Source organism: Paracoccus sanguinis, from assembly GCF_012689545.1.
GTDB lineage: Bacteria > Pseudomonadota > Alphaproteobacteria > Rhodobacterales > Rhodobacteraceae > Paracoccus > Paracoccus panacisoli.
This window is the reverse complement of record NZ_CP051542.1, coordinates 1,490,840-1,545,752: the sequence shown is the minus strand read 5'-3', so window position 1 is coordinate 1,545,752 and position 54,913 is coordinate 1,490,840. Positions and strand designations below refer to the sequence as shown.

General features: G+C 72.2%; 54 protein-coding genes and 1 pseudogene (2 of these 55 cut by a window edge). 22 read left to right on the top strand and 33 right to left on the bottom strand.

The features are described 5' to 3' along the window. The 8 genes in view from HGN31_RS07355 to pobA are tightly spaced (at most 24 nt apart) and all read right to left on the bottom strand, a layout consistent with a single transcriptional unit that may run on beyond the window. Positions 1-561 carry the 5' portion of a TRAP transporter substrate-binding protein gene (locus tag HGN31_RS07355; protein ID WP_168782804.1) on the bottom strand. Its footprint begins 465 nt before the window's first position, so the window shows 561 of its 1,026 coding nt (coding positions 1-561); its start codon is at positions 559-561; its stop codon lies off the left edge, out of view. A gap of 24 nt (positions 562-585) precedes the next feature. Beyond that, positions 586-1,857, bottom strand: a complete 1,272-nt coding sequence (locus tag HGN31_RS07350; RefSeq protein ID WP_168782803.1) for a lyase family protein — start codon at positions 1,855-1,857, stop codon at positions 586-588. Then, a complete protein-coding gene (locus HGN31_RS07345; RefSeq protein WP_168782802.1) occupies positions 1,854-2,720 on the bottom strand; it encodes a 3-oxoadipate:acetyl-CoA acetyltransferase in 867 nt (288 codons plus the stop codon). Before HGN31_RS07345 ends, HGN31_RS07350 begins: the two co-directional genes overlap by 4 nt. After that, positions 2,713-3,417 carry a protocatechuate 3,4-dioxygenase subunit alpha gene (locus HGN31_RS07340; RefSeq protein ID WP_168782801.1) on the bottom strand — a complete coding sequence of 235 codons (705 nt, stop codon included), beginning with the start codon at positions 3,415-3,417 and terminating at the stop codon, positions 2,713-2,715. Before HGN31_RS07340 ends, HGN31_RS07345 begins: the two co-directional genes overlap by 8 nt. Continuing rightward, the gene (gene pcaH / locus HGN31_RS07335) at positions 3,417-4,139 is read right to left on the bottom strand and encodes a protocatechuate 3,4-dioxygenase subunit beta (protein WP_036708391.1); all 723 of its coding nucleotides are present in this window, start codon (positions 4,137-4,139) and stop codon (positions 3,417-3,419) included. The genes HGN31_RS07340 and pcaH overlap by 1 nt, the downstream gene beginning before the upstream one ends. Then, on the bottom strand, positions 4,139-4,534 hold the full coding sequence (gene pcaC / locus HGN31_RS07330) for a 4-carboxymuconolactone decarboxylase (RefSeq protein WP_168782800.1): 396 nt from the start codon (positions 4,532-4,534) through the stop codon (positions 4,139-4,141). The genes pcaH and pcaC overlap by 1 nt, the downstream gene beginning before the upstream one ends. Next, positions 4,527-5,315 (bottom strand): 3-oxoadipate enol-lactonase, encoded by a 789-nt coding sequence (gene pcaD / locus HGN31_RS07325; protein WP_168782799.1) that lies wholly within the window; start codon positions 5,313-5,315, stop codon positions 4,527-4,529. Before pcaD ends, pcaC begins: the two co-directional genes overlap by 8 nt. After that, complete coding sequence (gene pobA / locus HGN31_RS07320; protein WP_168782798.1) at positions 5,315-6,484, bottom strand: 4-hydroxybenzoate 3-monooxygenase; 1,170 nt, start codon at positions 6,482-6,484, stop codon at positions 5,315-5,317. The genes pcaD and pobA overlap by 1 nt, the downstream gene beginning before the upstream one ends. 91 nt (positions 6,485-6,575) lie before the next feature. On the opposite strand from pobA, the gene pcaQ reads away from it, so the two are divergent. Beyond that, positions 6,576-7,478 (top strand): pca operon transcription factor PcaQ, encoded by a 903-nt coding sequence (pcaQ, locus tag HGN31_RS07315; RefSeq protein ID WP_168782797.1) that lies wholly within the window; start codon positions 6,576-6,578, stop codon positions 7,476-7,478. A gap of 3 nt (positions 7,479-7,481) precedes the next feature. Here pcaQ and HGN31_RS07310 read toward each other — a convergent pair whose 3' ends face one another. Beyond that, the gene (locus tag HGN31_RS07310; RefSeq protein WP_244961172.1) at positions 7,482-7,934 is read right to left on the bottom strand and encodes a MarR family winged helix-turn-helix transcriptional regulator; all 453 of its coding nucleotides are present in this window, start codon (positions 7,932-7,934) and stop codon (positions 7,482-7,484) included. Positions 7,935-8,055: 121 nt separating this feature from the next. Here HGN31_RS07310 and HGN31_RS07305 point away from each other — a divergent pair, with 121 nt between their 5' ends. After that, positions 8,056-9,921, top strand: a complete 1,866-nt coding sequence (locus HGN31_RS07305) for an FAD-dependent monooxygenase (RefSeq protein WP_168782796.1) — start codon at positions 8,056-8,058, stop codon at positions 9,919-9,921. A 41-nt stretch (positions 9,922-9,962) separates the two neighbouring features. Here HGN31_RS07305 and HGN31_RS07300 read toward each other — a convergent pair whose 3' ends face one another. Both HGN31_RS07300 and HGN31_RS07295 read right to left on the bottom strand, forming a co-directional pair. Continuing rightward, entirely contained in the window at positions 9,963-11,069 is a 1,107-nt protein-coding gene (locus tag HGN31_RS07300) for an ABC transporter substrate-binding protein (RefSeq protein WP_036708340.1), read from the bottom strand. Between the two features lie 127 nt (positions 11,070-11,196). Continuing rightward, a complete protein-coding gene (locus tag HGN31_RS07295; protein ID WP_168782795.1) occupies positions 11,197-12,486 on the bottom strand; it encodes an aminopeptidase P family protein in 1,290 nt (429 codons plus the stop codon). Between the two features lie 132 nt (positions 12,487-12,618). On the opposite strand from HGN31_RS07295, the gene HGN31_RS07290 reads away from it, so the two are divergent. After that, a complete protein-coding gene (locus HGN31_RS07290; RefSeq protein ID WP_168782794.1) occupies positions 12,619-13,536 on the top strand; it encodes a LysR substrate-binding domain-containing protein in 918 nt (305 codons plus the stop codon). 49 nt (positions 13,537-13,585) lie between these two features. On the opposite strand, the gene HGN31_RS07285 is transcribed toward HGN31_RS07290, so the two are convergent. The 4 genes from HGN31_RS07285 to HGN31_RS07270 are packed head-to-tail and all read right to left on the bottom strand — an operon-like array spanning position 13,586 to position 16,402. Then, on the bottom strand, positions 13,586-14,263 hold the full coding sequence (locus HGN31_RS07285) for a type 1 glutamine amidotransferase domain-containing protein (RefSeq protein WP_168782793.1): 678 nt from the start codon (positions 14,261-14,263) through the stop codon (positions 13,586-13,588). An 11-nt stretch (positions 14,264-14,274) separates the two neighbouring features. Further along, the gene (locus HGN31_RS07280) at positions 14,275-15,309 is read right to left on the bottom strand and encodes an NADP-dependent oxidoreductase (RefSeq protein WP_168782792.1); all 1,035 of its coding nucleotides are present in this window, start codon (positions 15,307-15,309) and stop codon (positions 14,275-14,277) included. A gap of 14 nt (positions 15,310-15,323) precedes the next feature. Beyond that, on the bottom strand, positions 15,324-15,752 hold the full coding sequence (locus HGN31_RS07275) for an organic hydroperoxide resistance protein (protein ID WP_168782791.1): 429 nt from the start codon (positions 15,750-15,752) through the stop codon (positions 15,324-15,326). 53 nt (positions 15,753-15,805) lie between these two features. Further along, a complete protein-coding gene (locus HGN31_RS07270) occupies positions 15,806-16,402 on the bottom strand; it encodes a TetR/AcrR family transcriptional regulator (RefSeq protein WP_168782790.1) in 597 nt (198 codons plus the stop codon). A 148-nt stretch (positions 16,403-16,550) separates the two neighbouring features. Between HGN31_RS07270 and HGN31_RS07265 the strand changes: the two genes are divergently transcribed. After that, positions 16,551-17,672 carry a metallophosphoesterase family protein gene (locus HGN31_RS07265; protein ID WP_168782789.1) on the top strand — a complete coding sequence of 374 codons (1,122 nt, stop codon included), beginning with the start codon at positions 16,551-16,553 and terminating at the stop codon, positions 17,670-17,672. Next, positions 17,669-20,299, top strand: a complete 2,631-nt coding sequence (locus HGN31_RS07260; RefSeq protein WP_168782788.1) for an AAA family ATPase — start codon at positions 17,669-17,671, stop codon at positions 20,297-20,299. Before HGN31_RS07265 ends, HGN31_RS07260 begins: the two co-directional genes overlap by 4 nt. 9 nt (positions 20,300-20,308) lie before the next feature. Here HGN31_RS07260 and HGN31_RS07255 read toward each other — a convergent pair whose 3' ends face one another. Then, a complete protein-coding gene (locus HGN31_RS07255) occupies positions 20,309-20,956 on the bottom strand; it encodes a winged helix-turn-helix transcriptional regulator (protein WP_244961171.1) in 648 nt (215 codons plus the stop codon). Positions 20,957-21,089: 133 nt separating this feature from the next. Here HGN31_RS07255 and HGN31_RS07250 point away from each other — a divergent pair, with 133 nt between their 5' ends. The 7 genes from HGN31_RS07250 (at position 21,090) to HGN31_RS07220 (ending at position 28,150) form a co-directional block, all read left to right on the top strand. After that, positions 21,090-21,818 (top strand): DUF1428 domain-containing protein, encoded by a 729-nt coding sequence (locus tag HGN31_RS07250; protein ID WP_036699920.1) that lies wholly within the window; start codon positions 21,090-21,092, stop codon positions 21,816-21,818. After that, entirely contained in the window at positions 21,818-22,249 is a 432-nt protein-coding gene (locus tag HGN31_RS07245; protein WP_036699922.1) for a VOC family protein, read from the top strand. The genes HGN31_RS07250 and HGN31_RS07245 overlap by 1 nt, the downstream gene beginning before the upstream one ends. Before the next feature lie 26 nt (positions 22,250-22,275). Beyond that, a complete protein-coding gene (locus tag HGN31_RS07240) occupies positions 22,276-23,070 on the top strand; it encodes a VOC family protein (RefSeq protein ID WP_036699924.1) in 795 nt (264 codons plus the stop codon). 85 nt (positions 23,071-23,155) lie between these two features. Next, entirely contained in the window at positions 23,156-23,830 is a 675-nt protein-coding gene (locus tag HGN31_RS07235) for a glutathione S-transferase family protein (RefSeq protein WP_168782787.1), read from the top strand. After that, positions 23,827-24,669, top strand: a complete 843-nt coding sequence (locus HGN31_RS07230) for an alpha/beta fold hydrolase (RefSeq protein ID WP_168782786.1) — start codon at positions 23,827-23,829, stop codon at positions 24,667-24,669. Before HGN31_RS07235 ends, HGN31_RS07230 begins: the two co-directional genes overlap by 4 nt. Before the next feature lie 98 nt (positions 24,670-24,767). Then, a complete protein-coding gene (locus HGN31_RS07225; RefSeq protein WP_168782785.1) occupies positions 24,768-27,830 on the top strand; it encodes a valine--tRNA ligase in 3,063 nt (1,020 codons plus the stop codon). Beyond that, the gene (locus tag HGN31_RS07220; protein ID WP_036699930.1) at positions 27,830-28,150 is read left to right on the top strand and encodes a DnaJ family domain-containing protein; all 321 of its coding nucleotides are present in this window, start codon (positions 27,830-27,832) and stop codon (positions 28,148-28,150) included. Before HGN31_RS07225 ends, HGN31_RS07220 begins: the two co-directional genes overlap by 1 nt. An 8-nt stretch (positions 28,151-28,158) precedes the next feature. On the opposite strand, the gene HGN31_RS07215 is transcribed toward HGN31_RS07220, so the two are convergent. Next, positions 28,159-29,208 carry an NAD(P)/FAD-dependent oxidoreductase gene (locus tag HGN31_RS07215; RefSeq protein ID WP_244961169.1) on the bottom strand — a complete coding sequence of 350 codons (1,050 nt, stop codon included), beginning with the start codon at positions 29,206-29,208 and terminating at the stop codon, positions 28,159-28,161. Between the two features lie 48 nt (positions 29,209-29,256). Here HGN31_RS07215 and mnmC2 point away from each other — a divergent pair, with 48 nt between their 5' ends. Then, positions 29,257-29,955: a tRNA (5-methylaminomethyl-2-thiouridine)(34)-methyltransferase MnmC2 gene (gene mnmC2, locus HGN31_RS07210; protein ID WP_211096353.1), complete on the top strand. Its 699-nt coding sequence runs from the start codon at positions 29,257-29,259 to the stop codon at positions 29,953-29,955. Here the strand turns inward: mnmC2 and HGN31_RS07205 are convergent. Further along, positions 29,952-30,677 (bottom strand): rhomboid family intramembrane serine protease, encoded by a 726-nt coding sequence (locus tag HGN31_RS07205; RefSeq protein ID WP_168782783.1) that lies wholly within the window; start codon positions 30,675-30,677, stop codon positions 29,952-29,954. The genes mnmC2 and HGN31_RS07205 overlap by 4 nt on opposite strands. Positions 30,678-30,813: 136 nt before the next feature. Continuing rightward, a complete protein-coding gene (locus HGN31_RS07200; protein ID WP_168782782.1) occupies positions 30,814-31,221 on the bottom strand; it encodes an META domain-containing protein in 408 nt (135 codons plus the stop codon). Between the two features lie 221 nt (positions 31,222-31,442). On the opposite strand from HGN31_RS07200, the gene HGN31_RS07195 reads away from it, so the two are divergent. Further along, positions 31,443-32,768 (top strand): 4-aminobutyrate--2-oxoglutarate transaminase, encoded by a 1,326-nt coding sequence (locus HGN31_RS07195; RefSeq protein ID WP_168782781.1) that lies wholly within the window; start codon positions 31,443-31,445, stop codon positions 32,766-32,768. Positions 32,769-32,959: 191 nt separating this feature from the next. Here the strand turns inward: HGN31_RS07195 and HGN31_RS07190 are convergent, their stop codons facing one another. The 5 genes from HGN31_RS07190 to HGN31_RS07170 all read right to left on the bottom strand — a co-directional run bounded on the left by HGN31_RS07190 (position 32,960) and on the right by HGN31_RS07170 (position 36,317). Then, positions 32,960-33,757: an alpha/beta hydrolase gene (locus HGN31_RS07190; protein WP_168782780.1), complete on the bottom strand. Its 798-nt coding sequence runs from the start codon at positions 33,755-33,757 to the stop codon at positions 32,960-32,962. Beyond that, a complete protein-coding gene (locus HGN31_RS07185; RefSeq protein WP_036707738.1) occupies positions 33,754-34,551 on the bottom strand; it encodes a crotonase/enoyl-CoA hydratase family protein in 798 nt (265 codons plus the stop codon). The genes HGN31_RS07190 and HGN31_RS07185 overlap by 4 nt, the downstream gene beginning before the upstream one ends. A gap of 3 nt (positions 34,552-34,554) precedes the next feature. Then, positions 34,555-35,481: an AEC family transporter gene (locus HGN31_RS07180; RefSeq protein WP_036733338.1), complete on the bottom strand. Its 927-nt coding sequence runs from the start codon at positions 35,479-35,481 to the stop codon at positions 34,555-34,557. Between the two features lie 72 nt (positions 35,482-35,553). After that, positions 35,554-35,814, bottom strand: a complete 261-nt coding sequence (locus tag HGN31_RS07175; RefSeq protein WP_052171629.1) for a sulfurtransferase TusA family protein — start codon at positions 35,812-35,814, stop codon at positions 35,554-35,556. After that, positions 35,811-36,317, bottom strand: a complete 507-nt coding sequence (locus tag HGN31_RS07170; protein WP_168782779.1) for a DUF2478 domain-containing protein — start codon at positions 36,315-36,317, stop codon at positions 35,811-35,813. The genes HGN31_RS07175 and HGN31_RS07170 overlap by 4 nt, the downstream gene beginning before the upstream one ends. A gap of 179 nt (positions 36,318-36,496) precedes the next feature. Between HGN31_RS07170 and mobA the strand changes: the two genes are divergently transcribed. Both mobA and HGN31_RS07160 read left to right on the top strand, forming a co-directional pair. Next, positions 36,497-37,135, top strand: a complete 639-nt coding sequence (gene mobA, locus HGN31_RS07165) for a molybdenum cofactor guanylyltransferase MobA (RefSeq protein WP_211096352.1) — start codon at positions 36,497-36,499, stop codon at positions 37,133-37,135. Beyond that, entirely contained in the window at positions 37,126-38,037 is a 912-nt protein-coding gene (locus HGN31_RS07160; protein ID WP_036733335.1) for a DMT family transporter, read from the top strand. The genes mobA and HGN31_RS07160 overlap by 10 nt, the downstream gene beginning before the upstream one ends. Here the strand turns inward: HGN31_RS07160 and HGN31_RS07155 are convergent. Continuing rightward, complete coding sequence (locus tag HGN31_RS07155; protein ID WP_168782777.1) at positions 37,998-38,585, bottom strand: glutathione S-transferase family protein; 588 nt, start codon at positions 38,583-38,585, stop codon at positions 37,998-38,000. The two genes, HGN31_RS07160 and HGN31_RS07155, sit on opposite strands and share 40 nt — an antisense overlap. Before the next feature lie 116 nt (positions 38,586-38,701). On the opposite strand from HGN31_RS07155, the gene HGN31_RS07150 reads away from it, so the two are divergent. Next, the gene (locus HGN31_RS07150; protein WP_168782776.1) at positions 38,702-39,415 is read left to right on the top strand and encodes a helix-turn-helix transcriptional regulator; all 714 of its coding nucleotides are present in this window, start codon (positions 38,702-38,704) and stop codon (positions 39,413-39,415) included. Here HGN31_RS07150 and HGN31_RS07145 read toward each other — a convergent pair. Both HGN31_RS07145 and HGN31_RS07140 read right to left on the bottom strand, forming a co-directional pair. Then, complete coding sequence (locus tag HGN31_RS07145; protein WP_168782775.1) at positions 39,412-39,771, bottom strand: hypothetical protein; 360 nt, start codon at positions 39,769-39,771, stop codon at positions 39,412-39,414. The two genes, HGN31_RS07150 and HGN31_RS07145, sit on opposite strands and share 4 nt — an antisense overlap. Before the next feature lie 102 nt (positions 39,772-39,873). Continuing rightward, positions 39,874-41,271 (bottom strand): aminotransferase class V-fold PLP-dependent enzyme, encoded by a 1,398-nt coding sequence (locus HGN31_RS07140; protein ID WP_168782774.1) that lies wholly within the window; start codon positions 41,269-41,271, stop codon positions 39,874-39,876. Between the two features lie 74 nt (positions 41,272-41,345). Here HGN31_RS07140 and HGN31_RS07135 point away from each other — a divergent pair, with 74 nt between their 5' ends. From HGN31_RS07135 to pdeM, 5 genes and pseudogenes are all read left to right on the top strand, one after another. Continuing rightward, a complete protein-coding gene (locus HGN31_RS07135; protein ID WP_168782773.1) occupies positions 41,346-41,834 on the top strand; it encodes an Lrp/AsnC family transcriptional regulator in 489 nt (162 codons plus the stop codon). A 36-nt stretch (positions 41,835-41,870) separates the two neighbouring features. Next, positions 41,871-42,866, top strand: coding sequence for a ligase-associated DNA damage response exonuclease (locus tag HGN31_RS07130; protein ID WP_168783850.1), 996 nt, complete (start codon positions 41,871-41,873; stop codon positions 42,864-42,866). Further along, a pseudogene (locus HGN31_RS07125) lies at positions 42,863-44,407 on the top strand (cisplatin damage response ATP-dependent DNA ligase); the annotation flags it as partial. The gene HGN31_RS07130 and the pseudogene HGN31_RS07125, both read left to right, overlap by 4 nt. Positions 44,408-44,643: 236 nt before the next feature. Continuing rightward, on the top strand, positions 44,644-47,166 hold the full coding sequence (locus tag HGN31_RS07120) for a ligase-associated DNA damage response DEXH box helicase (protein ID WP_168782771.1): 2,523 nt from the start codon (positions 44,644-44,646) through the stop codon (positions 47,164-47,166). Positions 47,167-47,175: 9 nt separating this feature from the next. Next, the gene (pdeM, locus tag HGN31_RS07115) at positions 47,176-47,838 is read left to right on the top strand and encodes a ligase-associated DNA damage response endonuclease PdeM (protein WP_168782770.1); all 663 of its coding nucleotides are present in this window, start codon (positions 47,176-47,178) and stop codon (positions 47,836-47,838) included. 60 nt (positions 47,839-47,898) lie between these two features. On the opposite strand, the gene HGN31_RS07110 is transcribed toward pdeM, so the two are convergent. The 6 genes from HGN31_RS07110 to HGN31_RS07085 form a co-directional block, all read right to left on the bottom strand. Beyond that, on the bottom strand, positions 47,899-48,588 hold the full coding sequence (locus HGN31_RS07110) for an outer membrane protein (protein ID WP_168782769.1): 690 nt from the start codon (positions 48,586-48,588) through the stop codon (positions 47,899-47,901). A 257-nt stretch (positions 48,589-48,845) separates the two neighbouring features. Next, positions 48,846-51,284, bottom strand: coding sequence for a DNA topoisomerase (ATP-hydrolyzing) subunit B (gyrB, locus tag HGN31_RS07105; RefSeq protein ID WP_036733922.1), 2,439 nt, complete (start codon positions 51,282-51,284; stop codon positions 48,846-48,848). Between the two features lie 174 nt (positions 51,285-51,458). Beyond that, entirely contained in the window at positions 51,459-52,256 is a 798-nt protein-coding gene (locus HGN31_RS07100) for a purine-nucleoside phosphorylase (RefSeq protein WP_168782768.1), read from the bottom strand. Then, complete coding sequence (locus tag HGN31_RS07095; RefSeq protein ID WP_036699966.1) at positions 52,240-53,205, bottom strand: ABC transporter permease; 966 nt, start codon at positions 53,203-53,205, stop codon at positions 52,240-52,242. The genes HGN31_RS07100 and HGN31_RS07095 overlap by 17 nt, the downstream gene beginning before the upstream one ends. Continuing rightward, positions 53,205-54,299, bottom strand: a complete 1,095-nt coding sequence (locus tag HGN31_RS07090; RefSeq protein ID WP_168782767.1) for an ABC transporter permease — start codon at positions 54,297-54,299, stop codon at positions 53,205-53,207. Before HGN31_RS07090 ends, HGN31_RS07095 begins: the two co-directional genes overlap by 1 nt. Beyond that, positions 54,296-54,913, bottom strand: partial view of an ABC transporter ATP-binding protein gene (locus HGN31_RS07085; protein ID WP_168783849.1) — the final stretch only. It continues 1,020 nt past the right edge of the window; only the last 618 of its 1,638 coding nucleotides appear in the window; the start codon falls outside the window, past its right edge; the stop codon is at positions 54,296-54,298. The genes HGN31_RS07090 and HGN31_RS07085 overlap by 4 nt, the downstream gene beginning before the upstream one ends.

Below are 54,913 nucleotides of genomic sequence, written 5' to 3'. Positions count from 1 at the left end.
CGGCATCCCCACGGCCGTCGCGCCGAGCGCGTTCAGCGCCTCGGTCATCTGCCGCGAGGGGGCGCGGATCTTCATGCCCGCGAGGTCGGGCAGGCCCGCGACCGGCTTGGTCTTCATGTGGATCTTGTAGGCCGCGGGCGCGTGGATCAGCAGCGGATGCACCTGCGACAGCTCGTCGCCCAGGTGCTTGGCCTGAAACTCCTGCAGCGCCATCGTGGTCTGGGTCGCGGTGCCGCCCATGAACGGCAGCTCGAACACCTCGGCAACCGGGAAGCGGCCGGGGGTGTAGCTCAGCAGCGTCCACGAGATGTCCACGATCCCGTCGCGCGCCTGGTCGAAGAGCTGCGGCGGCTTGCCGCCCAGCTGCATCGAGGGGAACAGCTGCACGTCGATGCGGCCGCCCGACTGGCCCTCGACCGCCTTCTCCCACGGCTCGAGGATGCCTTTGTGAAGGGGCGACTCGCCCGACAGGAAGTGATGGACGCGCAGCGTGACGTCGGCGGCCTGCGCCGCGCTGGCAAGGGCAAGCGCCGCGACGGCGCCCAGCAGGATGGCTTTCATGGTTGGTCTCCTCCGGTGTTGGTGTCAGTCCGAGCCGGCAAGCCGGGCCGGGTCGAGTTCGCGGGTCCAGTCCGTCCCCGGCGCCAGCGCGTCGAGCGCCGCCGCGAGGGTCAGGGTCGGGTCGGCGCCGACGCGGGCCAGCGCTTCGGCCACGAGCCGCTGCGCCTCGGCGCGGGGCAGGGTGCGCGACAGCAGGTGGCCGGCGGCCTCGGCGCACATCCGGCCGCGGTCGGCAGCGAAGGTCGCGGCGATGCGGGCCGGGTCGGGGGTGAGCGTCTCGGCCAGACCCTGCGCCAGCCGCAGGCTGGCGGCCGTGCGGGTCAGCATCTGCGGCAGCAGGGTCCATTCCAGCCCCAGCGCGCTGCCGTCGCGTTCCTGCGCGTGGATCAGCGCGTGGTGCATTCCGGCCAGGTCGCCGGCGTTCAGCCGCGCGAGCGTCACCAGCGCCTCGGCGGCGACCGGGTTCGATTTCTGCGGCATCGCCGACGAACCGCCGCCGGCGCCCGCGGTGACCTCGCCCAGTTCCGACTGGCCGAGCTGGATCAGGTCGAGGCCCATCTTGCCCAAGCCCCCCGTGACCAGCGACAGCCAGCCGGCGAGTTCCGCCATCCCGTCGCGCGCCGCGTGCCACGCACCGTCGGGCACGCCGAGGCCGAGCGCCTCGGCCACCGCCGTGCGCAAGGCGGGGCCGTGGCCGCCGAACGACGCGCTGGTCCCCGCCGCGCCGTGCAGCGCGAGCTGCAGCACCCGGTCGCGCAGCTCGGCGAGCCGGGCGCGGTTGCGCGTCACCATCCCGCGCCAGACTTCGATCTTGGCCCCGAGCGTCGTTGGCGCCGCGATCTGGTGGCGGGTGCGGGCCGGGATCGGCTGGCCGGCATGAGCCGCCGCCTTGGCCGCCAGCGCCGCGTCGAGGGCCGCAAGCCGCCCCTCGAGCAGCGCCAGCGCCTCGGTCAGTTGCAGCGCCAGCGCGCTGTCGGTGATGTCCTGCGAGGTCGCGCCGAGGTGGACCGCGCCGCCCGCCTCTCCCGCCGCCCGCTTCAGCGCCGCGATCAGCGGTTGCGCGGCGATCCCGGCGCGGGCCACTTCGGCCCGCAGCGTGTCCGTCTCGGGGCGCAGCATGGCGGCGGCCTCGGCGATGGCCTGCGCGTCGGCCTGAGGGATCATCCCCAGCCCGGCCTGCGCCGTGGCCAGCGCGGTCTCGACCCGCAGCATGGCGGCGAGCGTGGCGGCGTCCGACAGGATCGCCGCCATCCCGGCATCGCCATAGAGCGCGTCGTAGAGACCGCCCTCGCTCATGCGGCCCGCAGCCCCAGGATCGCGCGGGCCTGCTGCCAGCTTGCCACCGGGCGTTCGTAGCGCTCGCACAGCTCGGCCGCCCGCCGCACCAGCGCGGCGTTCGACGGCGCGAGGCGCTCGCGGTCCAGCCGCACGTTGTCCTCGAGCCCCGTGCGCGCGTGCCCGCCCGAGGAAATCGCCCACTCGTTCAGCACGATCTGCGCCGGCCCGATCCCCGCCGCGCACCACGGCGCATCGGCCCCGAAGAGCCGCTGCACCGTGCGGATGTAATAGTCGAACACGTCCCGGTCGGCGGGCATCGCGTTCTTCACTCCCATCACGAACTGGACGTAAGGCGTGCCCTCAAGCCGCCCGTCATCCGCCATCTTCTTGGCCTGAAGGATGTGCGACAGGTCGAACGCCTCGATCTCGGGCTTGACGCCGTAGGTCCGCATCTCGGCGGCGAGCCAGTCCACGAGGTCGGGCGGATTCTCATAGACCCGCGTCGGAAAGTTGTTCGACCCGACCGAGAGGCTCGCCATGTCCGGCGAAAGCGGCAGCATCCCGCCCCGCGCCTGTCCCGCGCCCGACCGGCCGCCGGTGGAGAGCTGGACTATCATCCCGGGGCAATGCGTCTCGATCCCCTCCTTGAGGCGGGCGAAGCGCTCGGGGTCGCTCGTCGGTTTTCCCTCGTCGTCGCGGACGTGGCAATGGGCGATGGTGGCGCCGGCCTCGAAGGCCTCCTGTGTCGACTCCACCTGCTCGGCGATGGTGATCGGCACCGCCGGGTTGTTCTCCTTCGTCGGTAGCGAGCCGGTGATCGCCACGCACAGGATGCAGGGCTTGCCCGCGTGTTGGTTGGCGTGGGTGTTCGTGTCAGACATCGAAGAACACCGTCTCGTTCTCGCCCTGCAGGCGAATGTCGAAGCGATAGACGGGCGTGCCGTCCCGGTCGGAGCGCGTGGCGATCAGCGTCGCGCGGCGGTTTTCCCACTCGATCAGGTTCAGCACCGGGTCGGCGGCATTCGCCTCGGCCTCGTCGTCGAAATACATCCGGGTGTTCAGCCCGATGTTGATGCCGCGGGCAACGATCCACAGGTTCAGGTGCGGGGCCATCGGCGCCATGTCCTCGTCCATCCGGCCCTGCCAGTCGGGGTGGCTGGCGCGCACCTTGTCGCTGACGCCCGAGGCCATCTTGCGCCGCGCCCGGACCCGGCCGGGCTTGATCGTGTCGAAGCCCCATTCGCCGGTCTCGAAGTCGGTGATGACCCGGCCCCAGCCGCGGAAGCCGTCGGCGGGGCGGCTGTCCTCGCGCCGGACGTACTGGCCGTCGGCGTCGGCCTGCCAGACCTCGATCAGCACGTCCTTGACCGGGCTGCCGGTGCCGTCGATCACCACGCCCTCGACGCGGATGCGCTCACCCTTGGCGCCCGCGCCGGCGATGTCCCAGCCGAGTTCGCGGTCGAAGATCTGGAACCCTGCCGCCCCGGGGGCGAGGCCGATGTGGACATAGGGCCCCGCGGTCTGCGAGGCGGTCTCGCGCAGGTACTGCGGCGCGTTGTTCCGGGCGTCGATGACCATCAGTTCCCCTCCAGCCGGTTCTCGAACAGGGTCGAGCGGCGCCCGCGCAGCACGATGTCGAAGCGATAGGCGATGGCGTCGAGCGGCACGGTCGCGTTCATGTCGAGCTTCGCGGTCAGCCGGTCGATGGCGTCCGCATCGGGAATCGTCTGCACGATGGGGCAGAGTGGGATCAGCGGGTCGCCCTCGAAGTAGAGCTGGGTGATGAGGCGCTGGCAGAAGGCATGGCCGAAGACCGAGACGTGGATATGCGCCGGGCGCCAGTTGTTGACCCAGTTCCGCCACGGATAGGCGCCGGGCTTGACGGTGCGGAAGGCGTAGTAGCCCGTCTCGTCCGTCAGCGTCCGCCCGCAGCCGCCGAAGTTCGGGTCAATGGGGGCGAGGTAGCTGTCCTTCTTGTGGCGATAGCGCCCGCCGGCGTTGGCCTGCCAGATTTCGACCAGCGTGCCGGGGACGGGGCGGGCGTTCTCGTCCAGCACCCTTCCGTGGACGATGATCCGCTCGCCCACCGGGTCGCCGGTCTTGGCGTAGTTCTTGATCAGGTCGTTGTCGATCGGGGCGATGTCGTCATGCCCGAACACCGGCCCCGTCGTCTCGGACACCGAGCCCTGCAGTGAGATCAGCGCGAACCGCGGGCTGCGCGCCACGCTGGTCTTGTAGTCGGGCGTCAGCGCCGGCGGATGGGCGCGGCGGTCGCGCTGGTAGAACTCGGCCGGCTGCATCATCGCGCGCCCTCCATCTCGGCATAGGTGTCCTTGGCGAGCTTGAGCGCGTGGTTGGCGCGCGGCACGCCGCAGTAGATGGCGACGTGCTGGAACACCTCCTGCACGTCGCGGGGGGTGGCGCCGGTGCGGACGGTGGCGCGGATGTGCATCGGGATCTCGTCGAAGTTCCCCATCGCCGCCAGCAACCCCAGCGTGATCATCGAGCGTTCCCGCCGGCTGAGCCCTTCCGAGGCCCAGACCGTGCCCCAGGCGCTTTCGGTGATGAGGTCCTGGAACGGCCTGTCGAAGTCGCTTTTCCCGGCCTCGGCGCGGTCCACGTGGCTGTCGCCCAGCACCTCGCGGCGGACCTGCATCCCGCGGTCGTGGCGAGGGGAAGCACACTCGTCAGACATGGCCGATCTCCGTCAGGAAGCGGGTGAGGATGCGGGCGTAGTCGGCGGGCGCCTCGACGCAGGGCAGGTGGCCGGCGCCGTCGATCACCTCGAAGCGGGCGTCCGCGATCAGCCCGGCGGTGGCCTGCACCAGCTCGGGCGGGGTCGAGCCGTCGGCGCTGCCTGCGATCAGCTGCACCGGCAGGGTCAGCCCCGCGGTGCTGTCCCGCAGGTCGGCCCCTGCGATGGCCGCGCAGCAGGCGACGTAGCCCTCGACCGGCTGGCGTTCCAGCATCGCCTGCCAGGCGGCGAGTTCCGGCGTGGCGCGGAAGGCGGGCGAGAACCAGCGCTCCATCGTCGGGGCGGCGATGGCGGCGATGCCGCCCTTGCGGATCGCGGCGATCCGGTCCTGCCACATCGCCGCCTCGCCGATCTTCGCCGCCGAGTTCGAGATGACCAGCCCGCGCAGCAGCTCGGGCCGCCGGGCCGCGAGGCTCTGGCCGATCAGCCCGCCGATGGACAGGCCCACGAACACCACGTCGCGCAGCCCCAGCGCCTCGATCATCCCGGCCGCGTCGTCGGCCAGCTGTTCGATGCTGTAGGGGCCGGGGGTTTCCTCGGACAGCCCGTGGCCGCGCTTGTCATAGCGCACCAGCCGCAGCCCGTCCGGCAGGTGCGGGATCAGCGCGTCCCACAGCCGCAGATCGGTGCCGAGCGAGTTGGCGAACACCAGCGCCGGCCCGTCCGCCGGACCCCTGTCTGCGACGTGCAGCGCCGCGCCGTTGGCTTCGATGATCCGCATCAGTAAGGCAGCCCCACATAGTTTTCCGCAAATGCCCGTTGCTGGGCCTCGTTATCGCGCAGGAAGGCGATGTCGGCCTGCTGCATCTTGAGGTCGAACGGCGCCATGTGCGGATAGCGGTGCAAAAGCCCGCTGAACCACCAGCTGAAGCGCTCGGCCTTCCACACCCGCAAGAGTGCGCGTTCCGAATAGCGCTCGAGCCCCTCGTCGTCGCCGTCGTGGTAGTGCCGCACCAGCCCGTCGATGAGGTAATGCACGTCGCTCGCCGCCGTGTTCAGCCCCTTGGCGCCGGTCGGCGGCACGATGTGCGCGGCGTCGCCGCACAGGAACAGCCGCCCCCAGCGCATCGGTTCGGTCACGAAGGACCGCAGGGGGGCGATGGATTTCTCGATCGACGGCCCGGTGACCAGCCGCTCGGCCACGTCCGGGGGCAGGCGGCGCTTCAGCTCGGCCCAGAAGGCGTCGTCGGTCCAGTCGCCCGGGTGATCCGACAGCGCGCACTGGATGTAGTAGCGCGAGAGGTTCGCGTTGCGCATCGAGCACAGCGCGAAACCGCGCGCCGAGTTGGCGTAGATCAGCTCGTCATGGACCGGCGGCGTCTCGGACAGGACGCCCAGCCAGCCGAAGGGATAGGTCTTTTCATACTCGCGCCGCACCGACAGCGGGATGGTCTGGCGGCTGATGCCGGGGAACCCGTCGCAGCCGGCCACGAAGTCGCAGTCGATCCGCAGGCTCTGGCCGGCGCGCGTCAGGGTCACGAACGGGTGGTCGGTGTCGGCATCGTGGATGACCACGTCCTCCACCTCGAAGATCGTCTGCGCGCCCGCCGCCTCGCGCGCGTCATACAGGTCGCGCGTCACCTCGGTCTGGCCGTAGACGATGACCGGGGTGCCGGTCAGGGCCTTGAAGTCGACGTGGAAGCTGCCGCCCTCCCAGGCGATTTCGGTGCCGTCGTGGACGAAGCCCTCGGCGTGCAGCCGGTCGGCGACGCCCGCGCGCTCCATCAGCCGCACGAGCCCGGTCTCGAGCACGCCGGCGCGGATGCGGCCCAGCACATAGGCGCGGGTCTTGCGCTCGAGCACCACCGCCTCGATGCCCGCGCGGTGCAGAAGCTGCCCGAGCAGCAGCCCGGACGGCCCGCCCCCGACGATCACCACTTGAGTGCGCATCAACGATCCTCCCCCTGCAGGCAGGTTGATCTGCCGCGACCCTCAAGTAAAATGATTAATCAGGCCGTTTGGTTATCAAATCCGGTAAGTCATGGATCGCCGCATCCGCCTGCGCCACATTCAGGCCTTCGTCGAGATCGTCCGCCAGGGCAGCCTCAAGCGGGCGGCCGAAGAACTGTTCCTGACCCAGCCCGCCATCTCGCGCACCCTGGCGGAGTTCGAGGAGATCGTCGGCAGCCCGCTGCTCATCCGCGGCCGGGGCGGGGTGCGGCTGACGCCCGAAGGGCAGTTCCTGCACGGCCATGCGCTGAGCGGGCTGGCGGCGCTGTCGACGGGGCTCGCCGGGCTTGCGGGCGGGGCCGGGGACCGGCTCAGGGTCGGGGTCCTGCCCTCGGTCGCGGCGCGGCTGATGCCGGCGGTCGCGGCCGAGCTGCTGGCCGTCGCGCCGGGGGTGATGCTCGAGGTGTCGGATGGCTCGCACGAGCATCTGACCAAGGCGCTGCGGGCGGGCGACCTCGAGGCGGTGATCGGCCGGCTGGGCGCGCCGCAGACCATGCAGGGGCTGAGCTTTACCCAGCTTTACCTCGAGGAGGTGGCGGTCGTCGTCCGGCCCGGCCACCCTATCCTCGCCGATCCCGACCTGCGCCGGGTGGGCGAGCATCTGGTGCTGTATCCGACCGAGGTGGCGGCGATCCGGCCGCTGGTGGACCGGCTGCTGTTGAGCCTCGGGCAGTCGCTGCCGCCGCGCCGGATCGAGACGGTCTCGGGCGCCTTCGGCCGCGCCTTCACCCGCGACAGCGACGCGGTGTGGTTCATCTCGGCCGGGGTGGTGGCGCGCGACGTGGCCGAGGGGCGGCTGGTGCGCCTGCCGGTGGCGACCCGGCTGACCGAGGGGCCGGTGGGCGTGATGACCCGCGCCAACGCCCCGCGGACGCTGGCCGGGACGCTGTTTCTGGACATCGTGACCCGCCACGAGGCGGGCGGCGGGGCCTGACCCTTAGCCCTCGCCCGCCGCGGCGAGCGCCCGCGCGGCAAGGGCCACGAACGCCGCGCACTCGGCCTCGTCGAGCCCCGGCAGGATCGCGGCCTGCAGCGCCGCCACAACCGGCGCCAGCCGCGCGTGCAGCGCCTGCCCCGAATCGGTCAGCGACAGCAGGATGGCGCGGCGGTCCGTCTCGCTGCCCCGCCGGGCGATCAGGCCCTTCTTCTCGAGCCGCTCGGCCACGGCGCCGACCGTCGCGCGGTCCTTGCCGATGGCGCGGGCGAGCGAGGCCTGGTCGCGGTCCGGCTCGGCCGCGAGCGCGTCGATCATGGCGAACTGCACCGGCGTCAGGTCCTCGCCCGCCTCGGCCATCGCCGCGGCGAAGACCTGGGTGGAGTGCTGGTGCAGCCGCCGGATCAGATGCCCCGGCATCAGCGACAGCGACAGCGTCGGCGGCGTGGCGTCCATGAGCGTCCCCTCGTGCAAGCGGCAGATCGTATCTGCACATACTTCCTGTTGACGGGGCCGCCAAGGATGCCATATGTCACACACAGCATCGTAAGACGACTTACGACCTTGGGAGGGGTTCATGCAGTATCATCGTGACGGTTTCCGGCCCGGCGACCCGCGGGTGCAGCCCGCCGCCCCCGGCGTGCCCGAGGGCGGGGCGCTGTTGCCCGACCGCATGGACGTGCTGATCGTCGGCAGCGGCCCGGCGGGGCTGACGCTCGCCGCCCAGCTTTCGGCCTTTCCCGAGATCACCACCCGCGTCGTGGAACGCCGCGACGGCCCGCTTGAGAAAGGGCAGGCGGACGGCATCTCGTGCCGCTCGATGGAGATGTTCCAGGCCTTCGGCTTCGCCCACACGGTCAAGGAACAGGGCTACTGGGTGAACGAGGCGACCTTCTGGAAGGCCGACCCGGCCGATCCCGCGCGGCTGGTCCGCGCCGGCCGGGTGCAGGATGTCGAGGACGGGCTTTCCGAGATGCCGCACGTCATCCTGAACCAGGCGCGCGTGCATGACTTCTACCTCGAGATCATGCGCCACAGCCCCAACCGGCTCAGCCCCGACTATGGCCTGACGCTGGTCGGGCTGACGGTCGAGGAGGGGGACGAGCATCCCGTGGTGGCCGAACTCGAGGCCGCGGACGGCACCCGCCGCACGGTCCGGGCGCGCTATGCGGTGGGCTGCGACGGGGCGCGCAGCGCGGTGCGGCGGGCCATCGGGCGCGAGCTCCGGGGCGATTCGGCCAACCAGGCGTGGGGCGTGATGGACGTGCTCTGCGACACCGATTTCCCCGACATCCGCATGAAGTCGATCCTCAAGTCCGACCGCGGCAGCGTCCTGATCATCCCGCGCGAGGGCGGGTTCCTGACCCGCATCTACATCGAACTCGACAAGCTCGCCGCGGGTGAGCGTGTTGCCGACCGCGCCATCACCCTCGACCGGCTGGTGGCGGCGGCGCAGGCGGGGTTCGCGCCCTTCACTCTGACCGTCCGCGACGTGGCTTGGTGGTCGGTCTACGAGATCGGCCAGCGCCTGACCGACCGCTTCGACGACGTGCCCGAGGGCGAGGCCCGCCTGCCGCGGGTGTTCATCGCCGGCGACGCCTGCCACACCCACAGCCCCAAGGCGGGGCAGGGGATGAACGTCTCGATGGGCGACGGCTTCAACCTCGGCTGGAAGCTGGCGGCGGTGCTGCGCGGTCGCGCCGATCCGGCGATCCTGCACAGCTACTCGGCCGAGCGGCAGGGGGTGGCGCAGGACCTGATCGACTTCGACCGGCGCTGGGCGCGGATCATGAGCGAGCGCCCCGAAGACGGCGCCGACACCCCGCAGTTCCAGCGCAGCTTCATCGAGAATGGCCGCTACACCGCGGGGATGCAGGTGACCTATGCGCCCTCGGCGCTGATCGGCCCGGCGACGCACCAGCATCTGGCGCCCGGGTTTCCGGTCGGGGCGCGGCTGCACTCGGCCCCAGTGGTGCGGCTCGCCGACGCCCGGCCGATGCACCTCGGCCATGCCTTCACGGCGGACGGGCGCTGGCGGCTGATCGCCTTTGCCCCGGACGAGGATCACGCGGCCGAAGGCTCGGCGCTGAACCAGCTCTGCGGCTTTCTGGCCGACGATCCGGCCTCGCCCCTGCGCCACAACCGCCCGGGCGAGGATGCCGACGCCCAGATCGACCTGCGCGCGGTCCTGCCGCAGGGGTTCCGCGACGTGGCGCTCGAGACGCTGCCCGCGCTGCTGCGCCCGCGGGTGGGGGCGCTGGGGCTGGTCGATGCGGAAAAGATCTTCTGCGCCGACCCAGCCCACGACATCTACGCGCTGCGCGGCATCGACCGGGCGCAGGGCGCGCTGGTGGTGGTGCGCCCCGACCAGCACGTGGCCCATGTCCTGCCGCTCGATGCGACGGACGAGCTCGCCGCGTTCTTCGACGGGTTCCTGATCTGACGAGGGGCGGGGCGCGGCCGACGCGCGCCCCGCCCGCGCGGTCAGCTCGCGCTCAGCCAGGCGTTGAAGCGCTCGGTCAGCTCGGCCTCGTGATCGACCCAGAAATCATAGGACGACCCGAGCGCCTTCTTCATGTTGTCGGGGTTGGTCGGCATGTTCGGCGCCATCTCGGTCTTGCCGTCGTTGTAGAGCCCGACCAGCGGCGCCGAGGACTTGCGCGCCGGGCCATAGCTGATCCACTTGGCCTGGTCGGCCAGCGGCTGGGTCGAGGTGGCGAACTTGATGAACTCGAGCGCGTCCTTGGCGTTCGGCGCGCCCTTCGGGATGGCGAACAGGTTGTATTCATACACCTGTCCGTCCCACACCATCTTGAACGGCTTGCCCTCGCTGACCGTCGCGTTGAAGATCCGGCCGTTGTAGGCGGTGGTCATCACCACCTCGCCATCGGCCAGCAACTGCGGCGCCTGCGCGCCCGATTCCCACCAGACGACGTCCTTCTTGATGGTGTCGAGCTTCTTGAACGCCCGGTCCACCCCCTCGGGCGTGCCGAGCACCTTGTAGACCTCGTCCGCGGGCACCCCGTCGCCCATCAGCGCCATCTCGAGCAGCGCCTTGGGCGCGCGCTTCAGGCCGCGCTTGCCGGGATATTTCGCGGTGTCGAAGAAATCCGCGATGGTCGTGGGCGGGTCGGCGGTGATCTTGGTGGTGTCATAGGCATAGACCGTCGAGAACACGATCGAGCCGACCGCACACTCCGCCAGCGCGTTGGGCAGGAAATCCTCGGTCGCGGGCGTGCCGTCGGGCGCCGCGGGCAGGCCGGCCGGGTCGATCGGCTCGAGCAGCCCCTCGTCGCACAGGCGGATCGCGTCGGGGTATTCGATGTCCACCACGTCGGTGGTGACGTTGCCCGCCTCGACCTGCGCCTTGACCGGGATCGCCGGGTTGTCGCTGTCCACCGACACGACGTTGATCCCGGTCTTGGCGGTGAAGGGGGTGTAGTAGGCCTCGACCTGGCTCTTGGTGTAGGTGCCGCCCCAGGACATGACGGTGATCTGCGCGGCCTGCGCCGCCCCCGCGCTCAGCGCCAGCGCCGAGACGAGGCCGAGCGTCCGCAGGACGGGGGTGATCGGGCCGGATGTGGATTTCATGGCTTCGTTCCCTGTTGTGGTTGTCGTGGTCCCGGTCTTTGCCGGGCGTGAAGGCCCCTTCTGCCGGGGGCGCTTGAGGTCCGGTCCGGGCGCGGGGGGGCATGGGCGCCCCCGCGCGCCCGCCGGGTCAGCCGACGAGGGCCGGCGTGTCCGCCTGCCGGGCGGCCTGCGGCGCCGCCGCGATGCCGCTCGCGCTGCCCGCCCCCCTGCCGACGATCAGGTGCTCGGGGCCATAGGGGAACCCGGTGATGTTGCGGTTGCCCTCGGGCGTGATCACGAGGATGTCGTGCTCGCGATAGCCGCCGGCACCCGGCAGGTGGTCGGGAATGGTGATCATCGGCTCCATGCTGACCACCATGCCGGGTTCCAGCACCGTGTCGCAGTCCTCGCGCAGCTCAAGCCCCGCCTCGCGGCCGTAATAGTGGCACAGCACCCCGAAGCTGTGGCCATAGCCGAAGCTGCGGTACTGCAGCAGGTTCTCGGCCGCGTACATCTCGTTCAGCTCGCGGGCGATGTCCGAGCAGCGGTTGCCGGGGACCAGCAGCTCCTTGCCGCGGTCGTGGACGCGGCAGTTGAAGTCCCACAGCCGCAGGTGTTCGTCGCTCGCGGTTTCGGCGAACAGAGTCCGTTCCAGCGCGACGTAATAGCCCGCGACCATCGGGAAGCAGTTGAGCGACAGGATGTCGCCGCGCTCGATCCGGCGCGAGGTGACGGGGTTGTGGGCGCCGTCGGTGTTGATCCCCGACTGGAACCAGGTCCAGGTGTCCAAGAGCTCGGCGTGCGGCCAGACGCGGGCGATCTCGCGCACCATCGTCGCGGTGGAATGCAGCGCGACCTCGTGCTCGGGGACGCCGACCGCCACCGCCTCGACCACCGCGGCGCCGCCGATGTCGGCGATGCGGGTCATCTTCTCGATATGGGCGATCTCTTCGGCCGACTTGATCATCCTGAGCTGCATCGCGGGCTGGGCGATGTCGACGAACTCCATCCCCGGGAACTCGGCCTTGAGCAGGTTCAGCAGGTCGATGTTGACGTGGTCGAACTCGATCCCCAGCCGCCGCACGCCGCCGGTAAGCTGGCGGATGGCGTGGAAATAATTGTCCTTCTGCCAGTCGGTATAGGTCAGGTTGCGCCCGCCGAAGGTGCGGCGCCACGGCTGGCCACCGTCGATCCCGGCGCTGATCGAGGTGCTCGCGTCAGGGGTGACGACCAGCCCGTAGCGGCGCCCGAACTGGCAGTAAAGGAAATCCGCATAGTAGTTGATGTTGTGATAGCTGGTGAACAGCGCCGCACCGATACCGCGCTCGGCCATCGCCGCGCGGATCGAGTCGAGGCGCCGCTGCATCTCGCCCGCCGAAAAGGTCGGCTGCACCGGGGTGCCGTTGCCGACGTAGTTCTGAAGCCGTTCGCGTTCCATCCGTCCCCTGATTCCCTTGACCGCCGCGCCCCGCGGGCGCTTGAACCTGCCCTCACGATCCGCCCCGTCCGCGGCCCTTGTCAAAAGAGTGTTTCTCACCCCAGGATGAGGAAACCTCATGGGGGTCCCGCGATGTCCGGTCCTGCGCCGCTGAACGCGCTGCGCGCCTTCGAGGCGGTGGTCCGCTCCGGCTCGTTCGCGGCTGCGGCCGGTGAGCTGCACGTCACGCAAAGCGCGATCAGCCATCAGATCAAGGGGTTGGAGCAGTGGTTCGGCGCGCCCCTCTTCGACCGCGAGGGGCCGCGGCCGCGCCCGCTGCCGCACGCGCAGCAGTTGGCGCGCAGTTTGTCACTGGGGTTCGACTCCATCAACGCGGCCTGCCGCGCGGCGCGGGGGTACAGCCAGACTCGCCCCTTGGTGGTCGCGGCGATCCCCTCGGTCGCGGTCTGCTGGCTCATCCCCCGGCTCGGTTCCTTCCGGGCTGCCCACCCGGGCGTCGAGATGCGCATCGTCTACGCACTCCACGGACAGGAGATCGACTTTGCCGAGGTCGATTTCGCCTTCGTCTTCGCTTCCCGCCCGCCCGCGGCGTGCGGGGCCGATTCGCTGCGGCTGCTGCCGGGGGCCGCCGTGCCCGTGTGCAGCCCGCAACTTGCCGCGACCCGGGCGGCCCGTGAGGGGGACCGGGGGATCGCGGGGATGGCGCTCTTGCACGACACCGACCACGACGGCTGGGCGACGTGGTTCGCCCGCGCCGGGCTGCCCGGCCGCGACCCGGCGGCGGGGCCGGTGTTCGAGGATTTCAACCTGCTGCGCGCCGCGGCGCTGGCCGGGCAGGGGGTGGCGCTCTGCCCCGAGGCGATGATCCGCGACGACCTGGCCGCCGGTCGCCTCGTGCGGCTGTCGCAGACGGCGGTGGCAGAGGGCTCGGCCTATTACCTGCTGCAAGGCCCGGCGGCGGCGGTCGCGCCCGGCCACGCCCGCGCCTTCCGCGACTGGGTGCTGGCCGAGCGGGCGGGCGACGACATGGGTGAGGGCCCCATGAGTTAAGGCCCGCCGGGGGGAACCGGCGGGCCTTCGGGATCGGCTCAAGGCCGGATCAGGCGAGCAGCTTCAGCAGCGCTTTCGCGGCATCCTCGGACGAGGCCGGGTTCTGCCCCGTGACCAGCTTGCCGTCGGTCAGCACGAAGCTCGCCCAGTCGGCGCCCTTCTCATAGGTGCCGCCGTTGGCCTTGAGCATGTCCTCGACGAGGAACGGCACCACGTCGGTCAGGCCGACGCCGTCCTCCTCGGTGTTGGTGAAGCCGGTCACCCGGCGACCCGAGACCAGCGGCTTGCCGTCCGGCCCCTGCGTGTGGCGGAACACCGCCGGGGCGTGGCAGACCGCGCCCACCGGGCGGTCGGCGGCGGCAAAGCCCTCGATCAGGCGGCGGGCGTCGGCGTCCTCGGCCAGGTCCCACAGCGGCCCGTGCCCGCCGGGGAAGAACACCGCGTCGAACCCGTCAAACGTCACCTCGGCCAGCCGCTTGGTGCTGGCCAGTTGCGCCTGCGCGTCCGAGTCGTCCTTGAAGCGGCGGGTGGCGTCGGTCTGGGCGTCGGCCGCGTCGCTCTTGGGGTCGAGCGGCGGCTGCCCGCCCTTGGGCGAGGCCAGCGTGACCGAGGCGCCCGCGTCCTTGAAGACATAGTAGGGCGCGGCGAACTCTTCGAGCCAGAAGCCGGTCTTCTTGCCGGTGTCGCCAAGCTGGTCGTGCGAGGTCAGGACCATCAGGATGTTCATGTCGTTTCCCTTCAGTTGCGGCCGACGCGGATCACGCGCTTGCCGAGGTTTTCACCGCGCAGCAGCCCGACAAAGGCGGCCGGCGCGTTCTCGAGGCCGTCGATGACCTCTTCGCGGTAGGCGATGCGGCCCTCGCCGATCCAGCCGGTCATCGCCTTGGCGAAGTCCGGGTAGAGGTGGCCGAAGTCGTCGAAGATGATGAAGCCCTGCACCTTCAGCTTCTTGCGCAGGATCAGCCCCATCAGCCAGTTGAGCCGGTCCGGCCCCTCGGGCAGGCTGGTGGCGTTGTACTGCGAGACGAGCCCGCAGACCGGCACCCGCGCGTTGGCGTTGAGCAGCGGCATCACGCCGTCCAGCACCTTGCCGCCGACGTTCTCGAAGTAGACGTCGATGCCATCGGGGCAGGCGGCGGCGAGCTGTTGGGCGAAGTCGTCGGCCTTGTGGTCGATGCAGGCGTCAAAGCCCAACTCGTCCACCGCCAGCGCGCATTTCTCGGGGCCACCCGCGACGCCGACCACGCGGCAGCCGAGGATCTTGCCGATCTGCCCCACCGTCGCGCCGACCGGCCCGGTGGCCGAGGCGACCACGATCGTCTCGCCCGGTTTCGGCGCGCCGATCTGCGTCAGCCCGGCCCAGGCGGTGAACCCCGGCATCCCGAGGATGCCCAGGGCCCAGGACGGACGGTCGGGCGAGGCCCCGAGGTTCGTCACGCCCTTGCCGTCCGACAGCGCGTAATCCTGCCAGCCGTTGAAGCTGAGCACCCAGTCGCCCGCGGCGAAGCCCTCGACGTTCGAGGTCACGACCCGCGCGACGGTCCCGCCGACCATGACCGCGCCCAGCTCGACCGGGTCGGCATAGGATTCCGCGGCGCTCATCCGGCCGCGCATGTAGGGGTCGAGCGAGAGATATTCGGTCCTGAGCAGCATCTGCCCGGGGCCGGGGGTGGGGATGGGGGTTTCGGTCAGCTTCAGCGTCGCGTCCGTCGGCTCGCCCTTCGGGCGCTCGGCGAGCAGGAACTGGCGGTTCGTGGTGTCGGTCTGTGTCATCTCGGGTCTTTCTGTCAGGCCGCGGCGGTGTCGATGTGCAGGCGCACGTCGATGTTGCCGCGGGTGGCGTTGGAGTAGGGGCAGAGCTGGTGCGTCGCCTCGACGAGCTTTTGCGCGTCGGCTTCGGCCATGCCCGGCAGGTGCGCGGTGATGTCGAGGTCGAGCGCATAGCCCCCGGCGGCCTGCTGGCCGATGCCGACCGCGACGCTGGTGCGGGCGCCCTCAGGCGACAGCTTGAGCTGCCTGGCCGCGATCTCCATCGCGCTGTCGAAGCAGGCGGCATAGCCGAGGGCGAAGAGCTGCTCGGGGTTCACGCCGGTCTTGTCGCCGGTCGCGGCGGCGTCGGGGCGCACCATGTCCACGGCGAAGCTGCCGTCGTCGAGCGCCGAGCGGCCCGAGCGCCCGCCGGTGGCGGTGGCCGAGGTCTTGTAGAAGATTTTCATGGCATCTGTCCTTTCTGATTAGACCAGTCGTCTCATGGGGTGGTCGGGCCGCGTCAGGCGGTCGGCCCGGGCGGAACCAGCCGCTTGGTCGTCCGCATCGCGGCCGCCAGGGCGGCGTCGTCGTGGGCCAGCGAGGCGACGAGGCTCGCCCCCAGCCACAGGTGATAGATCGCCTCGGCCGTGGCCTCGGGGTCGTCGATCGCGGCGATCGAGCCGTCGGCCAGCCCCTCGCGCAGCGTGGCCGCCAGGCGGCCGGTGATCGACTCGACCCCGTCGCGCAGGATGCGGCTCATGTCCGGCGACAGATCGGCGATTTCCGCGGAAAGCTTGACGATCAGGCAGCGTTCGGCCGGGTCGGGGCTGACCTGCTTGCGCTGCCAGTCGGCGAAATAGGCCAGCAACCGGGCCCGCGCGTCCCACGCCGGATGGGTCAGCGACCCGTCGAGGCGGGTGCCGTACTCGGTCACGAAATCCTCGAGCAGCGCGCAGCCATAGGCCTCTTTCGAGGGGAAGTAGTGGTAGAACGACCCCTTCGGCACCCCGGCCTGTTTGAGCAGCTCGCTCAGCCCGACGCCGGTATAGCCCTGCTGGGCGGTCAGGCGGCGGCCGGTCGAGAGGATCTGGGTGCGGGTGTCGTGTGGCTGGTCCATGGCTCCGATATGGGGTGATTAGACCAGTCGTCTAGTGGGCGGCGCGAAAAAAAATCCTCGCCCTGCGTCGGGCCGGGCGCGGCCGCCCGGCTTGCCGCCCCCGCCGCGGCCCCCCTAGAGTGCGGCCCATCCCTCGCCCGGCGGAGCCATGACCTATCGTTTCCTGCAAAGCTCGGACCTGCATCTTGGCCGCGCCTTCGGCACCTACCCCGAGGACATCCGCCACCGCCTGCGCGAGGCTCGCCACGCCGCCATCGCCCGCCTCGCCGCCGCGGCGCGCGAGGCGGGCGCCCGCGACGTGCTGCTGGCCGGCGACAGCTTCGACGCCGAGACCCCGGCGCCCGCCACGCTGCGGCAGGCGCTGGGCGCGATGGCGCATGAGGCCGACCTGCGCTGGGTCCTGCTGCCCGGCAACCACGACAGCCTCGCCGCGTCGGAACTGTGGCAGCGGGTGGCGGCGGCCTGCCCCGCGAACGTCACCGTGCTCGACACCCCCGCGCCGGTGGCGCTGGCCGAGGGCGTGTGGCTGCTGCCCGCGCCCGTCACCCAGCGCCGCCCGGGCCGCGACCTGACCGAGGCGATGTCCGCCCCCACCGCCGAAGGCGCGATCCGCATCGGCCTGGGCCACGGGGCGATCGTGGATTTCACCGGCGAGGAAGGCAGCCCCGGCATCATCCCGCCGGACCGGGCGGCGCGCTCGGGCCTCGACTACCTCGCCATCGGGGACTGGCACGGGCAGATGCAGGTGGGCCCCGCGACCTGGTACGCCGGCACGCCCGAGGCCGACGGCTTCAAGCACGCCACCGCGCCCGGTGCGCTGGTGGTGACGCTGGCGGCGGGCGCGCCGCCGCAGGTGACGCCGGTGCCCATCGGGCAGTTCGCGTGGGTGCGCCCCGACCTCGACCTGCTGCCGGGCGAGGATGGCGCCGCGCGGCTGACGGCGCTGCTGCCCGCCGGGGCGCAGCGCCGCAACGCGCTGGTCCGGGTCGCCCCGCGCGGGCGGCTCGCGCTGGCCGAACGGGCGGCACTCGAGGCCGCGCTGACGGCGCTCGCGCCGGATTTCGGCTGGTTCCAGTCCGACCTCTCGGGCCTCGCCGCCGATGTCGCGCCCGACGACCTCGACCAGATCGAGCGCGGCGGCGCGCTGCGCCGCGCGGCCGAGGCGCTGCTGGCCGAAAGCGCCGACCCGGCGCTGGCGCAGGACGACCGCGACGTGGCGGCGGCGGCGCTCGCCCGGCTCTACGCGCTCGCGCAAGAGGTGCAGCCATGAAGCTGCGCGCCATCGAACTCACCAACCTGCGCCGCTTCGCCGGCCAGCGGGCCCGCATCGACGGGATCGGCGACGGCATCTCGGTGCTGTCCGAGTGCAACGAATACGGCAAGTCCACCTTCTTCGACGGGCTGCGGGCGGTGTTCTTTGAGCCCCACCGCGGGACGCGGGCGGCGATCCGCGCCCTGCAACCCCACGGCGGCGGCGCCCCCGAGGCCGCGGTCGAGATCGACCTGCCCCAGGGCCGCTTCCGCATCGAGAAACGCTGGCTCTCGCGCCCGACGGCGCAGGTCACGGACGCCTCGGGCCGGATGGTGGCGCGGGACGACGAGGCCGAGGCGTGGATCGACGGGCTGACGCAGGGCGGGCTCGCCGGGCCGAGCGGGCTGTTGTGGGTGCGGCAGGGGCTGCTGGGGATCGAGCCGGACGGGAAGGGCGATGCGAGCGACCCGAAGAGCGGCCTCTCGGTCCGCCGCGACCTGCTGTCCTCGGTCGCGGGCGAGATCGAGCTGATGACCGGCGGGCGGCGGATGGATGCGGTGCTGGTCCGGGTCCGCGAGGCGCTGGACCGGCTGGCGACCCGCACCTTGCGCCCGAAGTCGGGCGGCCCGTGGGCGCGGGCGGTCGAGGATGCCGAGGCGCTCGAGGCCGAGCGCGCGGCGCTGGACGCCAAGGCGCGCGGGCTTGCGGCGCAGCTGCAGACCCGGGCGCGGCTCGGGCGCGAGCGCAAGGCCCTGACGGACCCCGAGGCCGACGCCGGCGACACCGCGGCGCTGCGCGCGGCCGAAGCGGCGCTCGAGGCCGCGACCCGCCGCGCCGACGAGATCCGGGCCGCTGACAGTGCCTGCAAGCTGGCCCTGCGCGACGTCGAGAAGGGGCGCAGCGACGCCCAGGCGCTGACCGCGCTGCGCGACCGGCTGGCCGAGGCCGAGACCCGCGCCACCCGGTCCGCCGCGGCGGTCACGAGCGCCGAGGCTGCCGCGGGCGACCGCGCGACCGAGGTCGCGCAGGCGACGCACGCCCATGACACCGCCGCGGCCGCCGCCAAGGCCGCGACCGCGCGGCTTGAGGCGGCGCAGCGGGCCGCCCACGCGCGGACGGCCCGCGATCTGGCCCAGACCCTCGCCCAGACCCTCGCGCGGGCCGAGGCGCAGCGCAGCGCGCTGGAAGAGCAGCGCGCCCGCCGCAAGGCGCTGGTGGTGACGGACCAGACCCTTTCCGCCGCCGAGGCCGCGCAGGCGGCGCTCGACCGCCTCAGGGCGCAGGCCGAGGCGCAGCAGGTGGCGGTGCGATTCGACTATGGCGGCGCGGCGCGGGTGACGCTCGCGGGCCGGCCGCTGGGGCCGGAGGGGGTGCGGCTCACCGGCGCCACGACCTTCGAACTGCCGGGCATCGGCCGCATGACCGTCGATCCGGGCGCGGCGGGCGAGGGCGCGCTCGCCCCCCGGCTCACCGCGGCCGAGGCGGCGCTGGCCAGGGCGCTGGCCGCCTGCGGGGCGCCGGACCTGCGCGGCGCGCAGCGGGCGGCGGACGAGGCCCGACACCTCGACGGCGCGATCCGGGACGGTGCGGCGGCGCTGGACGAGAGCGCGCCCGACGGGATCGAGGCGCTGCGCCTCAAGCTTGCTCAGGCGCGCGAGGCAGCGGGCGCGGGCGCCGACGACGCGCCCGACGACCCCGCGCCGCTCGAGGCCGCCCTGGCCGCCGCCCGCGCGGATGAGGCCGCGGCGGCGCAGGCGCTGGCCGCGGCGACCGCCCGGCAGGGGCAGGCGCGCGAGGATCTCGCCTCGGCCAAGGCCGCGGCGGTGGCGGCGCAGGATGCGCTCGACCGCGTCCGGGCTGAGGCCGGCGACGCGGTGACGCTGGCCGCGCGGCTGCTGACGCTCGGCACGGCGCAACCGGCGCTCGAGGCGGCGCTCGCCGACGCCGAGGCGCGGCGCGCCACGCTGGCCGCCGATGCCCCGGACGAGGCCACCGCGCGGGCCGAGGTCGCGCGCCTCGGCTCGGTCCTCGCCGGCCGGGCGCAAGAGCGCACCCGGCTTGACCGCGAGCTGGCCGAGGTCAACGGCTCGATCGGCGCGCTGGCCGATCAGGGCATCGAGGAGGCGCTGGACGAGATCACCGGCCGCGCCGCCGAGGCCGCCGCCCGCGCCGCGCGCTACGAACGCGAGGTGGGCGCGCTCGACCGGCTGCGCCGCGCGCTCGAGGACGCCCGCACGGCGGCGCGCGAGCAGTATCTGCGCCCCGTCATGGACGAGCTGCGGCCGCTGCTGGACATCCTGCACCCCGGCGCCGAACTCGGCTTCGACGACACCAGCCTCTTGCCCGCGACGCTGACCCGCGCCGGGCAGGACGAGGCGCTCGACATCCTGTCGGGCGGCACGCGCGAGCAACTGGCGGTGCTAACCCGGCTGGCCTTTGCGCGGCTGTTCCTGCGCCGCGGTCAGCCGGTGCCGGTGGTGCTGGACGATGCGCTGGTCCACAGCGACGACGACCGGATCGAGGCGATGTTCACGGCGCTGCACCGCGTGGCGCAGGACCAGCAGATCCTCGTCTTCACCTGCCGCCAGCGCGCCTTCGCGCCGCTCGGGGGCCAGCGGCTGCGCGTCGAGGTCACGCCAGCCTGAGGTTAAACGTCAGACCGGCCCAAGCCGGAAGCGGTCCACGAACGCCTGCCCGCGCTCGGGGTCGCCCGTGAACCGCAGCGTCCCCGCGGCGATCTGCGCGGCGAGCGGCTGGGGACCATAGATCACCGCCGCCATCAGGTTCGGCGGCGCCTCGAACTGCATCTCGCCGGCGGGCAGGACGGCGCGCACCGTCTCGATCCGTTCGCCGTCGGTGGTGACGAGGAAACTCTCGTCCTCCATCCCGAAGCCCGCCGCGATCAGGCCCGGGGCGGGGCGCAGCATGGTCTGCATCGACAGCATCAGCGCCACCGGACTGATCGGCAGCCGCGGGTCGTGGCCGGGCACGGTGACGGCCCAGCGGCAGAGCTCGCGCAGGATCGGCCAGAGGCCCAGCCCCTGCGGCGTCAGCTCGTAGACCGGGACCGCGGCGGGCGGCGGCAGGGTGGTGTGGGTCAGCACCCCCGCGGCCTCGAGGTCGGCGAGCCGCCGGGTCAGCATGTTGGTGGCGATCCCCGGCAGCCGCGCCTTGATCGCGCCGAAGCGGCGCGGCCCGAGCATCAACTCCCGCACGATCAGCAGCGCCCAGCGGTCGCCGATCAGGTCGAGCGCGTGGGCGGCGAGGCACCCCTCGCCATAGGATTTGCGGGTCTCCGCCAACAGGGCCTCCGTGTCAGTTTCATAACTAAAGTTTTCGGTTGCAAAATGCAAGCATCCTGCCACGCTGTGTCCAGCGGGGCTGCGGCGTGATGCCGGTCAGCCACCGACAGGACAAGCACAAGGGAGAGTCGCGATGTCTTACCACACGGGTTCAGTCGCCGCCGTGCCGACCGCCAACCGCGAGGCCTACCGCGCCCACGCCGCCCGCGCCTGGCCGCATTTCCAGCGCCGCGGCGCGCTGCGCATGGTCGAGACGTGGGGCGAGGACGTGCCGGACGGCACGCGCACCGACTTTCGCCGCGCGGTTCAGGCCACGCCCGACGAGACGGTGGTGTTCTCGTGGATCGAATGGCCCGACCGCGCCACCTGCGACGCCGCCTGGGGCGACATGATGGCCGACGAATCGATGGGCGCCGAGATGGGTGAGATGCCCTTCGACGGCCAGCGGATGTTCTGGGGCGGGTTCTCGACCGTGCTGGACGAGGGCGAGACGCGCCCCGGCGCCTGGGTTCAGGGCTTCGTCCTCGCCGTGCCCGAGGGCAACCGCGACGCCTTTGCGGCGCTGGCCCGCGCCTCGTGGGAGGGGTTCCGCGCCCGCGGCGCGCTGCGCCAGGCCGAGCTGTGGGGAGAGGACGTGCCGCACGGCAAGACCACCGACTTCTACCGCGCCACCCAGGCCGAGGCGGGCGAGGTGCCGGTCTTCGCCTGGATCGAGTGGCCCGACCGCGCGACCTGCGACGCCGCCGCCCGCGCGATGCAGGCGGATGCCGGCGGCCAGCCGATGCCCGAGATGCCGTTCGACGGGAAGCGGATGTTCTGGGGCGGCTTCGCGCCGCTGTTCGATTCGCGTGAGGGACGGTGATGTTCGTCCCCTACCTCATGTTTCCCGGCCACGCCGCTCAAGCCTTCGCAGCCTACGCCGAGATCTTCGGCGGGACGCTCGAAACCAGCCGCTTCTCGGACATCCCGCCCGGCGCGGGTGCACCGGAACTGCCGGCCGAGCAAAGGGACTGGCTGATGCACGCGCGGCTCGAGGCCGCGGACGGTGGCGTTCTGATGGGGTCGGACGCGCCGCCGCAGTTCGCCGACCCGACAGAGCCCGACGGTCAGCGGCAATCGGGCGTGTCCGTTGCCGTATCACGCCCCGACCCGGCGTCGGCGCGCATCTTGTTCGACCGTCTGGCCGCCGGCGGCGACGTGACGATGCCGTTCGGCGAGACGTTCTTCGCCAAGGGCTTCGGCATGTGCCGCGACCGTTTCGGCACACACTGGATGATCAGCGCAGCCGACTGATCGCAATCGACCGAAAGGAGACGACCGTGAGCGGATTTCAGGGCGACCCCTGCTGGTACGAACTCGGCACGACCGACCCCGCGGCGGCGGGGCGGTTCTATGCCGAGGTGCTGGGCTGGGCGGTAAGCGATTCGGGGATGGAGGGGATGGTCTATCTGCTCGCCCGCGCGGGCGAGGAGATGGTCGCCGGTCTGACCTCGAACGCGGGTCAGGCCGGGGCGCCGCCGCCGAACTGGCTGACCTATTTCGCCGCCGACGACTGCGACGCGACCGCGGCGGCGGCCGAGGCGGCGGGCGGCCGTGTGCTCGTCGCGCCCGCCGACATCCCCGGCACCGGCCGCTTCGCCGTGGTCGCCGACCCGCAGGGGGCGGTGTTCGGCCTGCTCGAGCCCGACATGAGCCGCATGACCGAGGCCGAGCGCAAGAAGGCGCTGACGACCGGCGCCTTCGATCCCGCGAAGACCGGCCACGGCGCCTGGAACGAGCTGATGAGCTCGGACCCCGCCGCGGCCGAGGGGTTCTATGCCGCGCTCTTTGGCTGGACCAGGGCCCGGACGCTCGACATGGGCGAGGCGGGCACCTACCGGATCCTCAGCCACAAGGGCCGCGACATCGGCGCGGTGATGGGGCTGGGGAACGCCCCGGTGCCGGCGTGGCTGCCGTATTTCGGCGCCGATCCCGTGCGCGCCGCGATGGCGCGGATCGAGGCCGCGGGCGGCACGGTCCACCACGGCCCGCACGAGGTGCCGGGCGGGATGCACATCGCCGTCGCCACCGACCCGCAGGGGGCGTGGTTCGCGGTCGTCGGGCCGCTCGGCTGACGGCGGCCGCGGCTGCCGCACCGGGGGCCCCCCGGCCCCCGTTCGGACTTCCTGCCAGACGACGCCACAGGCGCGAGGAGGCGCGATGCTGACCATCACCACCTTTGACTGGGTGCCCGAGATGCCGCGCGGCTATGTCCGCGACATCCGCCCCCGCTGGGCCTGCGAAGAGGCGGGCCTGCCCTACCGCATCGCCACGGTGCCCTCGACCGACAAGAGCGCGGCGCATCTGGCAATCCAGCCCTTCCACCAGGTTCCGGTGCTGCAGGACGACGATCGGACGATCTTCGAATCGGGCGCCATGACCCTCTATCTGGGCGAGAAATCGCCGGTCCTGATGCCCGCCGACGAGGACGGGCGGATCGAGGTGCTGCAATGGGCCTTTGCCGCGCTGAACTCGATCGAGCCGCCGGTCACCGGCTGGGCCGTCGCCCGGTTCTTCCACCGCGACGAGGCGAGCGCCGCCCGGTGGGAGGAATGGATGACGCAGCGCCTCGCGCAGCTCGACGCGGTGCTCTCGACCCGCGCCTTCATCGCCGCGGGGCGGTTCACCGCCGCCGACATCCTGATGACCGAGGCCGTGCGGATGGCGGGCGACGAGGGGAAGCTCGCCCCCCATCCCGCCGTGACCGACTATGTCGCGCGGATGACGGCGCGGCCGGCGTTCCGCAAGGCGCTGGCCGACCAGCTCGCCCATTTCGCCGCCGCGAAGGCGCCCACCGACGCGCCTGCCGGGGCGCAGGACAAGGAGTCGTCATGAAACCCGCCCTCTTCGCCGCCCTTCTGCTCGCCGCCCCCGCCGCGGCCGAGACGGTCGCCGTGAACGGCCACGACGTCTGGTACGAGGTTCACGGCGACCTCACCACCGGCCGGACCCCGGTGCTCGTCCTGCACGGGGGCATGATGACCATCGAGTCGAGCTTCGGCGCGCTGATCCCCGGCCTCGCGCAGGACCGCCCGGTGATCGGCGTCGAGCAGCAGGGCCACGGCCACACCGCCGACTACGACGGCCCGATGAGCTTCGCCGCGATGCGCGACGATACGCTGGCGGTGCTGGACGCGCTGAAGGTGCCGCGCGCCCATGTCGTGGGCTTCTCGATGGGCGGGATGCTGGGGCTCGACCTCGCCATGAGCGCGCCCGAGCGGGTCGCCTCGCTCACCGCGATCTCGGCCAGCCACCAGCCCGAGGGGTTCCTGCCCGAGCTGGTGCGGATGAACCGCGAGCCGGGCTTCACCCCGCCGCCCGAGGTCGCGGCGCTGCTGCCGACGCCCGCCGACTTCGCCGCCATGTCGGCCGAACTGGCCGCCAAGAACCCGGGCGGCGCGGCGGCGGTGGCGCAGACGATGACGGAAACGGCGGCCTTCATCGGCTCGGACTGGGGGGCGCCCGACGCGCGGCTGGCGGCGGTGACGGCGCCCACGCTGATCCTCATCGGCGACCGCGACTTCATCCGGCCCGAGTTCGCCGTCCACATGGCCCGCACCCTGCCCGACGCGTGGCTCGGCATCCTGCCCGACACGACGCACCTGACCATCCTCGCCCGCCCCGAGCTGCCCGGCCTGATCGCCGCGCGGATCGCAGCGGCCGAGGCGCCCTGACCCCGCCCCCGTCGCCACCCCCGTCGCCGCGCCCGTCGCGGCTTGGCGTTTCCCGCCCCAGCGGCTAATCCGGTCGGCGACCGAAAGGATGCCGACCGATGACCATGGACAAGAGTTTCGACGCCCCCGCCGCCGAGGCGCGCATCGCCGCCGAGTGGGAACGCTCCAACGCCTTTGCCGCAGGCGCCAATGCCCGGCCGGGGGCCGAGGCGTTCTCGGTCGTCATCCCGCCGCCGAACGTCACCGGCAGCTTGCACATCGGCCACGCGCTGAACAACACGCTGCAGGACATCCTCGTGCGCTGGCACCGGATGCGCGGCTTCGACGTGCTCTGGCAGCCCGGACAGGACCACGCCGGCATCGCCACCCAGATGGTGGTCGAGCGCCGGATGGCCGAGCGCGGCGAGCCGAACCGGCGCGAGATCGGCCGCGAGGCCTTCACCCGCGCGATCTGGGACTGGAAGGCCGAGTCGGGCGGCACGATAATCGGGCAGCTGAAGCGGCTGGGCGCCTCGCTCGACTGGTCGCGCAACGCCTTCACCATGTCCGGCGCCCCCGGCGCCCCGGCGGGGGAAGAGGGGAACTTCCACGACGCGGTGATCCGGGTGTTCGTCGCGCTCTACGACAAGGGGATCATCTACCGCGGCAAGCGGCTGGTGAACTGGGACCCGCATTTCGAGACCGCAATTTCGGATCTCGAGGTCGAGAACCGCGAGGTGGACGGCCAGATGTGGCACTTCCGCTATCCGCTCGCGGGGGGCGAGACATACGAATACGTGGAACGCGACGCCGACGGGAACGTGACCCTGCGCGAGACGCGCGACTATATCGCCATCGCCACGACCCGGCCCGAGACGATGCTGGGCGACGGCGCGGTGGCCGTGCACCCCTCGGACGCGCGCTATGCGCCCATCGTGGGCAAGCTCTGCGAGATCCCGGTGGGGCCCAAGGAACACCGCCGGCTGATCCCGATCATCACCGACGACTATCCCGACCCCAGCTTCGGCTCGGGCGCGGTGAAGATCACCGGGGCGCATGACTTCAACGACTACGGCGTGGCGCAGCGCAACGGCATCCCGCTTTACGCGCTGATGGACGGCAAGGGGGCGATGCGCGACGACGGGCTGTCCTATGCCGACAGCGCCGCCATCGCCACCCGCGCCGCCCGCGGCGAGGACGTGGGCGACGTGACCGAGGTGAACCTCGTCCCCGAGCATCTGCGCGGCCTCGACCGCTACGCGGCCCGCAAGCTGGTGGTGGACGAGATCAACGCCGAGGGTCTTGCCGTCACCGACGCCGAGGGCGCGCCCTACGTCGAACAGAAGAAGATCATGCAGCCCTTCGGCGACCGCTCGGGCGTGGTGATCGAGCCGATGCTGACCGACCAGTGGTTCGTGGACACCGCCCGGATCGTGCAGCCCGCCATCGACGCGGTGAGGGACGGGCGCACAAGGATCATCCCCGAGCAGCACGAGAAGGTCTATTTCCACTGGCTCGAGAACATCGAGCCGTGGACGATCAGCCGCCAGCTCTGGTGGGGGCACCAGATCCCGGTGTGGTATGGCCTCAGCCTCGGCGCCGAGACCTATCACGACGACGAGGGCGACAGCGCCATCGACCCGGCCGAGATGTTCCGGCTGCTGAACGAGGACCGGCTGGTCCGCCCCGGCGAGGTCCAGCACTGCGGCGCGAGCTTCGCCGAGGTCGCGCCGCGCTTCGACGACGTGCTGGCCGGGCTGCCCGCCCCGCTGCACGGCGCGCGGGTGATCGAGGTCGCCGACCGCGCGGCGGCGGTCCACGCCTTCGCGCTGGGCCTCGGCGAATACGAGATCGACAGCGACCCGACGCGGCTCGTCTATCCGGTCTGGCGCGACCCGGACGTGCTCGACACGTGGTTCTCGTCGGGTCTCTGGCCCATCGGGACGCTCGGCTGGCCCGCCGACACGCCCGAGCTGCGGCGCTATTTCCCGACCGACACGCTGATCACCGGGTTCGACATCATCTTCTTCTGGGTCGCCCGGATGATGATGATGCAGCTCGAGCTGACCGGAGAGGTGCCGTTCCGCAACGTCTATGTCCACGGGCTGGTGCGCGACGAAAAGGGCGCCAAGATGTCCAAGTCCAAGGGCAACGTGATCGACCCGTTGACGCTCATCGACGACTACGGCGCCGACGCGCTGCGCTTCACGCTGACCTCGATGGCGGCGATGGGCCGCGACCCGAAGCTGGGGCCCAAGCATGTCGAGGCGAACCGCAACTTCGTCACCAAGATCTGGAACGCGACCCGGTTTGCCGAGATGAACGGCGTCTTTGCCGCCCCCCGCGCGGGCACGCCCACCCCCCAACACACCGTCAACCGCTGGATCATGGGCGAGACGGCGCGCGCCCGCCTCGCCTTTGACGAGGCGCTGGCCGCCTATCGCTTCAACGATGCGGCGCAGGGGCTTTACGCCTTCGTCTGGGGCAAGCTCTGCGACTGGTATGTCGAGTTCGCCAAGCCCCTGTTCGATGGCGAGCATGCCGAGGAAACCCGCGCCACGATGGCCTGGGTCATCGACCAGGCGGTGACGCTGCTGCACCCGGTCATGCCCTTCGTCACCGAGGAAATCTGGGCCCTGACCGGCTCGCGCGACCGGATGCTCGTGCACGGCGACTGGCCGGAGTATGGGGCCGAGCTGATCGACGCCGACGCCGACCGGCAGATGAACTGGGTGATCGGCCTGATCGAGGCGCTGCGCTCGGCCCGGGCGCAGATGGGGGTGCCGGCGGGCGCCAAGCTCGACCTGATCGTGACCGAGGCCGATGCCGCGGCCCGCGCCGCACTTTCCGCCAACGCCCCGCTGATCGAGCGGCTGGCGCGGGTGAATCCGGCCCGCGACGGTGCGCCCGGCCGCGGGATGATCGCGGTCGCGGCACCCGGCGCGTCCTTCGCCCTGCCCATCGGCGAGGTGATCGACGCCGCCGCCGAGACCGCGCGCCTCAGGAAGGCCGCCGAGAAGGCCGCGAAGGACGCGGGCGGCCTGCGCGGGCGGCTCGGCAACCCGAAGTTCGTCGAGAACGCCGACCCCGAGGTGATCGAGGAGACCCGCGCCAAGCTCGCCGATCTGGACGAGGAGATCGCCCGCCTCAACGCCGCCGTCGCGCAGCTTTCCGCCTTCTGATGCACTGGTTCGAGCGGATCGCCCAGCGGGCCATCGACAAGGCGGCGGCCGAGGGCAAGCTGTCGGGTCTGGCCGGCGAGGGGCGGCCGCTCGACCCCGAGCGGCTGCGCGAAAGCGCCGACGACGTGCTGCACCGGATGATGGCCGACGGCGGCTTCCTGCCGCCCGAGGTGACGCTCGCCCGCGAGATCGAGGCGCAGCGGGCGGTGCTGGACCAGATCGAGGACGAGGCCGAGCGCCGCGCCTTGCAACGCCGCATCGCGCTGATGGAGCTCAAGCGCAACGTCGCCGCCGACGCCCGCCGCCGGGCGATGCGCTAGGCGGGGCGCTAATCGGGGCGGAACCCGGCAGGGATGCGGTCCACGCCGGTCAGCAGCAGGTCGGCCAGCATCCCGGCCACCGGCGGGGCCATCGCAAAGCCGATCTTGAACCCGCCGTTGGCGATGAAATGTCCCGGCCGCCCCGGCCATGCGCCCACCAGCGGCGCGCGCGAGAGGGCGCGGGGCCGCACCCCCGCCCAGCGGTCGATCACCTCGGCCCCCGCCAGCGCCGGGCAGATCGCCACCGCCCTGGCGATCAGCGCATCGAGCTGCGCGTCGGGGCCGGGGGTCACCGCGTCCCGCTCGCTGGTCGAGCCGATGGCCACGGTGCCGTCGGCATGGGGCACGATGTGCAGCCCGTCCGCGAAGACCTGCGGCGCCTCGGGCGCGGCGAAGCCCAGCAGCGCCGACTGGCCCTTGACCCCGCCCCCCATCGGCCGCCCGAGATCGGCCGAGAGGTCCGCCAGCCCCGGCGCACCCGTGGCCCAGATCACCGGGCCGCCGCCCGCATCCAGCCGGTCGGGATGCTGCGCGCCCGCGCCCTCGACGATCTCGCCGCCCGCCGCCCGGATCGCCGCCGCCAGCGCCGCCAGCGCCCGCCGCGGCGCGATGCGCGCGGTGATGTCGTCGGCGAGCCATCCGGTTGCGCTCTCAGGGACCAGCGGCCCCCGCGGCGCCCCCTCGCGCCACATCGCGAACCCGCGCCACCGCGCCCTGGCTGCGGCGATGCGGTCATCCAGCGCCGGCCCCTCGACCAGCGGCTGCAGGCGGCCGGTGCGGCCGTAACCCGGATCGACCCCGCCCGCGGCGGCGACCTCGGCCCACCAGCCCTCGGCGGCCACCAGCGCGTCGCGCTGCAGCGCCTTCTTGTCGTTCCACGGCTCGGGCACATGCGGCGCCAGCGCTCCCACCGTGCCGCCCGAGGAGCCCGCGCCGAGCCGGTCGGCCTCGATCAGCCGCACCCGCGCGCCGCGGCGCGCCAGCTCCCACGCGCAGGCAAGGCCGAAGATGCCGCCGCCCACCACCGTGATCCCGCCCAACGTGATCCCGCTTGCCACCGCCGCGCGTCCCCGCCAATGCCACCCAAGGCGGCAGGAGTAGCGCGGATGACCCCCAGCGAGCAATCGGGCGACCAGACGGGCGAGGAGACGGGCGAGGAGTCTGGCCTCGACTGGCGGCAGACGGGGGCGGGCGAGATCCCCGTCTCGCGCCGCTTCGACGACCCGTTCTTCAGCCTCGCCGGGGGGCTGGACGAGACGCGGCACGTGTTCCTCTCGGGCAACGACCTGCCCGCGCGGCTGGCCCCCGGCTTCCACGTCGCCGAGACGGGGTTCGGCACCGGGTTGAACCTGCTCGCGCTGGCCGAGGTGGCCCGCGTCCCGGTCCGCTTCACCAGCTTCGAGGCCTTTCCGCTGAGCGCGGCCGACCTGTCCCGTGCCCACGCGGCCTTTCCCGCCCTCGCGCCGCTCTCGGCCCAGCTGCGGGCGGGCTGGGGGAAGCCGAGCCTCACCGTGGGCTCGGTGACGGCGACGGTCATCGTGGGCGACGCGCGCGAGACGCTGGCGGCGTGGGACGGGCGGGCAGATGCGTGGTTCCTCGACGGGTTTTCACCGGCCCGGAACCCCGAACTGTGGGGCCCTGACCTGATGGCACAGGTCGCGCGCCACACCGCCCCGAGCGGCAGCTTCGCCACCTACACCGCCGCGGGCCACGTCCGCCGCGCGCTCTCCGAGGCCGGGTTCGCCGTCAGCCGCGCCCCCGGCTTTGCCGGCAAGCGCCACATGAGCCGTGGGGTGCTGGCCTAGCGGCGCACCTGAGGGATGCGCGTCGGGGCGTAGTCGAGCGGCAGGTGCGGCGGCCGCCCCCGCGTGACCGCCCAGAAGGCCGTGCCGCAGCGGCGGAAGAACAGCGGCAGCGTCAGCACGAGGCCCGCGGCAAAGCCCCCGGCGTGCGCCCAATAGGCCACACCGGCCTCGCCCCCGTGCATGGCGTAGCCCGAGAACACCTGCACGCCGAACCAGACCGCCAGCATCACCCAGGCGGGGATGGTGAACACCTTGATCAGGATGATGATGATCGCCACCACGTCCACCTTGGCCTTGGGAAAGAGCAGCAGATACCCCCCCATCACCCCGGCGATGGCGCCCGAGGCACCGACCATCGGGATGCCCTCGGACGGGTCGGCGGCGATCTGGAACCCCGCCGCCGCCAGCCCGCAGGCAAGGTAGAAGGCGAGGAACCCGAAATGCCCCATCTGGTCCTCGAGATTGTCGCCGAAGATCCACAGGAACAGCATGTTGCCCGCGATGTGCAAAAGCCCCGCGTGCAGGAACATGTGGGTGACGAGGCCCCACAGATGCGCGCCGTTGGTGACCGCGACGGGGTAGAGGGCCAGATCCTCCCACAGCCCCTCCATCCCGCCGCCCCAGGGCATGGTGAGCAGGAACATCACCACGTTGACGAAGATCAGCCCGATGGTGACGTAGGGCGTCGTCTCGGAGGGGTTGTGGTCACGGATCGGGAACATGGAGGGCCTTGGGCTGACGGGTGCAGGGCGAACGCGGGCGGGGCGGCATGGTTGCAGTCCGGTGCCCGCCCGGCGTGATCGGGCACCGGCGCGCGGCCGGCGTCAAGGCCGGGGCCGCGGTCCAGGCCCGGCGAGGTCAGGGCGCCGGCGCGGGACCGAGGCGGACGACCGGCCGCCCCGCCGCGGTCAGGTCGAGCTGCCCGCCCGGCTGCGGGGCCGCGCCGTCCACCCGGCCCAAGGCCGCGTGCAGCAGGGCGTCGAACTCCATCGCCGCGGGGGCGCAGGCCATGAGCGTGGCGCCCAGCGGGCCGATGCGGACCGGCGGCGTGATCTGGCCGGGACCGAAGAACCCGTTGCAGGCGCCGGTGCCGCTGACGCGGCCGCCGGGCTCGAACCGGATCACCGGCGACGTGCCCTGCGGCGGGCGTGCCTCCACCGACAGCACCCGCCAGGCTTCGGGGCCGCCGGTCGGCACGGCGGTGTCGGTCGGCGCGCAGGCGGCGAGCAGCGGCAGGATCAGGACGAGCGGGACGGGCAGTCGCATGGCGGCGCCTTGGCTGGGACAGGGGTGCGGCCATGCTGCCCTGCGCCTGCGCGCAGGTAAAGCGGTCGCCCGTGCAATCGCCCGTGCCGCCCTGCCGGGCGTTCCGTTGGCACGGTGCGTCAGAACGCCGGGGGCGGGGCGATTGTCCCCCCTCGGCGGGGCGGCTAGATTGCGCCCCGGCGCCCGTTCCGGGGCGCGCGAGCCGCGAGGGGGACCGCCAGATGACCACGATGACCGACCGCAAGAACGCCGCCATCTCGCGCGGCGTGGGGATGACCACCCAGATCTACGCCGACCGCGCCGAGAACGCGGAAATCTGGGACAAGGACGGCAAGCGCTACATCGACTTCGCCGCCGGCATCGCGGTCGTGAACACCGGCCACCGCCACCCCAAGGTCATCCAGGCGGTCAAGGACCAGCTCGACCGCTTCACCCACACCTGCCACCAGGTCGTGCCGTATGAGAACTATGTGGCGCTCGCCGAGCGGCTGAACCGGCTCGTGCCCGGCGACTTCGAGAAGAAGACCATCTTCGCCACCACCGGCGCCGAGGCGGTCGAGAACGCCGTCAAGATCGCCCGCTACGCCACCGGGCGCAGCGCGATCGTGGCCTTCACCGGCGCCTTCCACGGCCGCACCTTCATGGGCATGACGCTGACCGGCAAGGTCCAGCCCTACAAGGCCGGGTTCGGGGCGATGATGCCCGACGTCTATCACCTGCCGTTCCCGAACGACCTGCACGGGGTCAGCCAGGACGACGCGCTCGCGGCGCTCGACAAGCTGTTCAAGGCCGACGTGGACCCCAAGCGCGTCGCTGCGATCATCGTCGAGCCGGTGCAGGGCGAGGGCGGGTTCTACCCGGTCCCCGCGGGCTTCATGCAGAAGCTGCGGGCGCTCTGCGACGAGCACGGGATGCTGCTGATCGCCGACGAGGTCCAGACCGGCTTCGCCCGCACCGGCAAGCTGTTCGCGATGGAGCATCACGGCGTCGCCGCCGACATCACCACCATGGCCAAGGGGCTGGGCGGCGGCCTGCCGATCTCGGCCGTCACCGGCCGCGCCGAGGTGATGGACGCGCCGAACCCCGGGGGCCTGGGCGGCACCTACGCCGGCAACCCGCTGGGGGTCGCGGCCGCCCACGCGGTCCTCGACGTGATCGAGGAGGAGGGGCTGTCCGAGCGCGCCGAGCGCCTGGGCCAGCGCCTCAAGCAGCGGCTCGCCAGCCTGCGCGACGACGTGCCCGAGATCATCGACATCCGCGGCCCCGGCCTGATGAACGCGGTCGAGTTCAACGTCGCGGGCACCGACACGCCCTCGCCCGAGTTCACCAACAAGGTGCGGGAAGAGGCGCTGAAGCGGGGCCTGATCCTGCTGACCTGCGGCGTCTACGGCAACGTGATCCGCTTCCTGCCGCCGCTGACGGTGCCGGATGCGGTGTTCGACGAGGCGCTGGGGCTGCTCGAGGACGCGATCCGCGCCGCCCGCGGACCGGGGGCACATCAGGCGGCCGAGGACGGTGATTTGCAGCCGGGCGCGCAGGAGGCCTGAACAAAGCCGGGGGCTTCGCGCCCCCGGACCCCCGCGGGATATTTGGGTCCAGCCCGAGGGGGAGGGCGGTCTCGGCCCGGCGCTGATCCGCTGCGCAGGCGCCCCAAGCACCCGCGAGGAGGCTGGTGCGGTGGGCTGGACAGCCAATCTGGCGTTTGGCCGCTCTACGCGGAGCCCGGCTGTGCGGGCGGCTAGAGGCCTCCGACCAGCGCCTCGGTCAGCGACGCCTCGGCCTGCGTGAGGCCCGCGATCACGTCCATGTGGTGCCGGCCCGGTTCCACCGTCAGCCGCGTCGTGCGCGGCATCCCGGCCCAGGCGTCGGCGATGAGGCGCGACTGGCGCACGAAGACCGGGCGCTCGTCGGCGCCCACCCAGACGTGCAGATCGACGTGGGCCGCAGGCGCGTGGAACAGCGGGCTTTCTGCCGCCGCGGTCGCGTCGTCCAGCCCTAGGTCGCCCGCCATCGCGGTGCGCTGCAAGGGTCGCAGGTCGAAGAGCCCCGAGATCGGCAGGCAGCGCGCCACCCGGTCCAGCGCCTTGAGCGGGCTGTCCTCGCAGATCATCCGCGCCGCCAGATGCCCGCCTGCCGAATGGCCGCTGAGGTTGATCGGCCCCGCGACCCGCGCGGCCGCCGCGTCGATCTGGGCCGCCACCTCGTCGCGCATCTGCCGCAGCCCGGCCTCGGGCGCGAGCGGATAGCCGGGCAGCAGCACCGCCCAGCCCCGCGCCAGTGCGCCGCCCGCGTGGTGCGAGAACCAGCGGGGCCCGAAGCGCAGCCAGTAGCCGCCGTGGATGAACACGGCGAGGCCCCTGGGCGCGCCGGCGGGCAGGTAGAGCTCGCCGCGCCCCACCGCCTCGGGCGGGTGTGCGGCGCGGAATACCTCGGCCTCGCCTTCCCACCGGGGGGCGAAGTCCTCGCCGCCGGGGATGTGGGCGACGTTGGCATAGGCGTCGTCCCAGTCCGTGATCTGCTCGACCCGGTCGCTCATTCCGGCTTCACCTTCGCTGCGGTGCCCTTGGCGAAGGCCTCGAGCCGGGCCTTCGCGGCCTCCTGCGTGTTGACCACGCCGGCGACGACCGCCTCGGCATAGGCCGCGTCCAGCGCGCTCATGTTCTGCATGTGGCTGATCGCCGAGCAGATGGCGAAGTTCGACAAGGGCGGGTTCTGCGCCGCCGCCCGCGCGATCTCATAGGCCTTGGCCTCGGAGTCGGGCACCAGATACTGCGCCAGCCCCACGTCCACCGCCTCTTGCCCGCGATAGAGGCGCCCGGACAGCATCATGTCGATCATCCGCGCCTTGCCGATCAGGTCGGCCACCCGGATCGTCGCCCCGCCGCCGGTGAAGAGGCCGCGCTGCCCCTCTGGCAGGCCGAAATAGGTGGTCTCGTCGGCGACCCGAATATGGGCGGCCGAAGCAAGCTCCAGCCCGCCGCCCACCACCGCGCCCTTGAGCGCCGCGATCACCGGCACGCCGCCGTATTCCATCTTGTTGAACGCCTCGTGCCAGCGCAGGCAGACGTGCATGAAATCGGCGGCCGAGCGGTCCGCGTGGTAGTGCTCGACCAGGTCCAGCCCGGCGCTGAAATGCGTGCCCTCGCCGCGCAGCACGCAGGCGCGCACGCCGGCGCGGGGCAGGGTGGCGAAGACCTCGATCAGCTCGTCGATGGTGGCCGCGTCCAGCGCGTTGCGCTTGGCGGGGCGGTTCAGCGTGACGGTGGCGATGCCGTCCTCGTCCACGTCCAGCACCACGTTCTCGAGCGAGAGTTGCGAGATCTTCTTCATGGATCAGCCTTTCGGGATCAGGTGGATGACAAGGGGAAGGGTCGCCACGCTGAGCGCGGTCGAGATCAGGATCGCCGCCGACACCCGTTCCTCGGCGATGCCGAAGTGGTGGGCGAGGATGTAGACGTTGCCCGCCACCGGCAGCGCGGCGGCGGCGACCATGACGCCGGCCGCGACCGGATCGACGGCGAACGCCAGCGCCGCAAGGCCGACGGCCAGCGGGTGCAGGACCAGCTTGACCCCGCTCAGCGCCAGCGCCGGGCCGACGCGCCGGGCCGGGCGCAGCGCCAGCGAGGCGCCGATGGCAAAGAGCGCGCCGGGGGTGGCGGCGGCGCCCAGAAGCGACAGGAACTCGGCCGCGGGCGCGGGCAGCGGCAGGTCGAGCCCCGCCCAGGCGAGCCCCGCGAGCATCGCCACGATCATCGGATTGGCGACGATCCCGCGCAGCACCGGCCTGAGCGTCGAGGGGCCGATGCGCCCGTGCCGCACGGCCGCGATGATCAGCGTGATGAGGGTGGAAAACACCAGCATGTCCAGCGTCAGCACCATCAGCACCGGGCCGATGGCGACCTCGCCCAGGATCACGACCAGCATCGGCACGCCCAGGAAGCCGGTGTTCCCGATCATCCCGGTGTGGGCCAGCATCGCCGCCTCGGCCGCCCCGCTGCCGCGGCTGCGGGCGACGGCGAAGACCACCGCCCAGACGGCCAGCGACCCGGCGAGATAGGCCAGCACGAAGCGCAGGTCGAAGAGCGCGCCGAGATCGAGCCGCGCGGCAAAGCCGAACAGCATCGCCGAGAGCGCGAAGTAGAAGACGAAGTTGGTCAGCGCCGCGGTCGCCTCGGCCGAAAAGAGCCGCAGCCGCCCGGCCAGCCAGCCGGTGCCGATCAGCGCAAAGAACGGCAGCGTCTTGAGAAAGATCGCCAGCATGGGCGTCCCCCCTCGATCCGCCTCCCGCCGGGGACAGAACCACTCTGCGCGCGCGGGCGCAAGGTCGGGGTCTCAGCCGCGCTGCACCAGATAGCGCCGCGCGCCGCAGGCCAAGGGCGTGGTGCCGAGCAGCCGGTGCCCGCCCTCGGCGCAGAAATGCGGCACGTCCAGCACCGCCGCCGGATCGGTCGCCACCAGCGCCACCCGGGCGCCGGGGGGCAGCGCCAGCAGCGCCTTGCGCAGCCGCAGGACCGGCAGGGGGCAGAGCAGGTGGCGGGCGTCGATCTCGGCCACCGCGTCCGTGGCGGTGGCGGCCTCGTCAGGGGCGCTCATGCGGCGGCCGGGCGCTTTCCGCGGGCCCAGTCGGTCGCCCTGTCCCAGTCGAGGCGCACGGCCATGCCGTCGGCAAACTCGAGGAACGCGGGCAGATAGGCGGGCGGCACCGCGGTCAGGACCGGCACGCCCTCGGACAGCGCCAGCCCGATCAGGTCGCGGAAGCCGCGGCCCGAGGCCTCCTGCTTGCCGAACTTGTTGATGATCAGCAGGTCGGTCGTCCGGGTCAGCCGCGCCGCCACCATCGCCACCGCCCGTTCGAGCGCGTCGCTGTCCAGCCGGCAGCCGTGCGAGCCGCGCCCCAGCGACTGCGAGATCCGCAGCGGCGCGCTTGAGGCGCCGAGGATCGTCAGCTCGACGTCGCACTCGTGGCGGTGGCGGGGGTCGAGGTTCGCCTGCACCGCCCCGGCCAGCCGGAATCCGTCCGCCATCAGCGACATGGCGATCTCGGCCATGCGCGCGTTGGGGTCCCCGCGGTCCTCGTGGATCACATAGCCGAGCATGGGACCACCCTAGCGGCTCGCCCCCGCCGGCGTAAAGGACAGCATTGCCGCAGCCGACCGCCGCAGGTGATCCGTCGCGGCGGCGCGCAACCGGCGGGCGAGCGCGGGGCGCCTACCGGAGGGGGGCGCCGAGGGCGGGGCGCTTGCGGCGGCCTTGGGCTCAACGCATGGTGCCGCCCATGCAACCGACCTCTACCCCTGCCCAGCCTGACGCCGCGCCCGACCGGGGCGCGCCGGTCGGCGTCGTGCTGGCGGGGGGGCGCGCGCAGCGGATGGGGGGTGGCGACAAGCCGCTGCTCGATCTCGGCGGGCGGCCAATTCTCGCCCATGTCCTCGCCCGGCTGGGCTGCGCGCAGGCGATCAGCGCGAACGGAGACCCCGCGCGCCTCGCAGCCTTCGGCCTGCCGATCCTTCCCGATTCGCTGCCCGACTTTCCCGGGCCGCTGGCCGGCGTCCTCGCCGCGCTCGACTGGGCGGCGGCCGAAGGGCACGCCCGGGTCGTCACCGCGGCCGGGGACACGCCGTTCTTTCCCCTCGACCTCGCCGCCCGGCTCGCCGCCGATCCGGCGGCCGTGGCGCTCGCCACCCACGACGGGCGCGACCACCCCGCCTTCGCCGCCTGGGACACCTCCCTGCGCGCGCCCCTGCGCGACGCGCTGATGCAGGGCGAGCGGCGGATGCGCAGCGTGATGGAGGCGCTCGGCGCCGCCCGCGTCGCCTTTGCGGGCGCGGACCCCTTCTTCAACATCAACACCCCCGAGGACCTGGCCGAGGCCCGCCGCCGCCTCGCCGTGGGTGAGGAGACCGCATGGACCTGAAGTCCGTCCTCATGGGCCTCGCCTTCGCGGCGATCTGGGCCTCGGCCTTCACCGCGACGCGGATCGTCGTGGTCGAGATGCCGCCGCTCTTCGCGCTGGTGGTACGCTTCGCCATCTCGGCGGTGATCGCGCTCGGGCTCGCCCGGGCGATGGGCCAGTCGCTGCGGCTGACGCGGGACGAGGCGCGGACGGTGGTGATCTTCGGCCTCTGCCAGAACGCCCTCTACCTCGGGCTGAACTGGATGGCGATGCAGCGGGTCGAGGCGTCCGCCGCCGCGATCATCGCCTCGATGATGCCGCTGCTGGTGGCGTTCTTCGGCTGGGCCGCGGGGCGCGAGCCGCTGCGCCCGCAGGCGGCCCTCGGCCTGCTGCTGGGGGTGACGGGCGTCGTCGTCATCATGAGCGTGCGGCTGCGCCACGGGCTCGACCTCGTGGGGGTCGCCATGTGCCTTGTGGCGGTGGTGGCGCTGACCGTCGCCACGCTGGTCGTGCGCGGCACCGGCGGCGGGTCGAACTTGATGGCCATCGTCGGCTGGCAGATGGCGGTCGGCGCGGTGGCGCTGGCCCTTCCCTCGTTGCTGCTCGAATGGGGCGAGCCGGTGCGGTGGACGCCGCGGCTGGTGGGGGCGCTGGCGTTCTCGATCTTCATTCCCGGGATTCTCGCCACCTTCATCTGGTTTCGGCTGGTCACCCGGATCGGGGCGGTGCGGGCGGCGGCGTTCCATTTCCTGTCGCCGCCGCTGGGGGTCACGATCGCGGCGCTCGCGCTGGGCGAGCGCTTCGGCTGGTCGGACGTGATCGGCTCGCTCATCGTCGCGGCCGGCATCCTGATGGTGCAGCTGGCGCGGGTGACGCCCGCCGCTCAGCGCTCGCCCACCGCGCGGACCGACGGGCGGTCCTGACAGCGCGCCGCCCAGTCGCGGATCGCCGGGGTCGCGGGCAGCCGGTCGCCGAACCACGCGAACGGCGCCGCGCAGAGCAGGTCGGCGGCGCTGAAGCCGGCGCCCAGCAGATAGGGCTGGCGGCTGAGAACCTCATCAAGCCGCCGGATCGCGGTGTCGAAGTCGCGCAGGCTGGCGGCGATCGCCGGGTGGTCGATGCCGGCCCAGTGCAGGATCGCCAGCGGCTCGAACACGCCCTGATACCAGAAGAGCCACGACAGCAACGCGCCGCGCTGCGGGTCGCCGATCGGGCGGCCGATCCCCTCGGCCGGGAAGCGGTCGGCGAGATAGAGGATGATCGCCCCGCGTTCGCGCACATGGTCGTTGCCGTCGGTCAGATAGGGCACCTTGCCCTCGGGGTGGGGATTGGCCGGATCACGGCCGCCGGTGCCGTCCTGGCGCGGGATGGTGACCTCGCGCACCGTCACTTGGTCGGTGATGCCGAGTTCGTGGAGGAGCTGCACGACCGAGGTCGAGCGCGAGTTCGGGGCGTGGTAGAGGGTGAGCATCGGGGCCTCTTGAGGTTGGTTCGCCCCGTCATCGCACGGGGCTGCTGACAGGATCGGGCAGCAGCCCGCCGGGCGGGCGGCTTGCGCGGCGCCGTCCGCTCACCGAAGGTCGCGGCATGGCCCGCTCGGACCGCCTGATGCGCCTGATGGACGCGCTGCGCCGCCTGCCGGCGCCGGTCACCGCGCAGCGGCTGGCCGCGGAAACCGGCGTCTCGCTGCGCCAGCTTTACCGCGACATCGCCAGCCTGCGCGCCGGCGGGGCGCTGATCGACGGTGCGGCGGGGGTGGGCTATCGCCTGACCGAGGACCCGGCCTTGCCGCCGCAGAGCTTCGACCGGCTCGAGATCGAGGCGCTGCGGCTGGCGGTGGCGCAGCTGCCCCGGCTGGGCGACCCGGCGCTGACGCGGGCGGGCGAGGATGCGCTGGCGCGGATCATCGCCACCCTGCCCGAGCGGCAGGCGCAGATGGCGCTGCACGCGGTGGCCCGCGTCTGGACCCCGGCGCCGACCGAGCTCGTGCCGCCGCACCTCGACCTCGGCGCGATCCGGCAGGCGTGCTGGGACGAGACGAGCCTCGTGATCCGCTACCGCGATCTGACCGACGCGGTGACCGAGCGCGAGGTCTGGCCGCTGGGGATCAGCCACGCCGACCGCTCGCTCATGCTGCTGGCGCATTGCCGGCTGCGGATGGATTTCCGCATCTTCCATATCCCGCGGATCGAGCGCCTGTCCCCGGGCGGCACCAGCTTTCGCCCGCGCCGGGTGGCGCTGCTGCGCGACTACGTGGCCCAGCGGATGTGTGAGCGGCGCGCCGAGGGGGCGGGGGCCTAGAGCTCGTCCCGCAGGCACATCGCATAGACGGTGCGGGCGGCCACCTGCGCATTGTCGATGCGCGGGTCGAGGTCGAGCGAATAGGCGATCCGCAGCAGCGTCGTGGCCATCCCGCCCAGCAGGTTGGCGACGTGCTGGCGGTCGGCGCGGCTGCCGGACTGGTTCCTCGCCGCCTCGCCGATGCCGGCGGCGATGTAGCGGGCGGCCTGGCGCTGGGTGGCGCCGCCCTCGCGCTGGGTGACGGCGATGTGCATCAGGTCGCCCGCGACCTCGCACACGTCCTCTTCGGTCACCTGGGCGGTGGCCGGGGTGGCGAGGGCGAGCGCCAGCGCGAGACAGAGGGAAAAGCGGGGCATCGGTCACCTTCAAGGTGGCGCACCGGGCAGGGGCCGCGGCCTCACGTTTCCGTGAAGAGTGGGGCGGCCCGCCGATTCGCGCAAGACCCGCGACCGGGCCCCTCAGGCAGCGGGCGAGAAGATCGCCCGGCTCTCGTCGCAGGCGTAGCGCGGGGCGAGGCCGGGGGCGCGGGCCGCCACGTCGGCGATGGCGTCGAGGATGAAGCGGACCTCGGCCTCAGGCGCGAGCCAGCAGAGGTTGAGCCGCACGAAGCCGGGCTTCTCGACCTCGTGCCCCGCGAGGATCGCGGCCCGCAACCGGTCCGACGCATCGCGATCCAGCCCGAGCAGCCGGTGGACATAGGGCCCCGCGCAGGCGCAGCCGCCGCGCGCCTGCACCCCGTGCAGGTCGCTCAGCATCCGTGTGGCGAGCTGCTGGTGGACATGGCCGCCCTGCCCGTCGCGGATCCGGAAGGACAGGATAGGCACCCGCGGGCAGTCGAGATTGCCCAGGAGCTCGATCCGCGGGTCGCGGGCCAGCCGGGCCCGCGCCATCGCCCACCAGCGCGCGTGCGCCGCGTCGATCGCCGCCTGCCCGACCGCGTCCTTGACCGCAAAGGCCAGCGCCGCGCGGATGTCGCCGATGACGTTGGGGGTCCCGGCCTCCTCGCGCGCCTCGACGCCCGCGGCATAGTCGTGGCCGTGCGGCGAGACGAAGCGCACCGTGCCGCCGCCGGGGCTGCTCGGTCGGTCCGCGCGCACCGCGTCGCGGCGGACGATCAGCACGCCCGAGGCGCCCGGCCCGCCGACGAACTTGTGGGGCGAGGCGACCACCGCCTCCATCCCCAGGCTCAGGTCGATGGGCAGATAGGGGGCGCCACCGGCGTAGTCCCAGACCACCCGCGCGCCCGCCGCGTGGACCTGCGCGGTCAGCGCCGCCACGTCGCAGGTGATGCCGGTGACGTTGGAACAGGCCGACAGCGCCACCACCGCGTCGGGCACCAGCGCCGCCGCCAGCGCGTCCGGGCAGGGGCCGCCGCACGCGGCCTCGGGCAGCTCGACCACCGTGGCGCCCGATTCGCGCCACGGCAGGATGTTCGAGTGATGCTCGTAGGGCCCGAGGATCGCCGTCGTCCCCGGCCCGACGCCCATCAGATGCACCAGCCGGTTGATCCCCGCCGTGGCACCCGACCCGGCAAAGATCACCGCGTGGGCGTCGTCGCCGTGGCAGCAACGCAGGATCTCGGCCCGCGCGGCCCGGCGGGCGCGGGTCATGGCCGCCCCGCAGGCCGAGGCCTCGGTGTGGCTGTTCGCGTACCACGGCAGGATCTCGTCCATGACAAAGCTTTCCACCTGCCGCAGCGCGCGGCCCGAGGCGACGTAATCGGCATAGACCAGCGGGTGCGGGCCGAACGGGCCATCCACCGGGATGCCGTGGCCGATCAGCCCGGCGTGAAGGGCAGGGGCCGGGTCGGAGCCGAGCGCGGCGCGGAAGCGGGAGAAGAGATCAGGCTGGGTCATGCGATCCAGTTTGACCCATGCGGCGCGATAGATCATCATCATTCGCACAGCCCAAAGACCTGTTTGGTTGTCATATGATCGCCTCAACGCCCCGTCTCGACGAAACCGACCACCGCATCCTCGCCGAGCTTCAGGCCGACGCGAGCCTCTCGCAGCGGGAACTCGCCGAGCGGCTGGGGCTGTCGCAGAACGCCTGCTGGCGGCGGATCGGGCAGTTGCGCGCGGCGGGGGTCCTGCGCGGCAGCCGGGCGGTGATCGACGCCCCCGCAGTCGGGCTGGGGCTGACGGTGTTCGTCCTGATCCGCACCCGCCACCACGACGACCGCTGGGCCGACCGCATCCGCCGCCGCGCCGAGGCGATCCCCGAGATCACCGCCCTTCACCGCATCGGCGGCGAGTGGGACTATCTCGCGCAGGTCTCGACCGGCTCGATGGCGGGCTATGACCGGGTCTACAAGGCGCTGATCGAGGGGCTCGACCTCGAGCGCGTGACCGGGATGTTCAGCATGGAGACGATCTTCGCCGACCGCCCGCTGCCGACCCGCCGGGCGGGTGAACGATAGGTGAACCAAGCCGCCGCACCGGCGTTGGGCGGGATGCTGCGCGCCGACGACTGCCTTTATCCCACCGATGCCGGGCTTTACTGCCCGCTGGGCGATTTCTTCATCGACCCGGTGCGCCCGGTGCCGCGGGCGCTGATCACCCACGGCCATGGCGACCACGCCCGGTCGGGGCACGGGGCGGTGCTCGCCACCGCGCAGACGCTCGACATCATGGCGATCCGCTATGGCGAGGACTTCACCGCCCGGCGGCAGGTCGCGGACGGCCCGCTGCGGCTCGGCGGCGTCGAGGTGAGCTTCCATCCCGCCGGCCACATCCTCGGCTCGGCGCAGATCCGCCTCGCCTGTGCGGACGGGCCGGTGATCGTCGTCTCGGGCGACTATTGCCGCACCCCGAACCCCGTCTGCGCCCCGTGGGAGCCGGTCGCCTGCGACATCTTCGTGACCGAGGCGACCTTTGGCTTGCCGGTCTTCCGCCACCCCGACCCCGCGGCCGAGACGCGCCGCCTGCTCGCCAGCATGGCCGAGTTTCCCGACCGCAAGCACCTGATCGGCGCCTATGCCCTCGGCAAGGCGCAGCGGGTCATCGCGCTGCTCAGGGCCGAGGGCTACGACGCCCCCATCCACCTGCACGGCGCGGCCCAACGGCTGACCGAGTATCACGTGGCGCAGGGCATCGCGCTGGGCGACCTGCGCCCGGCCACCACGCCGAAGGACATCGAGGGGCAGGTGGTGATCGCCCCGCCCTCGGCGTTCGCCTCGCCTTGGGTGCAGCGCTTCCGCGACCCGGTGATCGGCTTCGCCTCGGGCTGGATGACGGTGCGCGCCCGCGCCCGCCAGCGCGGGGTCGAGCTGCCGCTGGTCATCAGCGACCACGTGGACTGGCCGCAACTCACCCAGACGCTGCAGGAGCTGCGCCCCGAAGAGGTCTGGGTTACCCACGGCGCCGAAGAGGGGGTGCTGCGCTGGTGCGCGCTGAACCAGATGCGCGCCCGGCCGCTGCGGCTGGTGGGTTACGAGGACGAGGCCGAATGAAGGGGTTCGCCGACCTGCTCGAGCGGCTGGCGTTCACGCCCTCGCGCAACGCCAAGCTGCAACTTCTGCAGCATTACCTCGAACGCACCCCGGACCCCGACCGCGGCTACGCCTTCGCTGCGCTGACCGGCGACCTGAAGCTGCGGACCGTCACCCCCTCGCTCTTGCGCGGGCTGGCCGTCGAGCGCTTCGACGACGAGCTCTTCGCGCTCAGCTACGACTTCGTCGGCGACCTCGCCGAGACCATCGCGCTGCTATGGGAGGGCGAGGGCGGCGCCACGCTCAGCGTCACCGACGCGGTGCGGTTGCTCGAAACCACGGGCAAGGCGGGGCTGCCCGCGGCCATCGCCGGGGTGCTCGACCGGCTGGGCGCGTCGGAGCGGCTCGCGTTCCTCAAGCTCGCCACCGGGAACCTGCGGATCGGGCTGTCGGGCCGGCTGGCGCGGACGGCGCTGGCGCAGATGGGCGGGCCGGGGCTCGCAGAGATCGAGGAGCTGTGGCACGGCCTGACCCCGCCCTTCACCGAGCTGTTCGCCTGGATCGAGGGCGGCCCGCGCCCCGAACAGGCGGCGCTGGCGCCGTTCCGCCCGGTGATGCTGTCCACCCCGACCGACCTTGACGAGCTGCGCGCGCTCGACCCGGCCGAGCACGCGGCCGAGTGGAAGTGGGACGGCATCCGCGTGCAGGCGGTCAGCGACGGCGGCGTGCGGCGGCTCTATTCGAGGACCGGCGAGGACATCTCGGCCGCCTTCCCCGACGTGATCGCGGCGATGAACTATGATGGCGCGCTGGACGGCGAGCTGGTGGTGCGCCGCGACGGCGCGGTGGCAAGCTTCAACGACCTGCAGCAGCGGCTGAACCGCAAGGGGGTCGGCCGGGCGATGCTGGCCAGCCACCCGGCGGGGCTGCGGATCTATGACGCGCTGATCTGGCAGGGCCGCGACCTGCGCGGCCTGTCCTTCACCGAGCGCCGCGCGGTGCTGGAAGCGGCCGACTTCGGCTCGGACCGGATCGACCTGTCGGGGCTCTTGCCCTTCGAGACCTGGGACGACCTCGCCGCGCTCAGGGCCGATCCGCCCGACGCGGTGATCGAGGGCGTGATGATCAAGCGCCGCGATTCGGTCTATGTCGGCGGCCGCCCGCGCGGGCCGTGGTTCAAGTGGAAGCGCGACCCGCGGGTGGTGGACGCGGTGCTGATGTATGCGCAGCGCGGGCACGGCAAGCGCTCGGGGTTCTACTCGGACTTCACCTTCGGGCTCTGGGACGGCGAGATGCTGGTGCCGGTCGGCAAGGCCTATTTCGGCTTCACCGACGAGGAGCTGCGCGAGCTCGACCGCTTCGTGCGCAACCACACCACCGAGCGCTTCGGCCCGGTGCGGGCGGTGGCGCCGAAGCTGGTGCTCGAGGTCGCGTTCGAGGGGGTGAACAGCTCGGCGCGGCACAAGTCCGGCGTGGCGATGCGCTTTCCCCGCATCAGCCGGATCCGCTGGGACAAGCCCGCGGCCGAGGCCGACCGGCTCGAGACGCTGGCCGCGATGATCGACACGCCCAATGCCTTCGACGCCGAGACCGCCCGCGCCGGCACCCGCCACGGCCGCAAGAAGCGCCGCGACGAATCCCAGCCGCCCGGAGGGGCGGACGTGTCGGACTTGGGCCAGAACGACGGTGCGGAACGGTCCGCGGGGGGCCCGGACGCCCCAAGTTCTCCTGACGACAAATATCCTGCGGGGGTCCGGGGGCGCAAAGCCTCCGGTCCGGCGGGTGACGAGGGCGCGGCGTGACCAGCCTGCCCCCCGCCTTTGCAGACTGGTTCGCGCGCCAGGGATGGGCGCCGCACCCACACCAGCTCGCGCTGCTCGAGGCGACCGGCGACAGCCTGCTGGTCGCGCCGACCGGGGGCGGCAAGACGCTCGCCGGGTTTTTGCCATCGCTGGTGGAACTCGCCGGCGGGCATACGGGGCTGCACACACTCTATGTCTCGCCGCTCAAGGCGCTGACTGCCGACATCGGGCGCAACCTCGCGCGGCCGGTGGCCGACCTCGGCCTGCCGATCCGGGTCGAGGACCGGACCGGCGACACCAAGTCCGCCGCCCGCGCCCGGCAGCGCACCGACCCGCCGCAGATCCTGCTGACCACGCCCGAAAGCCTGGCGCTGATGCTGAGCTACCCCGAGGCGCCGAAGATCTTCGGCAGCGTCCGCCGGGTGGTGCTGGACGAGCTGCACGCGCTGGCCGAATCGAAGCGCGGCGACCAGCTGATGCTGGGCCTCGCACGGCTCAGGACGCTGTCCCCGGGCCTGCGCGCCACGGGCCTCAGCGCCACGGTCGAGGACCCCGCCGCGCTCGCCCGCTTCATGGGCGGGGCGACGGTGATCCACGCCGACCCCGGCCCCGACCCCGACATCGCCATGCTGCCCACCGCCCGCCCCGCCCCCTGGGCCGGCGGCAACGGCCATTACGCGGTGCCCGAGGTGCTGGCCGCGATCCGGGGGGCGAACACCACCATCGTCTTCATCAACACCCGCGCGCAGGCCGAACTGTATTTCCAGCAGCTCTGGGCCGCCAACGAGGACAACCTGCCGATCGGCCTGCACCACGGCAGCCTCTCGCGCGAGGCCCGCCAGAAGGTCGAGGCGGCGATGGCCGCCGGCGCGCTGCGCGCCGTGGTGGCGACGGGCAGCCTCGATCTCGGGATCGACTGGGGCGGCGTCGATCTGGTGATCCAGGTCGGCGCGCCGAAGAACGTCAAGCGGCTGGTGCAGCGGATCGGGCGCGCCAACCACCGCTACAACGCCCCCTCGGTCGCCCGCATCGTGCCCGCCAACCGCTTCGAGGTGATCGAGTGCATCGCCGCGCTCGAGGCCGTGCGGGCGCGCGATCTGGACGGCGATCCGCGCGGGCCGGGGCCGCTCGATGTGCTCTGCCAGCACATCCTGCTGACCGCCTGCGCCGCGCCCTTCGACGCCGACGCGCTTTATGCCGAGGTCGCGGGCGCCGGCCCCTACGCCACGCTGACCCGCGCCGAGTTCGACGACTGCCTGAACTTCTGCGCGACCGGCGGCTATGCCCTGCGCGCCTATGACCGCTGGCAGCGGCTGGTGCAGCGCGGCGGGCTGTGGGGCCTGCGCGATCCCCGCGCCGCCCGCGACCTGCGGATGAACATCGGCACGATCATCGACCCCGAGACGCTCAAGGTCCGCTGGCAGCGCGGCAAGGGCCTGTTGGGCGAGATCGAGGAGGGGTTTGCCGCCACCCTCGTCCCCGGCGACACCTTCCTCATCGGCGGCCAGACGGTGCGTTACGAGGGGTTGCGCGAGCTCAGCATCGAGGTCACGCCGAACCCCCACAAGGAGCCCCGCATCGCCACCTTCAACGGGCTGAAGCTGGCGACCTCGACCGAACTGAGCCACCGGGTGCTGGCGCTGATCGGCGACCCCGCCCGCTGGTCGGCGCTGCCCCCCGACACCCGCGACTGGCTCGCGCTCCAGGCCGAGCAGTCGGCGCTGCCGCAGCCCGGCACGCTTCTGTCCGAAAGCTTCCGCTATGACGGGCGCTGGCACTTCGCGCTCTACGGCTTTGCCGGGCGCAACGCGCTGCAGACGCTGGGGCTGTTGATGACCCGGACGATGGAGCTGGCGGGGCTGGGCCCGCTCGGGTTCCTCGCCACCGATTATGCGCTGCTGATCTGGTCGGTGGACCCGGTGACCGAGACCGAAACGCTGCTCGACCGCGCCGCGCTGCGCGAGGGGTTGGGCGACTGGCTCGGCGGCAATGCGGTGATGAAGCGCACCTTCCGCAACGTGGCCATCGTCGCCGGGCTGATCCAGCGCAACCTGCCGGGCGGGCGGCGCTCGGGCAAGCAGGCGACGTTTTCCAGCGACATCCTGTATGACACGCTGCGCCGCCACGACCCCGACCACCTGCTCTTGCGGATCACCGCCATCGAGGCCGGCCGCGGCCTCGTGGACTTCGGCCGGATCGAGGAGATGCTGGACCGCTCGCCCCGGCTTGACCACCGGATGCTCGACCGGGTATCGCCGCTGGCCGCGCCGCTCATGCTCGAGATGGGGCGGGTCAGGATCGACGGGCAGGGCCGGATGCGGCTGGCCGAGGCAGAGGCAGAGGCGATGATGGCAGATGCGGGGCTGACGCTGTCGGCCGACCCGGCCGAGGCGGCAAGGATGGCCGGGATCGGCGACGGGGTGAACCGCCCCGCGACCGGGCTGAAGTCGCGCGACCCGGAGGCGCCGCGCCGGCCCCGGCGCGGTCCGCGCCCGGCCACGGTGCCGCGGGCGCACTGAGGGCAGGCCGTGACCGGGTTCACTTTCCGCTGGCACGGGCTGGTACTCGAGGCGCGCTGCTCCGGCGCGCTGTGGTGGCCCGAGGGCCGCTGGCTCATCGTGGCCGACCTGCACCTCGGCAAATCCGAGCGGATGGCCCGCCGCGGCGGCGCGCTGCTGCCGCCCTATGAGGGGCGCGAGACCCTGCGGCGTCTCGCCGAGGAGGTCGCGGCGCTCGACCCCGCCTGCGTGGTCAGCCTGGGCGACGGGTTCGACGACGATGCGGCAGTCGAGGGGCTCGAGCCCGAGGTTAGGGCGGGGATCGCGGCGCTGGCCGCGGGGCGCGACTATCTGTGGATCGCAGGCAACCACGACCCGCGCCCGGCCGCGGGCAGGCTGCCCGGTCGCTGCGCGTCCGAGGCGGTGCTGGGCGGGGCGGTGCTGCGCCACCAGCCCGAAGGCGAGGGCCCGGACATCGCCGGGCATTTCCACCCGGTCCTGCGGCTGGCCGGCGCGCGCCGCCGGGCGCTGCTGGTCGGGGCGGATCACATGATCCTGCCGGCGTTCGGCGCCTACACCGGCGGCCTCGATGCCGCCGACCCGGCGCTGCGCGCCTGGGTGGCCGAGGGCTTCGCCGTGGCCTGCGTCCACCGCGCCCTGCCGGTGCCGCTGCCGCGCCGGATGAGCGACTGACGGTTCATGCGAAAGGGCCGCCGGCTTACGCCGACGGCCCTTTGTGCAATGCGGGCGAACTCAGAACTTGAAGTTCAGGCCCAGCTTGACGTTCGAGTGCTCGGGCGTCGCCTTCGAGATGACGCCGCCGCCCAGGTCCACCGTGGTCTTGCCGAAGTTCGAGTACTCGTACTCTCCGGTGACCGAGATCCGGTCGGTGATCATCTTTTCCGCCCCAAGGCCCAGCACATAGCCGTCGGCGTCATAGTCGATGTCGGCGCCGTTGTAGTTGTAGGTGAAGTCACCCGTCTGCCACCCGGCGATGCCGTAGACCAGCGTGTCGGGACGCGCGAGGTAGCCGGTCTTCAGCTTGACCGCGAAGAGGTTGTTCACCTTGGACTCGAACGAGCCGCCGGCGCCGAAGTCGAAGCCGTCCTTGATGTCGCCGGCGGTGTACGACAGTTCCGGCCCCACCACCCAGTTGTCGCGCTGCCAGCGATAGCCGGCGCGCAGCGACAGGTTCACACCCGACAGCTCGGCGGTGCCGATCGAATCGTCAAGCCCGGCGCCGCGGCGGCCGATCCGGTCGTCGCCGTTGAAGGCATACCCGAGCGCCACGCCGGCGTAGCCGCCCTGCCACGCCGGCGCGGGGGCCGGGGTGACGGCGACGATCGGCTCGACTTCGACCACGGGGGCGGCGAAACCGCCCGCCTGCGCGGCGCCGGTGGCGAGAAGGGCAAACCCGGTGACGAGGGGAAGGGCGTGGCGCATGGTCGACTCCTGAAACTGACAGCAGAGATCCGGGATCGCTGCGATGGTCGTAAACACCCCATGCCATACATCCCCCCGATTCTGAAGGGAGCGACGGCGCGGGACACGAACTTGTGGATAACGCCGCATAGATGGCGCGGTTTCGGATTACACGATCAGCGGCTGCGGAAACAGCGCGCCGTTGCTAAAATGCAACCGGTTGGCGCCGTCCGACGCGGGGGACGGCCGCCTGGGTTCCGCCCAGCCCAAAGACGCCGTCAGGCGTCCAGGTTCTCCACGCTCAGCGCATTCTGCTGGATGAAGTCGCGCCGCGGCTCGACCACGTCGCCCATCAGCTTGGTGAAGATGTCGTCGGCCTCGGCCACGTCCTCGATCCGCACCTGCAGCATGGTCCGCGCCTCGGGGTCGAGCGTCGTCTCCCACAGCTGCTCGGGGTTCATCTCGCCCAGACCCTTGTAGCGCTGCAGGTTCAGGCCCTTCTCGCCCTCGGCGAAGATCGCGTCCAGCAGCGACAGCGGGCCCATGATCGGCAGCTCGCGGTCCTTGCGCACCAGCGTCGCGCGCTGGCCATAGACCTCTCGCAGCGCGTCGGTCATCTGCCCCAGCCGCCGGCTTTCGCCCGAGCGCAGCATCGGCCCGTCGAGCAGCCGGCTCTCCTCGACCCCGCGCAGCATCCGCGCCAGCCGCAGGCCGCCGTCCTGCGTCGGCCGGGCCGCCCAGCCGCGCTCATACTCCTCGGCTACCATGTCCAGCCGCTCGGCCACCGCGGCGCCCACCGCACCCGCATCCGCCTCGAGCGCGCCGGCGACCATCGCGCCCGCGATCGCCGCCTGCTCGGTGATGTGCGCCGGGTAGTGGGTCGGATAGGCCCTGAGCACCCGCCGCGCGAGCCGCGCCTCGTCCACCACCCGCGCGAGGTCCGCGCCGGTGATCTCTTCGCCCGAGCCGAGGCGCAGGCTGGCGCCCTCGATCCCCTGCGCGATCAGGTAATCCTCAAGCGCCTGCTGGTCCTTGAGATAGACCTCGGACCGGCCGCGCGCGACTTTGTAAAGCGGCGGCTGGGCGATGTAGAGGTGGCCGGCCTCGATCAGCTGCGGCATCTGCCGGAAGAAGAACGTGAGCAGCAGCGTGCGGATATGCGCGCCGTCCACGTCGGCGTCGGTCATGATGACGATCTTGTGGTAGCGCAGCTTGCCGAGGTTGAACTCGTCGCGCCCGATGCCGGTGCCGAGCGCGGTGATCAGCGTGCCGATCATCTCGGAGGACAGCATCCGGTCGAAGCGCGCCCGCTCGACGTTCAGGATCTTGCCGCGGAGCGGCAGCACCGCCTGGTTCTGGCGCGACCGGCCCTGCTTGGCCGAGCCGCCGGCGCTGTCACCCTCGACGATGAACAGCTCGGCCAGCGCCGGGTCCTTCTCCTGACAGTCGGCGAGCTTGCCGGGCAGGCTCGCCACGTCCATCGCCGTCTTGCGTCGGGTCAGCTCGCGCGCCTTGCGCGCCGCCTCGCGCGCCAGCGCCGCCTCGACGATCTTGCCGACGATGGCCTTGGCCTCGGTCGGGTTCTCCTCGAACCACTCGGCCAGCTTCTCGTTCATCAGCGTCTCGACCGCCGGCCGCACCTCGGACGAGACCAGCTTGTCCTTGGTCTGGCTCGAGAACTTGGGGTCGGGCACCTTGACCGACAGCACGCAGGTCAGCCCCTCGCGGGCGTCGTCGCCGGTGAAGTCCACCTTCTCGCGCTTGGCGATGCCCGAGGACTGGGCATAGGCGTTGATGACCCGCGTCAGCGCGCCGCGGAAGCCCGCAAGGTGCGTGCCGCCGTCGCGCTGGGGGATGTTGTTGGTGAAGGGCAGGACCGTCTCGTGGTAGCTGTCGTTCCACCACATGGCGATCTCGACCCCGATCCCGCCGCGCTCGCCGGTGATGAAGATCGGGTCGGGCAGCACCGGGTTCTTCGAGCGGTCGAGGTAGCGGACGAACTCACGCACCCCGCCCTCGTAGAACAGCTCGGTCCGCAGCGGCTCGGCCGGGCGCTCGTCCTCAAGCACGATGCGGACGCCCGAGTTGAGGAACGCGAGTTCCCGCAGCCGGTTTTCCAGCGTCTTGAAGCTGTAGTCGAGGTTCGAGAACGTGCCCGTCCCGCCATGCTCGCGCGAGCTGGCGAGGAAGCGCACCTCGGTCCCCTTTTCGCCCGGCGCCGCGTCGCCCACGACGCGCAGATGCTCGACCGTGTCGCCGTGCTCGAAGCGGGCGTAGTGTTCCTTGCCGCCCCGCCAGATGCGCAGCTCGAGCCAGTCGCTCAGCGCGTTGACCACCGAGACGCCGACCCCGTGCAGGCCGCCCGAGACCTTGTAGCTGTTCTGGTCGAACTTCCCGCCGGCATGAAGCTGGGTCATGATGACCTCGGCGGCGCTGACGCCTTCGGTGGGGTGCTTGTCCACCGGGATGCCGCGGCCGTTGTCGCGCACGCTCACGCTGCTGTCGGCGTGGATCTTGACCGAGACGACGTCGGCGTGGCCGGCCAGCGCCTCGTCGATGCCGTTGTCCACGACCTCATAGACCATGTGGTGCAGGCCAGAGCCGTCGTCGGTGTCCCCGATATACATCCCGGGCCGCTTGCGGACGGCCTCGAGACCCTTGAGAACCTTGATGGAATCGGCGCCGTATTCGGGCTGCGCCGCGGGGACTGCGGTCATGCGTCTGGTATCCTGCGATTGACCCGCATCATATAGCGACCGCCCCCGCCAATGTCACGCAATGACACAGGATTTGGTGGGCTTCTGCCCACGCGCCCCCCATCCGTCCGGCGTCACGGCGCCGTCCGGTCGGGGTGTCGACGGCGGCAGGCGTGCGCCACCCCCGCGCCGCGCTCAGTCCCGCAGGAACCGCCGCAGCACCCGTTCGAGCTTCTCCGCCCCGATCGGGGCCATCTGCTTGGTGTGGTCGTGGCTGATCCGCTCGGTCGAGAGCCCCGCCCCCATGTTGGTGATCACCGACACCGCCGCGCAGCGCAGGCCGAGGAAGCGGCCGAGGATGATCTCGGGCACCGTGGACATCCCCACCGCATCGGCGCCGAGGACGCGGGCCGCTCGGATCTCGGCCGGCGTCTCGAACGACGGACCCGAGAACCACGCATAGACCCCCTCGGGCAGCGCCACCCCCTCGGCCGCCGCGGCGGCGCGCAGGTCGGCGCGGATGCCCGGGTCGTGGGCGTCGGTCAGCGGGACGAAGCGGCGCTCGTCGCGCTCGCCGATCAGCGGGTTGGTGCCGGCGAAGGCGATGTGGTCCGAGAGCAGCATCAGCTCGCCCGGCGGAATGTCCTCGCGCAGGCTGCCGGCGGCGTTGGTCAGGATCAGCCGGTCGCAGCCGAGTTCGGACAGCAGCTCGAGCGGCAGGCGCATCGCGTCGGGGCGCCCGGTCTCGTAGTAATGCGACCGGCCGCCGAACACCGCCACCCGCCGCCCCTCGAGTTGGCCGAGGTAAAGCTGCGGGACGTGCCCCGAGACCCCCGCATGGGGAAACCCGTCGAGGTCGGCATAGGGGATCGCCACCCCCTCGACCACGCCGCCGAGGTGGCCCAGACCCGAGCCCAGCACCAGCCCGTAGGCCGGCGGCTCGGACCCGGCGCGGTCGCGGACCAGACGCGCCAGCTCAGCGCTCTTTGACATAGGGCTCTCCTCCGGCACGGGGGGGCGTGGCGCGGCCGATGAACCCGGCAAGGATCACGACGGTCAGGATATAGGGCAGCGCCTGCATGAACATGGACGGGACCGTGACCGGCCCGAGGTCGATCTCGGGGTAGCGGTTGGCCACCGCCTCCATCAGCCCGAAGAGGAAGGTGGCCCCCAGCGCCCGCCACGGCCGCCAGTTGGCGAAGATCAGCGCGGCGAGCGCGATGTAGCCGCGCCCGGCGGTCATCTCCTTGACGAACCCGGCCGAGAGGCCCGCGGCGAGATAGGCCCCCGCCAGCCCGCACAGCGCCCCGGTGATCAGCACCGCCGTCCAGCGCAGCCGCACGACCGAGACGCCGGCGGTATCGACCGACGCCGGGTTGTCCCCCACCGCTCGCAGCCGCAGCCCGAAGCGGGTCCGGTAGAGCAGCCACCACGTCGCCGGCACCAGCGCCAGCGCCACATAGACCAGCAGCGTGTGCCCCGAGACGACCTCGGCGTAGAACGGCCCCAGCACCGGCACGCCGCGCAGCGCCTCGGCGAAGGGCAGGGTGATCGGCTGGAACCGCGCCCCGGCCTCGAGCGAGGGGGTGCGCCCGCCGAGCCCGAACCAGCTCTGCCCCAGAAGCACCGTCAGGCCCGAGGCGAGGAAGTTGATCGCCACGCCCGAGATCAGCTGGTTGCCGCGAAAGGTGATCGCCGTCGCCCCGTGGATCAGCGCCAGCGCCCCCGAGGCCACGATCGCCGCCCCGAGCCCCAGCCACAGGTTCCCGGTCATCGCCCCCGCCGCGCCTGCCGCAAAGGCCGCGATCAGCATCTTGCCTTCCAGCCCGATGTCGAAGATCCCCGAGCGTTCCGAGAAGAGCCCCGCGAGGCAGGCGAGCAGCAGCGGCGTCATCAGCCGCACCGCGCTGTCGAGGATCTGCAGGACGGTGGCGTAGTCCATCACCCGCGCCCCCCCGACCGCCCGGCGAACAGCCGCTCGAGCGGCATCCGCACCATGTTGTCGAGCGCGCCGGTGAACAGGATCACCAGCGCCTGGATCACCACGATCAGCTCGCGCGGGATGTTCGAGAACAGCGCGAGCTCGCCCCCGCCCTGGTAGAGGAACCCGAACAGCAGCGCCGAGAGCAGGATGCCCAGCGGGTGGTTGCGCCCCATCAGCGCCACGGCGATGCCGATGAAGCCCGCGCCCTCGACGTTGGTCAGGACCAGCCGCCCGGCCTCGCCCATGACGTTGTTGATCGTCATCAGCCCGGCCAGCGCGCCCGAGATCAGCATGGCGATCACGGTGATCCGCACCGGCGAGATCCCCGCATAGCGCGCCGCCCGCTCGGACTTGCCGAAGGCGCGGATCTCGTAGCCCAGCGGGGTGCGCCAGATCAGCACCCAGACGAGGACGCAGGCGGCGACGGCGATCAGAAAGGTGATGTTGGCGGGCGTCGAGCGGCCCCAGCTCATCCCCACGGCGGCGGCCATGTCGCTCAGCGTCGGCAGGGTGGTGCCGGCGGGAAACCGCGCCGTCGCCGGGTCCATGCTGCCCGCCGGGCGCATGACGTTGACGAGCAGCCAGTTCAGCAGCGCCGCGGCGATGAAGTTGAACATGATCGTGGTGATCACGACGTGGCTGCCACGCTTGGCCTGCAACCACGCCGGAATGAAGGCCCAGGCCGCGCCGAAGAGCGCCGCCCCCACCATCGCCGCGGGCAGCGCCAGCGCCCAGTGCGGCCAGGGCAGCGACAGGCACACCAGCGCGACCCCGAGGCCGCCCAGCGTCGCCTGCCCCTCGGCACCGATGTTGAACAGCCCCGCGTGCGCCGCCACCGCCACCGCGAGCCCGGTGAAGATGAAGTTCGTCGCGTAGTAGAGCGTGTAGCCCCAGCCGTAGGACGACCCGAGCGCGCCGGTGACCATCGTCCGAAGCGCCTCCCACGGGTCCTGGCCGATGGCGAGGATCACCAGCGCCGACAGCCCGAAGGCCAGCGCCAGCGAGATCAGCGGGGTGAGGATCAGGTCGGCCCAGCGGGGCAGGCGGGTCATGAAATCACCTTGAGCGGATCGCCGGCAGCGGCGGGGGCGGTCGCGGGCGTGATCCCCTCATCGGCCCGGTGCGTGGCCGGGTCCACCCCCGCCATGAGCAGCCCCAGTTCCCCCGCCGTCGTCCGGTCGGGCAGGCGTTCGCCCATGATCCGGCCGTCGAACATCACCGCGATCCGGTCAGAGAGGCCAAGGATCTCGTCCAGCTCGACCGAGACGAGCAGGATCGCCGCGCCCGCGTCGCGCATCTCGATCAGGCGGCGGTGGATGAACTCGATGGCGCCGATGTCCACGCCCCGCGTCGGCTGGCCGACCAGCAGCAGCGACGGGCGTTCCTCGATCTCGCGCGCGACCACGATCTTTTGCTGGTTCCCGCCCGAGAAGTTGCGCGCGGCGAGGTCGGGGTTCGGCGGGCGGACGTCGAAATGCTCGATCAGCCGGGCGGCGCGGCTGCGGATCGCCTCGCGGTCCATCAGCAGGCCGGACTGGTATTCGGGGTCGCGGTGGTGGCCGAAGACGGTGTTCTCCCACGCGTCGAAGTCCATGATCAGCCCCTCGACCTGCCGGTCCTCGGGGATGTTGCCGACGCCCGCGCGCCTTCGCGCCGCCGCATCGGC

Bases quoted from the DNA above. Each gene is read 5' to 3' on its own strand.
- HGN31_RS07135 (WP_168782773.1), top strand. From the start codon at position 41,346: ATGATCGCCTCAACGCCCCGTCTCGACGAAACCGACCACCGCATCCTC.
- HGN31_RS07140 (WP_168782774.1), bottom strand. From the start codon at position 41,271: ATGACCCAGCCTGATCTCTTCTCCCGCTTCCGCGCCGCGCTCGGCTCC.
- HGN31_RS07190 (WP_168782780.1), bottom strand. From the start codon at position 33,757: ATGAGCGACCGGGTCGAGCAGATCACGGACTGGGACGACGCCTATGCC.
- HGN31_RS07345 (WP_168782802.1), bottom strand. From the start codon at position 2,720: ATGTCTGACACGAACACCCACGCCAACCAACACGCGGGCAAGCCCTGC.
- pobA (WP_168782798.1), bottom strand. From the start codon at position 6,484: ATGCGCACTCAAGTGGTGATCGTCGGGGGCGGGCCGTCCGGGCTGCTG.
- HGN31_RS07285 (WP_168782793.1), bottom strand. From the start codon at position 14,263: ATGAACATCCTGATGGTCCTGACCTCGCACGACCAGCTTGGCGACACC.
- HGN31_RS07100 (WP_168782768.1), bottom strand. From the start codon at position 52,256: ATGTCAAAGAGCGCTGAGCTGGCGCGTCTGGTCCGCGACCGCGCCGGG.
- HGN31_RS07295 (WP_168782795.1), bottom strand. From the start codon at position 12,486: ATGGAACGCGAACGGCTTCAGAACTACGTCGGCAACGGCACCCCGGTG.
- mobA (WP_211096352.1), top strand. From the start codon at position 36,497: ATGCAACCGACCTCTACCCCTGCCCAGCCTGACGCCGCGCCCGACCGG.
- HGN31_RS07245 (WP_036699922.1), top strand. From the start codon at position 21,818: ATGTTCGTCCCCTACCTCATGTTTCCCGGCCACGCCGCTCAAGCCTTC.
- HGN31_RS07225 (WP_168782785.1), top strand. From the start codon at position 24,768: ATGACCATGGACAAGAGTTTCGACGCCCCCGCCGCCGAGGCGCGCATC.
- HGN31_RS07205 (WP_168782783.1), bottom strand. From the start codon at position 30,677: ATGTTCCCGATCCGTGACCACAACCCCTCCGAGACGACGCCCTACGTC.
- HGN31_RS07260 (WP_168782788.1), top strand. From the start codon at position 17,669: ATGAAGCTGCGCGCCATCGAACTCACCAACCTGCGCCGCTTCGCCGGC.
- HGN31_RS07350 (WP_168782803.1), bottom strand. From the start codon at position 1,857: ATGAGCGAGGGCGGTCTCTACGACGCGCTCTATGGCGATGCCGGGATG.
- HGN31_RS07290 (WP_168782794.1), top strand. From the start codon at position 12,619: ATGTCCGGTCCTGCGCCGCTGAACGCGCTGCGCGCCTTCGAGGCGGTG.
- HGN31_RS07185 (WP_036707738.1), bottom strand. From the start codon at position 34,551: ATGAAGAAGATCTCGCAACTCTCGCTCGAGAACGTGGTGCTGGACGTG.
- pcaD (WP_168782799.1), bottom strand. From the start codon at position 5,315: ATGCGGATCATCGAAGCCAACGGCGCGGCGCTGCACGTCGCAGACAGG.
- HGN31_RS07220 (WP_036699930.1), top strand. From the start codon at position 27,830: ATGCACTGGTTCGAGCGGATCGCCCAGCGGGCCATCGACAAGGCGGCG.
- HGN31_RS07155 (WP_168782777.1), bottom strand. From the start codon at position 38,585: ATGCTCACCCTCTACCACGCCCCGAACTCGCGCTCGACCTCGGTCGTG.
- HGN31_RS07280 (WP_168782792.1), bottom strand. From the start codon at position 15,309: ATGACACAGACCGACACCACGAACCGCCAGTTCCTGCTCGCCGAGCGC.
- HGN31_RS07110 (WP_168782769.1), bottom strand. From the start codon at position 48,588: ATGCGCCACGCCCTTCCCCTCGTCACCGGGTTTGCCCTTCTCGCCACC.
- pcaC (WP_168782800.1), bottom strand. From the start codon at position 4,534: ATGTCTGACGAGTGTGCTTCCCCTCGCCACGACCGCGGGATGCAGGTC.
- HGN31_RS07305 (WP_168782796.1), top strand. From the start codon at position 8,056: ATGCAGTATCATCGTGACGGTTTCCGGCCCGGCGACCCGCGGGTGCAG.
- HGN31_RS07275 (WP_168782791.1), bottom strand. From the start codon at position 15,752: ATGAAAATCTTCTACAAGACCTCGGCCACCGCCACCGGCGGGCGCTCG.
- HGN31_RS07300 (WP_036708340.1), bottom strand. From the start codon at position 11,069: ATGAAATCCACATCCGGCCCGATCACCCCCGTCCTGCGGACGCTCGGC.
- HGN31_RS07170 (WP_168782779.1), bottom strand. From the start codon at position 36,317: ATGCTCGGCTATGTGATCCACGAGGACCGCGGGGACCCCAACGCGCGC.
- HGN31_RS07150 (WP_168782776.1), top strand. From the start codon at position 38,702: ATGGCCCGCTCGGACCGCCTGATGCGCCTGATGGACGCGCTGCGCCGC.
- HGN31_RS07200 (WP_168782782.1), bottom strand. From the start codon at position 31,221: ATGCGACTGCCCGTCCCGCTCGTCCTGATCCTGCCGCTGCTCGCCGCC.
- HGN31_RS07090 (WP_168782767.1), bottom strand. From the start codon at position 54,299: ATGACCCGCCTGCCCCGCTGGGCCGACCTGATCCTCACCCCGCTGATC.
- HGN31_RS07265 (WP_168782789.1), top strand. From the start codon at position 16,551: ATGACCTATCGTTTCCTGCAAAGCTCGGACCTGCATCTTGGCCGCGCC.
- gyrB (WP_036733922.1), bottom strand. From the start codon at position 51,284: ATGACCGCAGTCCCCGCGGCGCAGCCCGAATACGGCGCCGATTCCATC.
- HGN31_RS07160 (WP_036733335.1), top strand. From the start codon at position 37,126: ATGGACCTGAAGTCCGTCCTCATGGGCCTCGCCTTCGCGGCGATCTGG.
- mnmC2 (WP_211096353.1), top strand. From the start codon at position 29,257: ATGACCCCCAGCGAGCAATCGGGCGACCAGACGGGCGAGGAGACGGGC.
- HGN31_RS07270 (WP_168782790.1), bottom strand. From the start codon at position 16,402: ATGGACCAGCCACACGACACCCGCACCCAGATCCTCTCGACCGGCCGC.
- HGN31_RS07195 (WP_168782781.1), top strand. From the start codon at position 31,443: ATGACCACGATGACCGACCGCAAGAACGCCGCCATCTCGCGCGGCGTG.
- HGN31_RS07180 (WP_036733338.1), bottom strand. From the start codon at position 35,481: ATGCTGGCGATCTTTCTCAAGACGCTGCCGTTCTTTGCGCTGATCGGC.
- HGN31_RS07235 (WP_168782787.1), top strand. From the start codon at position 23,156: ATGCTGACCATCACCACCTTTGACTGGGTGCCCGAGATGCCGCGCGGC.
- HGN31_RS07340 (WP_168782801.1), bottom strand. From the start codon at position 3,417: ATGGTCATCGACGCCCGGAACAACGCGCCGCAGTACCTGCGCGAGACC.
- pcaH (WP_036708391.1), bottom strand. From the start codon at position 4,139: ATGCAGCCGGCCGAGTTCTACCAGCGCGACCGCCGCGCCCATCCGCCG.
- HGN31_RS07230 (WP_168782786.1), top strand. From the start codon at position 23,827: ATGAAACCCGCCCTCTTCGCCGCCCTTCTGCTCGCCGCCCCCGCCGCG.
- HGN31_RS07250 (WP_036699920.1), top strand. From the start codon at position 21,090: ATGTCTTACCACACGGGTTCAGTCGCCGCCGTGCCGACCGCCAACCGC.
- pcaQ (WP_168782797.1), top strand. From the start codon at position 6,576: ATGGATCGCCGCATCCGCCTGCGCCACATTCAGGCCTTCGTCGAGATC.
- HGN31_RS07145 (WP_168782775.1), bottom strand. From the start codon at position 39,771: ATGCCCCGCTTTTCCCTCTGTCTCGCGCTGGCGCTCGCCCTCGCCACC.
- HGN31_RS07095 (WP_036699966.1), bottom strand. From the start codon at position 53,205: ATGGACTACGCCACCGTCCTGCAGATCCTCGACAGCGCGGTGCGGCTG.
- HGN31_RS07310 (WP_244961172.1), bottom strand. From the start codon at position 7,934: ATGGACGCCACGCCGCCGACGCTGTCGCTGTCGCTGATGCCGGGGCAT.
- HGN31_RS07175 (WP_052171629.1), bottom strand. From the start codon at position 35,814: ATGAGCGCCCCTGACGAGGCCGCCACCGCCACGGACGCGGTGGCCGAG.